The organism is Streptomyces sp. NRRL F-5126 (assembly GCF_000721265.1).
Lineage (GTDB): Bacteria > Actinomycetota > Actinomycetes > Streptomycetales > Streptomycetaceae > Streptomyces.
In genome coordinates this window covers 114,328-171,998 of sequence record NZ_JOFZ01000001.1, presented here as the reverse complement: position 1 = coordinate 171,998, position 57,671 = coordinate 114,328, and the positions used below count along the sequence as shown (strand labels likewise).

Below are 57,671 nucleotides of genomic sequence, written 5' to 3'. Positions count from 1 at the left end.
GCCGCCTTCCTCGGCGGCCGCCCGGAGGACACACACGTCGGGTACCAGCGCGTTGCGCCGGTTCAGGACCACCGTCAACCCATGCCGGACACGTACCTCGGAAGCAGCTCTGCTCGCTCGCGACGATGATGCTCGCGTCGATCAGCTCGGTGCGGGACGGGAGATCCGGGATCGTGAACAGGTCGTCCGTGCTGTAGCCGTCCACGGGTGGCCGCTGCCAGCGAGGAGTGCTGTCCTGCGGGGGCTCGGCGTTGGCGGCGTCCGTCATGGTTCCCATGGACGGGACGCCAGGGCCTCGCCTCCCAGCGTAGCCGCCGCTTCCGGAGGCGTCACCGCAACGAGTGATCGACACGGTCGGGGCCGGAATGCAGAGCATGCATACCCGCAGGCGCCGCACGCCTCACACCTTGCGATGCCCTATCATCCGCGGCTTCGCCTCCAGGTTGCCCAGGCCGTGCCAGGCCAGGTTCACCAGGTGCGCCGCGACCTCCGGCTTCTTCGGGCGGCGCGCGTCCACCCACCACTGGCCCGTCAGCGCGACCATCCCCACCAGCGCGTGCGCGTACAGCCCCGCCAGCTTCGGGTCGAAGCCTCGGGCCTTGAACTCCAGGCCCAGGATGTCCTCGACCTGCGTGGCGATGTCGCTGATCAGCGACGCGAACGAGCCCGTCGACTGCGCCACCGGCGAATCGCGGACCAGGATGCGGAAGCCGTCCTTGTACGTCTCGATGTAGTCGAGCAGCGCGAACGCCGCCTGCTCAAGCAGCTCGCGCGGGTGGCCCGCCGTCAGCGCGCCCGTCACCATGTCGAGCAGCTGGCGCATCTCCCGGTCCACGACGACCGCGTACAGGCCCTCCTTGCCGCCGAAGTGCTCGTAGACGACAGGCTTGGAGACCCCGGCCTTCGCCGCGATCTCCTCCACCGACGTGCCCTCGAAGCCCTTCTCGGCGAAGACCGTGCGGCCGATGTCGAGCAGCTGCTGGCGGCGCTCGGCGCCGGTCATGCGGACCCGGCGCGCACGCCGGGCGGGGGCGGGCCGGCCACCGCCGGCACCGTTCGCACTGTTCGAACTCGTGTCGGTCGCCACGATCGCCATCATGCCGTATCGGGCCCCGCGGGCGGCGGGCCGCGGGGCCTGGACACTCGCGCCCTGGGGCCTGCGGCCAGGGCTTGGCCGATCACCCGCGCGAAGGCCCGGGCCTCGGCGCACGGCCCAGGTCCCTGCCCCGAGGCACGCCCAGGCTCGGCGTGAGGCCCGCGCCCGGAGCCTGCGGACGAGCCCGCGCCCCGGCGCACGCGCCCGGGTCGGGGCTCCTGGGCCCGGCCGCGTGGCCTCGCCCGCACGGCCTCCGGGGCCCAGCGCGGAGGCACGGGGCGCATGCCCTGGACCCCTGGGCCCGCGGCCGGGGCCAACGGCCTGAAGCCCGGGGCCCGCGGCCCGCACTCGGGGCTTCGGCCCGGTGGTCCGGGGTCCGCGCATGACCTGCGCGAGGCCCGCCCGGGACCCAGCGCGTGGTGCGCGGGGCCCGCATCCTGGTGCCCGAGGCCCGGAGGGCTCCCACCCGGGGCTCCAGCCCGGTGGCCTGGCGCCCAGGCCCTGACTCGGCCCCCGCCCGGGCCGTGGCGCGGGTCCGTCACATGCGTGGGGCGCGGGCCTGCGGCCCGCGCCCCACGGCTCACGCCGCGCTCGACGGCGCCACCGCGCGCTTCGAACGGATACGCGACGCGCTCGGCCACCTCACGTCGTGCGCCCAGCCGAACCGCTCGAACCAGCGGATCAGCCGCGCACTGGAGTCGAGCTGCCCGCGCAGCACCCCGTGGCGCGCGCACGTCGGGTCCGCGTGGTGCAGGTTGTGCCACGACTCGCCGCACGACAGGACCGCCAGCCACCACACGTTGCCGCTGCGGTCGCGCGACTTGAACGGGCGCTTGCCCACCGCGTGGCAGATCGAGTTGATCGACCACGTGACATGGTGCAGCAGCGCCACCCGAACGAGTGACCCCCAGAAGAACGCCGTGAACGCGCCCGTCCACGACCAGGTCGCCAGGCCGCCCACCAGCGGAGGCACCAGCAGCGACACCACCGTCCACAGCGCGAACTGCCGGGAAACCGTCCGAATGGCGGAATCCTTGATCAGGTCGGGCGCGTACTTGTGCTGCGGCGTCTGCTCCTCGTCGAACAGCCAGCCGATGTGCGCCCACCACAGGCCCTTCATCAGCGCCGGCAGCGTCTCGCCGAACCGCCACGGCGAATGCGGGTCGCCCTCCGCGTCCGAGAACTTGTGGTGCTTGCGGTGGTCGGCGACCCACCGCACCACCGGGCCCTCCACCGCCAGCGAGCCCATCACCGCCAGCACGATCCGCAGCGGCCGTTTCGCCTTGAACGAGCCATGCGTGAAGTAGCGGTGGAAACCGATCGTGATGCCGTGGCAGCCGATGAAGTACATGGCCGCCATCAGCGCCAGGTCCAGCCAGCTGATCCCGCCCCACCGCCAGGCCAGCGGGATCGCCGCGACCAGCGCCACGAACGGGACGAAGATGAACAGCAGCAGCGCGAGCTGCTCGACGGAGCGTTTCTTCTCCCCGCCGAGCGTGGCGGCGGGCAGCGGGTTTCCGCCGGGGAGCGGTCCACCGCCTGACGGCGCGGGGTCGGGAGCGGAGTCTTCGATCACTTCGGGGCTTGTCGACATGGGGATCCCCTGGGGTGAGTAATACGGCAGTTGCCCGGATACGGGTGCGTAACCTACGGCATCGTAAGTATCGCAGCGCGCACCGTCGCCACAAGAGGACGAAGAACCGTCGAAGAACCACTGGAAAACCTCGGGCCCCTGGCACCTATCCTGGGTCCGTCGGACAGCGCGGTCCGCACGGACCGGCTGCCGCGCACCACGGCGGGCAGGCGGTCTGAAGCCTCCAGTACCCCTCCAGACGTGCTCAAACACTGCAAGGAGCCGCACCTGTGAGCAGTGCCGACCAGACCCCGAACCCCGCCGCCAGCGCCGAGCTGCGCTCGGACATCCGCCGACTCGGCGACCTCCTGGGCGAAACACTCGTACGACAGGAGGGCCAGGACCTCCTCGACCTCGTCGAACGCGTCCGCGCCCTCACCCGCGAGGACGGCGAGGCCGCCGCGTCCCTCCTCGGGACGACCGACCTCGACACCGCGGCCAAGCTCGTCCGCGCCTTCTCCACGTACTTCCACCTCGCCAACGTCAGCGAGCAGGTCCACCGCGGCCGCGAACTGCGCGAGCGCCGCGCCGCCGAGGGCGGCCTCCTCGCCCGCACCGCCGACCGCCTCAAGGACGCCGACCCCGAGCACCTGCGGGAAACCGTCCGCAACCTCAACGTGCGCCCCGTCTTCACCGCGCACCCCACCGAGGCCGCACGACGCTCCGTCCTCAACAAGATCCGCCGCATCGGGGAACTCCTCGAAACCCCCGTCAACCCGTCCGACCGGCGCCGCCACGACCTGCGCCTCGCCGAGGCCATCGACCTGATCTGGCAGACCGACGAACTGCGCGTCGTACGTCCTGAACCCGCCGACGAGGCACGCAACGCGATCTACTACCTCGACGAACTCCACGCCGGCGCCGTCGGCGACGTCCTGGAAGACCTCACCGCCGAACTCGAACGCGTCGGCGTCACGATGCCCTCCGGCACCCGGCCCCTCACCTTCGGCACCTGGATCGGCGGAGACCGCGACGGCAACCCGAACGTCACCCCCGACGTCACCCGCGAAGTGCTGATCCTCCAGCACGAACACGGCATCACCGACGCCCTCGAACTCATCGACACCCTGCGCGGGCAGCTGTCCAACTCCATCCGCTACACCGGCGCCACCGAGGAACTCCTCGACTCCCTGTCGACGGACCTACAGCGCCTCCCGGAGATCAGCCCACGCTACAAGCGCCTCAACGCCGAGGAGCCCTACCGGCTCAAGGCCACCTGCATCAGGCAGAAGCTCGTCAACACCCGCGAGCGCCTCGCCCGCAACACCCCCCACGAGCCGGGCCGCGACTACCTCGGCACCGCCGAACTCCTCGCCGACCTCACGCTCATCCAGACATCCCTGCGCGAATACCGCGGCGGCCTGTTCGCCGACGGCCGCATGGACCGCACCATCCGCACCCTCGCCGCGTTCGGCCTGCAACTCGCCACCATGGACGTGCGCGAGCACGCCGAGGCCCACCACCACGCGCTCGGCCAGCTCTTCGACCGGCTCGACGAGGAGAACTGGCGCTACGCCGACATGGCCAGGGAGAACCGGCAGAAGCTCCTCGCCAAGGAACTCCGCTCCCGCAGGCCCCTCGCCTCCACCCCCGCACCGCTCGACGCCGCCGGCGCCAAGACCCTCGGCGTCTTCCTCACCATCAAGCAGGCACTCGAACGCTTCGGCCCCGAAGTCATCGAGTCCTACATCATCTCCATGTGCGCGGGCGCCGACGACGTGTTCGCCGCCGCCGTCCTGGCCCGCGAAGCCGGCCTCCTCGACCTCCACGCCGGCTGGGCGAAGATCGGCATCGTGCCGCTCCTCGAAACCACCGAAGAGCTGCGCGCCGCCGACGTCATCCTCGACGAGATGCTCTCGGACCCCTCCTACCGGCGGCTCGTCTCCCTGCGCGGCGACGTCCAGGAGGTCATGCTCGGCTACTCCGACTCGTCCAAGTTCGGCGGCATCACCACCTCCCAGTGGGAGATCCACCGCGCCCAGCGCCGGCTGCGCGACGTCGCGCACCGGCACGGCGTGCGCCTGCGCCTCTTCCACGGCCGCGGCGGCACCGTCGGTCGCGGCGGCGGCCCCTCGCACGACGCGATCCTCTCCCAGCCGTGGGGCACCCTCGAAGGCGAGATCAAGGTCACCGAGCAGGGCGAGGTCATCTCCGACAAGTACCTCATCCCGTCACTCGCCCGCGAAAACCTCGAACTGACCGTCGCCGCGACCTTGCAGGCATCCGCCCTGCACACCGCGCCCCGCCAGTCCTCCGAGGCACTCGCCCGCTGGGACGCCGCCATGGACACCGTCTCCGAAGCCGCCCACCAGTCCTACCGGCGCCTCGTCGAGGACCCCGACCTGCCCCCCTACTTCTACGCCTCCACCCCCGTCGACCAGCTCGGCGAACTCCACCTCGGCTCCCGGCCCTCCCGCCGCCCCGACACCGGAGGCGGACTCGACAGCCTGCGCGCCATCCCCTGGGTCTTCGGCTGGACCCAGTCCCGGCAGATCATCCCCGGCTGGTACGGCGTCGGCTCGGGCCTCAAGGCCCTGCGCGAAGCCGGACTCGACTCCGTACTCGACGAGATGTACGAGCACTGGCACTTCTTCCGCAACTTCATCTCCAACGTCGAGATGACCCTCGCCAAGACCGACCTGCGCATCGCCCGCCACTACATCGACACCCTCGTGCCCGAGAACCTCAAGCACGTCTTCGGCGACATCGAGACCGAACACGCCCTCACCGTCCAGGAGGTCCTGCGCATCACCGGCGGCGAGAAGCTCCTCGACTCCAACAAGGTCCTCCAGCAGACCTTCGCCATCCGCGACGCCTACCTCGACCCCATCTCCTACCTCCAGGTCGCCCTGCTGGCCCGCCAGCGCAAGGCCGCCGAGACCGACGAAGCCCCCGACCCGCTGCTGTCCAGGGCACTGCTCCTGACCATCAACGGCGTGGCCGCGGGCCTGCGCAACACCGGCTGACGCCGGCGCCCGCCGCATGGCGCGGGGCCGTACGGGTCCGTCCCGTACGGCCCTGCGCCGCGTCGGCACCTGGCCTCGCGCGCGTCACGTCCCGCGCCCTCACAGCAAGAAGAACGTCGCCACCAACTGCGCCGCGCCGATCCCCGTCAGGATCAGCCCGAACCGCCCCAGCCGCATCCCGCCCGCGATCACGAGCCCCGCCAGGAGCAACGCCCCGCCCAACGGCACCCACGCGTGCACGGAGCCGGCCAGATCGCTGCGCACCACCTCATGCGTCCCCGGCTTCACCACGGCAGGGAAGCGATCCCCCTTGCGCGCCGCAACCGACTCCTCGATCGTCATGTCCGACACCGGAGCGGCGGGCCCGTCCGCGTCGAACGACCCGGCACACGTCTTGTCCCCGCACGCCGTCACCGCATACACGCCGTGCTGACGCCCCTTCGACAGCAGCACGTGCTGCGCGTCGCTCCACGACGCGTACCCGCCGCCGAGGCACAGCAACAGCGCCACCAGCGCCATCACGACGGATCTGCCTGCCGATATGCCGGAACTCGAAGACATGGCCGGATCCTTGGCCATGCCCTACCCCTACGTCAAACGCCTCGTGCCCGGCTGTCCCGGCTGCTGCGCGCGAGCGGGTCGTACAGCGGGGGAGACGGTGGCGCCTGCCTCGAAGTGGCCGACGGCGTACCCGGCTTCGTACCCGTACGCGACAGCAAGCGCGCCGACGGCAGCAATCCTGTTGGGACGGCCGGAGCAGAGCCGGAAGCCGGTCAGCCCGGCAACCACGGACGAATCGACGCCGGCGGATGGGGCGCAGCCCGGCTCTCCCGCTGGAACGCGCGGTAGAAGCCGCCCATCATCGCGGCCACCGGCGCGTGGCGGACCAGCAGCGCGGCCACCGGCGCCGGCACGCCCTCCGGGCGTACCCCCCGGGCGCAGGCGTGCACGAACGCCTTGCGTTCCTCGGGGGAGTGGCCGTAGAGAGCGACGGCCAGCCAGTTCACCAGGTGGGTGACGCTGTAGCACTCGTCGTAGGTGCGGTGCTCGTCGAAGAAGTCCCGCTCGTCCTGCGTGAGTTCGAAGCGGGAGGAGATCGCGAGGCCGTAGTCGGCGAAGAAGAGCCGCCCGCCGTCGGTGAGGATGTTCTCGAAGTGAGCGTCGAAGTGCAGCAGCCCGCGGCCGTTCATGAACGAGATACCGGCTCTCAGCTCGTCGTCCACCATGGCGCAGGCCCGCTCGGCCGCCTCGTCACCGGCCTTGATCTGGACATCCAGCCAGTCGTGCAGGTTCTGCGGGATGTACTCGAGGAACAGCAGGATGCTCGCCGTGGACTGCCGCACGCCTTCGATCCGGCGGCGTATCGCCGACCCGCCTCCCCAGTAGGTGACGGCTCGCTCCACATCGGCCAGTTCCTCGGGAAGAGGCTGACCGGAGTCCGGGAGCACCCGCCAGTGGTACATCAGCGGGAAGCCCTCGTACTCTCCCGCGACCACCCAGTTCGTCGTCATGGTGTGCACGGCCAGCTCCCGCCAGGCCCCGAACCCCGGGGTGCCGATGGCACCGACGCCGTAGTGGCAGAAGGCCGGCAGATCGAAAACGTTCGCTGTGGAGTGCATGTGCTCCGGCCGCCGTTCCCGATCGGTCAGCCGCACCTGCTTGACGAAGACCGGCGTCCCCTCGACCTCAAGCAGGACCGTCCTCCCGCCGATGCCCGAACCCAGCGGCGTGCCGGAGGCCACGAGCTCACGCAGACCCCGGTCACTGCGCAGCGCCAGCGATGTCGAGACGGCACCGTGGGCCGCCAGACGAGCACCGGCGGACATGTCAGGGTTCCCCACCACCTACGCCTCCCACCGTGCCCGCAGCTTGCTCAACGCCTTGAGTGGACACCGTCCGTGGGGCCGGAAGCCATCCTGCCCCGCGAGACGGGCACCGCGCAGCGGCCCTACGAGTTGTACGTCGACTGCGCCCGCTCAAGACCCTCAAGCAGCAGCGCCTCCACCGCGTCCGCCGCGCGGTCCACGAAGTAGTCGAGCTCCTTGCGCTCCGTGGACGAGAAGTCCTTCAGCACGAAGTCCGCCACCTGCATGCGGCCCGGCGGCCGGCCGATGCCGAAGCGCACCCGGTGATAGTCGGGGCCCATCGCCTTCGTCATCGACTTCAGGCCGTTGTGCCCGTTGTCGCCGCCGCCGAGCTTCAGCCGCAACGTGCCGTAATCGATGTCCAGCTCGTCGTGCACCGCCACGACACGCGCCGTGTCCACCTTGTAGAAGTCACGCAGCGCCGACACCGGGCCACCCGACAGGTTCATGAACGACGACGGCTTCGCCAGCACCACCCGCCGGCTTCCAGGACCCATCGGGCCGAGACGGCCCTCAAGGACCTGCGCCTGCGCCTTCTGTGCCCGCCGATACGACCCGCTCATGCGGCCCGCCAGCAGATCCGCCACCATGAAGCCCACGTTGTGGCGATTGGCCGCATAACCCGGGCCCGGATTGCCGAGGCCCACCACCAGCCACGGTGCGGATTCGTCCGTCGTCATCGCCAACAACCCTCGTAGCTCGTCATCCGTACGCGACGCACGGAACCTGCGGGAAACAACACGTCACGCGAAGTGAACCACCACCGGCACGCGTACGGGGCGGGCGGGCCCCGATGGGCCCGACCCGCCCCGTACCGAGCGCCAAGCGCCGGACTCAGGCCTCCGCGGCCTCTTCCTCGCCCTCGGCGGACTCCTCGGACGGCTCCTCCGCCTGCGCGGCCAGCACCTGAAGGACCACGGCCTCCTCGTCCGTCACCAGCGTGGTGCCCGACGGCAGCGTGACGTCCTTCGCCAGCACCGAGTCACCCGCGGCCAGACCCTCCACGGAAACCGTCACGGACTCCGGGATGTGCGTCGCCTCGGCCTCGACCGACAGCGTGCTCAGCACGTGCTCCAGCAGGTTCTGGCCCGGGGCGAGCTCGCCCTCGGTCAGGATGTTGATCTCGACCGTGACCTTCTCGCCCCGCTTCACGGCCAGCAGGTCGACGTGCTCGATGAAGCCCTTCAGCGGGTCACGCTGCACGGCCTTCGGGATCACCAGCTCGTCGCGGCCGTTGATGTCCAGGCTCAGCAGCACGTTCGCCGTCTTCAGCGCCATCATCAGGTCGTGACCGGGCAGCGTCACGTGGACCGGGTCGGCGCCGTGGCCGTAGACAACGCCGGGAACCTTGTTCTCGCGGCGGACACGGCGGGCAGCACCCTTGCCGAACTCGGTACGGATCTCAGAAGCGAGCTTCAGCTCAGCCATGACAGGCAACTCCTCGAAAGGTGACGGACATAACCACTCACACGTCACCCGGCCTCGAACAGGCCTGCTACAAGGAGCGCGCGCCGATAACGGACCACCGCACAGAAATGCGGCCTCCCTCGCCGAGCGACTCCACGAGTCTACCCGGCCAGGAAGGCCGCCCAGAAATCGATCTCCGCCGACTCTGCTTCCGCCGGCTACTCCTGCTCCTCGAAGAGGCTCGTCACCGAACCGTCCTCGAACACCTCACGCACCGCACGCGCGATCGTCGGCGCGATCGACAGCACCGTGATCTTGTCCAGATCCAGCTCACTCGCCGTCGGCAGCGTGTTCGTCAGCACGAACTCACTCACGCGCGAATTCTTCAGCCGGTCCGCAGCGGGACCCGACAGCACGCCGTGCGTCGCCGTCACGATCACATCCGCCGCACCGTGCGCGAACAGCGCGTCCGCCGCCGCACAGATCGTCCCGCCCGTGTCGATCATGTCGTCGACCAGGACGCACACCCGGCCCTCCACGTCACCGACCACCTCGTGGACCGTGACCTGGTTCGCCACATCCTTGTCACGCCGCTTGTGCACGATCGCCAGCGGCGCTCCCAGACGATCGCCCCAGCGGTCCGCCACCCGCACCCGGCCCGCGTCGGGAGACACGATCGTCAGCTTCGAACGGTCCACCTTCGCGCCCACGTAATCCGCCAGTATCGGCAGCGCGAACAGGTGGTCCACAGGACCGTCGAAGAACCCCTGGATCTGGTCCGTGTGCAGGTCCACCGTGAGGATCCGGTCCGCACCCGCCGTCCTGAACAGATCCGCGATCAGCCGCGCCGAGATCGGCTCACGCCCACGGTGCTTCTTGTCCTGCCGCGCATACCCGTAGAACGGGACGATCACCGTGATCGAACGCGCCGAAGCCCTCTTCAGCGCATCGATCATGATCAACTGCTCCATGATCCACTTGTTGATCGGAGCCGTATGGCTCTGGATCAGGAAGCAGTCCGCGCCACGTGCCGACTCCTGATAGCGCACATAGATCTCGCCATTCGCGAAATCGAACGCCTTCGTCGGAACGAGCCCGACACCCAACTGGCCGGCAACCTCCTCCGCCAACTCGGGGTGGGCGCGGCCGGAAAAGAGCATCAGCTTCTTCTCGCCGGTCGTCTTGATCCCGGTCACAGCACAGACTCCTCAGACGTGTCGGATGCCGCCGCACCCGCACATACCAGGACCGGTACCTGCGAGCCAGCCGAATCGTGCACACACACCGTACGCGAGACCCCGGCGCCAGGCGCTGGTCAGCCCCTCGTCAGACGCCGTTGGCCGACCCGCCACCCGCCGCCTCCGCGGCCCGCGCCGCAGCCGAACCAGGACGCTTCCGAGCCACCCAGCCCTCGATATTCCTTTGCTGGCCACGGGCCACAGCCAACGAACCGGGCGGCACATCCTTCGTGATCACCGACCCGGCGGCCGTGTAGACCCCGTCCCCGACCGTGACAGGCGCCACAAACATATTGTCCGACCCCGTGCGGCAGTGCGACCCCACTGTCGTGTGGTGCTTCCGCTCGCCGTCGTAATTCACAAACACGCTCGCGGCACCGATGTTCGTGAAATCACCGATCGTCGCATCCCCCACATACGACAGATGCGGCACCTTCGACCCCTCACCCACCGACGCGTTCTTCAACTCCACATACGTACCGGCCTTCGACCGCACACCCAACCGCGTACCCGGCCGCAAATAAGCGAACGGCCCCACAGAAGCCCCCTCACCCACCACCGCACCATCGGCCACCGTGTTGTCCACCCGAGCCCCCGCACCCACAACCGTGTCGTGCAACCGCGAATTCGGACCCACCTCAGCACCCGCGCCCAGGGACGTCGACCCCGACAACTGCGTGTTCGGATGCACAACCGCATCAGCCTCGAACGACACCGACACATCCACCTGCACCGACGCCGGATCCACCACCGTCACACCCGCCAGCATCGCCCCCACGAGCAACCGCTCATTCAGCAGACGCCGCGCCTCGGCCAACTGCACCCGGTTGTTGATCCCCAGGATCTCCCGATGATCACCCGCCACCGACGCACCCACCCGATGCCCCGCCTCCCGCAGGATCCCGAGCACATCCGTCAGGTACTCCTCACCCTGACTGTTGTCCGTACGCACCTTCCCCAGCGCATCCGCCAGCAGCCGGCCGTCGAACGCGAACACCCCCGAATTGATCTCACGGACCGCACGCTGCGCGTCACTCGCGTCCTTGTGCTCCACGATCGCCGTCACCGCGCCGTTCGCACCGTCCCGGACGATCCGCCCGTAACCCGTCGCATCCGGCACCTCGGCCGACAGCACCGTCACCGCATTGCGATCCGCCTCATGCGTCTCGACGAGCGCGGCGAGCGTCCCGCCGGACAGCAGGGGCGTGTCGCCGCAGACCACGACCACGACCCCGTCCGGCACGGAACCCAGCTCCGCCAGGCCGGTGCGCACCGCGTGCCCCGTACCGTTCTGCTCGGCCTGGTACGCCGTACGCACGCCCTCGAACGCGTCGGTGACATGCTTCTCGACCTGCTCGCGCGCATGCCCCACGACGACGACGAGCTCCTGCGGATCGAGCTCGCGCGCGGCGGACACGACGTGCCCGACGAGCGAGCGCCCGCAGATCTCGTGCAGAACCTTCGGGGTCTTCGACTTCATGCGCGTGCCTTCCCCCGCTGCGAGGACGACGACGGCGGCCGGGCGAGTGACGCTCACGGTGGGCCCTTCGGCTGTTCATGTGCTGGGACGGTCGCAGCTTAGCGGGGAGGGGTGGGCGTGAACACGCGAACGGGTCCCGGCTGCGTGTGCAGCCGGGACCCGAGCCTCGCAGGCTCCCCCGTCAGGATTCGAACCCGAACAGATGGCACCAAAAGCCACAGTGCTGCCAATTACACCACGGGGGAATATAGGCGACCAAACCGGACATTGCCTTCGCCGGTCGCTTGTGCACTGGACACTATGCCGTACCACCGGCCCCCGATGCGACGGCAATGGCCAGTGCTGTCCGCTACGGACGATTCGCAGACGCCCGCGGTAGCCCTCGGGTTGGCCGGAATGCCGGCCTCCGGCGTGAGTGCGGGAGTGGTTCACCAGTTCGAGCGAACGGAGAAGCGTTCCGTCGAACATGTGCGCGGCGTTTTACCGGCCGGTCACCGAAAAATGGGGTGCGTCCGCCTTTAGGCTGGAGGACATGACCACAACGGGGGCAGACCGGGACGCCGTGGGAGGGACCACCCGCGGTTACTGGTGGTGGGAGCGGCGGCGCAGTGCCGCGCTTGATGTGGGGCTGGCCGTGGTGTCCGCCTTCGAGTGCGCCGTGGAGGGGGTCAGGTTCGCGCAGACGTCGTCGCTGCCTGTGCCTTTGTGCGTGCTGCTCGGGCTGATCGCGGGTGCTGTGCTGCTGGTGCGCAGGCGCTGGCCGTATGCGGTGGTGCTGGTGGGCGTGGCGGTGACGCCGGCCGAGATGGGGTTCGTGCTGGGCCTGGTGGGCCTGTACACGCTGGCGGCGTCGGAGGCGCCGCGGCGGATCATCGCCGCGTTGACGGGGATGTCGTTCGCGGCGACGTTCATCGTGACGTTCGTGCGGACGCGGCAGGACATGGGGTATCCGGGGTTGCACTCGGATCCGTGGTACGTGCCGTTGCTGGCTGTGCTGGTGTCCGTGGGGTTGTCGGCGCCGCCGGTGTTGCTGGGGCTGTATGTGGGGGCGCGGCGGCGGCTCATGGAGAGTCTGCGGGAGCGTGCGGACAGTCTGGAGCAGGAGTTGTCGCTGCTGGCCGATCGTGCGGAGCAGCGGGCGGAGTGGGCGCGTACGGAGGAGCGGACGCGGATCGCTCGTGAGATGCATGACGTGGTGGCGCATCGGGTGAGTCTGATGGTGGTGCACGCGGCGGCGTTGCAGGCGGTGGCGTTGAAGGATCCGCCGAAGGCGGTGAAGAACGCGGCGCTTGTGGGGGATATGGGGCGGCAGGCGTTGACGGAGTTGCGGGAGATGCTGGGGGTTTTGCGGTCGGGGGAGGCGGTTGCCGCTCGTAAGGCCGCCGGTGCGGACGCGGGAGTGGCCGGGGATACGGCCGGGTCCGACGGTGCCGGCGGTGTCGGCGATGAGCGGCGTGCGGTGCCGTTGGCGGCGGTGGGGGCGGCGGCTGCCGCTGCGGCGGCCGCGGCGGCGGAGGACGGGCCCTGTCTGGCGGACATCGAGGGTCTTGTGGGGCAGTCGCGTGATGCGGGGATGGTGGTGGAGCTGCTGGTGCAGGGGGAGGCGCGGGTGTGTGCGCCGGAGGTGGAGCAGACGGCGTACCGGGTGGTGCAGGAGGCGTTGACCAATGTGCACAAGCATGCCGGGGGCGCCGAGGTGATGGTGCGGTTGGCGTATCGGGGTGCCGAGGTGGCGATGCAGGTGGAGAACGGTCCGTCGGTGGCGGGGGTGGCGGATGCGGGTCTGCCGTCGGGCGGTAACGGTCTTGTGGGCATGCGTGAGCGGGTGACCGCGCTGGGTGGTGTGTTCGTGTCGGGAGCGACGGACGCGGGCGGGTTCCGTGTGTCGGCCGTGTTGCCGGATGCGGTGGCGGGTGTGTCCGAGGTGCGGTCGTCGGCCTGAGCGGGCGTCGTGGCCGAAACGCCGGCGCGCGGCGTTGTCAGTCGCGGACGAGCGGTATGTCGCACCAGACGGCCTTGCCGTTGCCGCGCGCCGTGACGCCCCATGCGGTGGCGAGTTCCTCGACGAGTACCAGGCCGCGTCCCGACGTGGATTGTTCCGTGGCGCTTCGGCGCCGGGGTGGGGCGGATGAGGTGTCGGTGACGGTGAGGCGGAGGGTGCGCCTGTCGGTTTCGACGGGTGTGGCGGTGAGGGTGACGGTGCCGTGGGTGTGGAGCAGGGCGTTGGTGGTGAGTTCGCAGGCGAGGAGTTCGGCGGTGTCGCGGAGTGGTTCGAGTGACCATTGGCGCAGGGCGGTGCGCAGGGTGCGGCGGGCGGTGTGGAGGCTGTCCGGGTTGTTGCGGCTGATGGAAACGGTGATGCGCGGGGTGCGTGTTGCGGTGGGTTTGTGGGTGGTTCGGCGCAGGAGCAGGAGTGCGACGTCGTCTTCCTCTCCTGTGCAGGTGGCCATGGTGTTGATGAGGTGGTCGGCGAGTGGGTCCGGGTCCTGGGGGCCTGTTCGCAGGGTGTTGAGGAGTCTGGTGTCGGTGTCGATGCCGGCTGTGCGTGTTTCGAGCAGTCCGTCGGTGTACAGCAGCAGGGTGGCGTCGGGTTCGAGGGTGGTCTCCGTTTCCGGGTAGGTGTGGAAGCCGGTGGGTTCGGTGAGGCCGAGGGGGAGGCCGCCGGCGGTGTCGATCCAGGCGGCGCCGTTGCCGGGGCGGCGCAGGGCGGGCGGTGTGTGTCCCGCTCGTACGGTGACCATGCGTCCTGTGGCGGGGTCGAGGTGGACGAGGATGCAGGTGGCGAGGCGGTCGGTGTCGGATTCGGCGAGGAATGCGGAGGTGCGGGCCATGATGGTGGCCGGCGGGTGGCCTTCGTCGGCGTAGGCGTGGAGTGCGATGCGTAGTTGGCCCATGACGGCGGCGGCTGTGACGTCGTGTCCTTCGACGTCGCCGACGACGGCGACGATCTGGCCGCCGGGCAGGAGGATGGCGTCGTACCAGTCGCCGCCGACGTCTCCCGGGGGGTGCGCGGGGCGGTAGCGGACGGTGAGGTCGACGCCGGGTACGTGGGGCATGGTCTGGGGGAGCATGGCCGCTTGGAGTCCGCTGGCGAGTTCGTGTTCGCTGTCGTAGAGCAGGGCGCGTTGGAGCGATTGGGCGATGGTGGTGCTGACGGCGGTGAGCACGGTCTGTTCGTCCTGGGTGAAGTGTGCTTTGCCGTTGTAGGAGAGTCCGATGGCGCCGATGGGTGAGCCGTGGGCGATGAGGGGCAGGTAGGCGGCGGCGGTGGCGTCGGGGATCTGGGCGAGCAGGGGCCGCAGGGCCGGGTATTTCTCGATGTACTGCTCGCGGCTGGTGATGAAGACGGGTTCGCCGGTGCGGATGACGTCGCTGAGGGGGAGTGGTTCGTCGAAGCGTCCGAGGTGGACGTTCTGCACCCAGTTGTCGGGCAGGTTGTTGGATCCGGCGGGTACGACCCGGCCGTCGTCGACGAGGCCGAGTGCGATGGTGGCGGCGCCGAGTTGGTGGAGGAGTTCGGTGCTGGTGACGGCTTGTGCGACGTCGCTGACGGTGACGGCGCCGGCGAGCGCCTCGTTGAGCGAGCCGGCGATGGCGGCTTGGCGGCGCCGGTCGCTGCGTGCCTTGCGTACTTGTTCCGTCTGGTCGACGGCGAGGAGTTCCTGGCTGGCGTCCCTGATGATGCCGATGACGCGGGAGGGCCGGCCTTGCCCGTCGGAGACGACTCGGCCTTGTGTGTGGGTCCAGCGCAGTGAGTTGCCGGGGAGCCGTACGCGGAAGTAGAGGCTGAAGCTGGTTCCGTCCGCGAGTGCGCGTTCGACGCGTGCCTGGACGGCGGGGAGCTCTGTGTCGACCATGCGTTCACCGAGGGTTTCGAGCCTGCCGTCCCATTCGTGGGGGCTGATGCCCATGACGGCGAGGCCGGCGTCGTTGTACCGCATCACCCCGGTGTTCACGTCCCAGAGGAAGACGCCCATGCCGTTGGCGCTGAGCGCGGTCTGGGCGACGCGCCCCGATTCGCTGATCATGGGAGGTCCGCCGCTCGGTTCGCGGAAGGTGTGCATCGCGGCCTCCCGGGCTGGCTCGCGTCGGCGTCCGCCCCGCTCCTGGGGAGCGTTCCGGGTGGGCGGGTGTCGCCCGTTCCCATGGTGCGGCGGAACGGGTCCGCGTGCCTCTCGGGGGTGCGGTCAGTCCGTGCCGGGGGTGAGTCTGGCGGGTTCGAGGCCGGTGAGCAGGGTGCCGAGCGCGGTGTCGATGTCGGGGCCGAGGTACCAGTCGCCTGTGTGGTCGATGCTGTAGACGCGGCCGGTGCGGTCGATGGCGAGGACGGCCTGGGCGTCGCCCTCCTCGCCGAGCGGGCTGATCTCGGTGTCGAGGGAGCGTCCGAGGTCGGAGAGGGTGCGGGCGAGGTGGAGGCCGGCGAGCGGGCCGATGCGGACTGTCGCGGGGGCGATCTGGCGGCCGGGGCCCAGGGGGGCGATGGTGAGGTTGCCGAATTCGGCCCAGGCTTCGACGGCGGCGGGGAAGACGCGGTGGCGGTGCCCCGCGGGGGTGATGTGGGCGCTGACGGTGTCGGCCCACTCCTCGGCCTGCTTGATGTCCCAGCGTCCTGGCTGCCAGCCGGCGTCGCGCAGTGCGGCGTCGACGGGGACGGGGAAGCGGGTGGTGGAGAGGTCGGGCATGGGTCAGCCGTTCTGCCGTTCTTCTGTTCTGCTTCGGTGTGCCGGTGCCGGTGCCGGTGCCGGTGCCTGTGCCGGTGCCTGTGCCGGGCGCTCGTCGCGAGGGGCCGTGCGGGTCAGTCCGTGGCGGCGTGGTCGGAGGGGTCGACGTGGCGCACCCCGAAGTGGTCGAGGAGCGGTGCGCAGGAGCGGCAGGGCGGCGCGTAGCCGCCGTGCAGGGGGTCGCCGTCCTCGCGGATGCGTCGGGCGGTGAGTTTGGCGTGTTTGAGGGAGCGCCTGGCCTCGCCCTGGGTGAGGGGCTTCTTGCGGGCGCGTTTGGAACGGTCGGCTTCGGCGGCGGTGAGGTGGCGCGAGAGCAGGATCGCTTCGGGGCAGCGTCCGGTGAACCGTTCCCGCTGGGCGGTGGCGAGCGTGTCGAGGAAGTCCTGGACGAGGGGGTGCAGCCGGGGCGGCTGGTCGGCCTTGCCCGCGGTGCAGGTGAGGGTCTGGCCGCGGACGGAGAGCGCGGCGGCGACGGCGGGCAGGATGCCGTCGCGGCGGTGTCCCGGGTGGGGCGCGGGGTCGGGCTGCGTGCTGCTCCAGCCCAGTCTGGGGTCGCCCTGTGCGGCGGGCCGCGCGCCTGCCTGAGCGTCGGTCCGTGCGTCTGTCTCGGTGTCCGTTTGTGCCGTGTGCAATGTCCGTACCCTCCCGTGCCCGCTGTGCGTCGTGTGCGGGCTCACGTCCCCCGGTGCGCGGGAACAGCCTGCCAAATGTGGGGGCAGATCGGGTAGCGGGGGCGAACTTCGTGGCGTGCCGTCGGCGTACGGTCACGCGATCGTGACAGTTGGTGACAGGTGCGGGTGTTTCGTGCCGCGGTGCGTGGCCCCGCCGGGCACGGGCCGGCCGCGGGGGGTGGCCGCGCAGGTCCGCGGCGCCGTCCCACCGCATAGGCTGTGCCGCAACAGCCAGCATCAGCAGGGGGCAAGCGCCATGACGACAGGTCGGCTCGGGCAGCACGCCGCGCCACCGAACGCGGCCTACGCGGGGCAGCTCGTGCGTTTTCCGGATCCGGTGCGGGCGGCCAGGTATCCGGCGGGTGTGCGGGTCGACGGCGGCGGTTACCCGCGGTTCGCGCCGTATGCGCGTGCGGTGGCGGAGATCGCGGAGCCCCCGGCGGGGTTCGGGGTGGACGAACTGCGGCTGACGGACTATGTGTCGGCGAACGCGGCGTCGAGCGCGGCGGGGCACGAGTTGTGGGACACGATCCCGGCGGTGGCGACGCCGCACGGCTGGACGTGGCACCACGAGGCGGGTTCGCGCAGGCTGCTGCTCGTGCCGGTGGAGGTGAAGGCGCTGCTGCGGCACCACGGTGGTCTCGCGACGGCGCCGGTCGACCTGGCGAAGCGGGGCACGCGCCCCTTGCAGGAGACGCGGCCGGCGCATTTCGGGCTGCCGAAGGGCGGGCTGCCGGTCGGCGAGGAGCTGGTGGCGGGCGCGGAGGAGGAGCTCGGGTACCGGCTGCCGGGCGCCTACCGGTCGTTCTTGAAGGCGGCGGGCGGATGCGCTCCGGTGGGCGTGGCGCTGGACGCCGAGTTGGGGCTGCTGGTGGACCAGCCGTTCTTCTCGGTGCGCGACGAGGCGGCCGTCAACGATCTCGTGTACGTGAACAAGTGCCTGCGCGACCATTTGACGAAGGACTTCCTGGGGGTCGCGTTCGTGCAGGGCGGGATCCTGGCGGTGAAGGTCAGGGGGGACCGGCTCGGGTCGGTCTGGTTCTGCCCGTACGACGACGCCCGCGACCGGGATGGCATGGACGTCCAGGAGCGCATGGAGCGGCTGCTGCTGCCGTGCGGTGACGATTTCGACGCGTTCCTCGAGCGGCTCGCGGGCAGCCCGCCCGAGCTGGAGACCGTGGCGAACCTGATGGTGGACGGCGGCTTCGCGCGCGCCGTCCCGGTGGAGGGGTGAGCGCGGGATGGTGACGTTCGCGCAGGCGCAGGAGCGCGGCGAGGAGTGGGTGAACGGCGGCCTGCCCGCCTACCAGCACCGTGAGGTGCTGGTGCGGGAGTTCGATCTGGGTTTCGTGGTGTGGTCGCAGGACCGCGAGGGCGGGCCCGTCGGCGGTGGCGGACGGCAGCGGCTGGTGATCGCGCGTGACAGCGGCGACGTGTCGCTGTGGCCCGGGGTCTCGGTGGGCGAGGTGATCCGCAGGTACGAGGAGGAGTACGGGGCGGTGGGTGGATCCGCCCCCGCGCCGAAGGCTCCGGAGCGGATCGACCTGAACCAGACGTCGTTCCTGCTCACGCCCCCGGAGTGGCTGCAGGAGGCGGCGGACAAGCTGGGCATCCCGGACCACCGCGCGGACGCGGCGGCGCCGCGGGGCGCGGCTCCCGCCCCGGGTTCCGGGTCGGCGTCCGGGCCGGGCTCCGGCGGTGGCGTTCCTGCGGCGGCTTCGGCTGCGGTGCCGGAGCCGGTCGGCCCTTCGGCCCCGGGCGCGGGTGGGGGCGCGGCTCCCGCCCCGGGTTCCGGGCCGGTGTCCGGCTCGGGCTCCGGTGGTGGCGTTCCTGCGGCGTCGGCTTCGGCTGCGGCGCCGGTCGGCCCTTCGGCCCCGGGCGCGGGTGCGGGCGCGGCTCCCGCCCCGGGTTCCGGGTCGGCGTCCGGGCCGGGTTCCGGTGGTGGCGTTTCTGCGGCGTCGGCTTCGGCTGCGGCGCCGGTCGGCCCTTCGGCCCCGGCTCCGGGTGCGGGCGCGGCTCCTGTCGCGGGTTCCGGCCCCGCCTCCGGGCCGGGGATCGGTGGAGCGGCGCCTGCGGCGGCTTCGGACGGCGCTCCGGGCCAGGGCGGCCCCTCGGCGGCTGCGGGATCGCCCGGCGCCCCGGCTCCGGACGGGCGTTCGGGCCCGGGCTCCGGCCCGGGTGCGACCCAGGCCACGGCTGCGGGTCCGGGCTCGTTGCCGGGTGCGGCGCCCTCCGGTCCTGTGCCTGCCGGGAGCACCGCCGCGGGGGCGCCTGCGGCGTCGGACGGGCGCCCGGGCTCCGGCGGCTCGGTCTCGGGTCCCGGCACGAGCGCCGGTTCGCTGCCTGGCGCGGCCCAGGCCTCCGGTCAGTCGTCTGCCGAGGGGCCCGGCGCGGGTGCTCCCGCGGCGGCTGCTCCGCAGGCCGCACCGGCGGCCGGGGCCGCGCCCGGCGGTGCGACTCCGTGGGAGGGGACCGACACCAACGGCCCGTCCGACAGCGGGTCGGTGCCGCTGCCCGCCACGGTCTTCTCGCCGCCCGTCCCTGGCGCCGGCGGCGACGGCGCGGCGCCGCCCGCCGTGGGCCCCGATGTGCCCACCGCGCTGATGGACGGCGGCAGCCAGTTGCCGCCGACCTCGGTCGAGCCGGCCGTGCCCCCCACCCCCGGTGGCACGCCCGCGCCCAGCGCCGCGCAGCCGCACCCGTCGGCCCCGCTGCCGCCCGCGGCCGGGAATGCCCCGGCGGGCGGCATGGCGGCCACGCCGCCGCCCCCCGGGCCCCCGGGCGCGCCGGGTGTCGCGGGCGGTTACGTGCCGACGCAGCTCGCGCCCTCGCTGGAGGGCGCCCCCGAGGGGCCGCGGCCTCCCGGGCCGCCGAACCCGCCCGGCGTGCACCACGCGGCGACCGTGTTCGCCGACCCGCACCAGCCGGGCGGCAGCGGGCCGGTGCCGCCTCCGCCGCCGCCCGGAGCGCCGCAGGGCGCGGGGTCGCCGCCGCCCGTGCAGCCCGGCGTGCCGCAGCCCGCCGCGTACGGGTATCCGCAGACGCCGCCCGGCGTGCCGACCGTCGGCCCCGGCTACCAGGCCGTGCTGCGCTACCGCGCGCCCGACGGCTCCGAGGCGCGCCTGATCCGCCGCTCCGCGCCCGGGACTCCGCACCCGGAGTGGCAGTTGCTGCACGAGCTGCGCGCCATGAACGTGCCGCCGCAGCAAGTGCTTGAACTGCACACGGAGCTGGAGTCGTGCGAGCTGCCCGGCGGCTACTGCGCGCGGATGATCCGCGAGATGTGGCCGCAGGTGCGGATCACGAGCGTGGCACCGTACGGGCAGGACCACGCGAGCCGGCAGCAGGGCATGCGGCATCTGCTGACGCACCAGGGCGAGTTGCACCAGGTCGCGGATGGGCCCGCGCGGCCCGCGCCGGTGCGTGCCCCGCTGCCGCCTGTGCCGCCCGCGCCGCCGGTGCCGCCCGAGGCGATCCAGCAGGAGATGCTGGGCGCGTTCGGCCCGCAGGGCATCTGCCGTTACGACCAGAACGCGGTGTCCCGGCAGGGCGTGCCGGAGATCGTGGCGCAGACGCTCGTGTGGGCGGGGCTGCCCGCAGACTTCGGGCCGTTCTTCTGGGCGCAGCCGGCGCAACCGGTGATCCCCACGCTCGCGGAGATCGCGGCGCAGCGGCAGGTGCAGGCGGCGTCCGACGCGTCGTCGTACCTGGTGGTGGGCACGGACTTCGGCCGGTCGCTGTGCGTGCAGTACGGCACGGCGCACATCATGGCCGTGCCGGTGGAGGCGGGGCCCGGTGGGGCGCCCGCGTCGCCGCAGTTCGTGAACTCGGGGCTGCCGCAGTTCGTACGGTGCATGGCGATGCTCGGCCGGATGTGGCGGCTGCGGTTCGGCCTCACGCCCGAGCAGGCGGGGCGCTGGACGGTCGATTTCCAGGCGCAGTTGGCGGCGCTCGATCCGGCGGCGCTGTCGTCGCCGGAGAGCTGGTGGTCGGTACTGCTCGAACAGATGTGGGACGGCCTGCTCTAGGCCGGTTCCCGTCCGGTCCGCCCCGGTCTCCCCGTCGCGTTCGGCGCTGGGGGCCGGGGCGGCGGTGCGTTCTGCGGCCATCGGCCGCCCGCCTGCACGTCTCCCGCCGTCCTCCACCCCCGGGCTCAACCCGGGGGTGGACTGCCCTTAGGGGTATCTCCTCACTCCTGCCCAGGGTCCGTTCGTCCCGCCGGAGGACGTGGCGGTGGGGCGGCGATCCTTAACGTGGTCTTTACCGCTCGGGTCCAGGGGGCCCGCAGGCCGCAGCAGTGGGGTGGGGGAAACCCGAGGGAAAACACTGCGCTGCGCACCAGCGCGCCGCACCCCCTGGACGCAGAAGACTTGGACCGGCGGAAGACCACTGACATAGGAGACATACCGTGACTACGGCTGTGAGCACACCCAGGCGCGGGGGGACGGGAGGGCCCACGGCTGTCGCGGCGCGGGCGCGGGGCGTCGTCAAGGCGTACGGGGCGCATCACACTGCCGATGGACATCGCGGGCCGCAAGCCCGACGAGGCGTGGCTGCGGCGGGTCGTGGAGACGGTGGGTCTCGCGGACCGGCTGAAGCACCGGCCGACGCAGCTGTCCGGCGGGCAGCAGCAGCGCGTGGCCGTGGCGCGTGCGCTGGCCGCCCGCCCGGAGATCATCTTCGGTGACGAGCCGACGGGCAACCTGGACTCGCGCGCGGGCGCCGAGGTGCTGGGTTTCCTGCGCACGTCCGTCGACGAGCTGGGCCAGACCATCGTGATGGTCACGCACGACCCGGTCGCCGCGTCGTACGCGGACCGTGTGCTGTACCTCGCGGACGGCAGGATCGTCGACGAGATGTTCCGGCCGACCGCGGAGTCGGTGCTCGACCGCATGAAGCACTTCGAGGCGCGGGGGCGTACGTCGTGACGATCCTGAAGACGTCGCTGCGCAACTTCCTGGCGCACAAGGGGCGGATGGCGCTCTCGGCGGTCGCCGTGCTGCTCTCCGTGGCGTTCGTGTCGGGCACGCTCGTGTTCACGGACACGATGAACACCACGTTCGACAAGATCTTCGCGGTGACGGCGTCCGATGTGACGGTCGGCCCGAAGGACGCGCCGGCGGGCGACTCCGGGCCGGAGACCGGCAAGCCGGACTCGCTGCCCGCGTCGGTACTCGCGCGGGTCAGGGCGGTGCAGGGTGTGGCATCCGCCGAGGGCGGTGTCTCCAGCCAGAGCGTCACCGTCGTCGACGACCACGACAAGAACGTCGGCGCGGCGAGCGGTGCGCCGACGATCGCCGGCAACTGGACGTCCACCGACGCGCGTTCGATGGAGGTGACGTCGGGCCACCGGCCCACCCGCGGCGGCCAGGTGATGGTCGACGCGGACACCGCGAAGAAACACCATCTGGCCATCGGCGACACACTGCGCACGATCACGGCCGGCGGCGACTTCTCCGCACGGATCTCCGGCATCGCGACGTTCAAGGTGACGAACCCGGGCGCGGCCATCGTCACCTTCGACACCCGCAGCGCGCAGCGCGAACTCCTCGGCACCACCGACCGGTTCACCAGCATCAACGTCACGGCGGCCAAGGGCGTCAGCGACGCGGCCCTCAAACGCGACGTCGCGAAGACGCTCGCAGGCTCGGGCACGTACAAGATCCAGACGCAGAAGGAGGCGGCCGACGCGAACAAGAAGGACATCGGCTCCTTCCTCGACGTGATCAAGTACGCGATGCTCGGCTTCGCCGGGATCGCGTTTCTCGTCGGCATCTTCCTGATCGTCAACACGTTCTCGATGCTGGTCGCCCAGCGCACCCGCGAGATCGGGTTGATGCGCGCGCTCGGTTCGAGCCGCAAGCAGATCAACAGGTCGGTGCTGACGGAGGCCGTGCTGCTCGGCGTCGTGGGCTCCGTGGCGGGGGTCGCGGCGGGCGTCGGCCTCGCGGTGCTGCTGATGAAGGTGATGGGCGCCGCGGGCATGGACCTGTCGACGCAGGACCTCACCGTGACGTGGCGCACGCCGGTGGTGGGCCTGCTGCTCGGCATCGTGGTGACGGTCGTGGCGGCGTGGATCCCCGCGCGGCGCGGCGGGCGCATCTCGCCGATGGCGGCGCTGCGCGACGCGGGCACCCCGGCGGACGGGCGCGCCGGCCGGGTGCGCGGAGCCCTCGGCCTGGTCCTCACGCTGGCGGGCGGCCTGGCGCTGTACGTGTCGACGCAGCAGGACGGGGCGGGCGCGGCGTCCCCGTTCCTCGGCCTGGGCATCGTGGCGACGCTCATCGGGTTCGTGGTGGTCGGCCCGCTGCTCGCGGGCGTGGTGGTGCGGCTGCTGAGCGCTGTCGTGCTGCGGGTGTTCGGTCCCGTCGGGCGGATGGCGGAGCGCAACGCGCTGCGCAACCCGCGGCGCACGGGGGCGACCGGAGCGGCGCTGATGATCGGGCTCGCGCTGGTGGCGTGCCTGTCCGTGGTGGGCTCCTCGATGGTCGCCTCGGCGACGGACCAGCTCGACAGGTCGGTCGGCGCGGACTTCATCGTCCAGTCCGACACGGGGCAGCCGATCGTGCCGCAGGCGCAGGCGGCGCTGGAGAAGGCGCCGTACCTCGACCACGTCACGCGGTACAAGTCGATGGACGCGACCGTCACCGCGCCCGGTGGCACGGTGAAGAAGCACGCGCCGCTGGTCGCCGCCGACCCGTCGTACGCGTCCGACCTGCGGCGCGACACGAAGCAGGGGTCGCTTCAGGCCGCGTACGGAAAGAACGCGATGTCGGTGGGGGAGAAGTACGCGACGGCCGCGCACGTGAAGGCCGGCGACACGCTGACCGTCGCGTTCGCGGGCGGCCGCACGGCACACCTGAGGGTCGCGGCCGTCACCTCCGACGACGGCGTCATCGACTCGGGCGTGATGTACACGAACATCACGACGGCGCGCCGGTACGTGCCGGCGGATCGCATGCCCGGAAACATGATGATGTTCGCGGCGGCCAAGGACGGCAAGGAGAAGCAGGCGTACACGGCGCTCAAGCACTCCCTCAAGCCGTATCCGCAGTACACGGTGCGCGATCAGACCGACTACAAGAAGACGCTGCGCGACCAGATCGGGCAGCTGCTGAACCTGGTGTACGGCCTGCTGGCGCTGGCGATCGTCGTCGCGGTGCTCGGAGTGGTGAACACGCTGGCCCTGTCGGTGGTGGAGCGGACGCGCGAGATCGGGCTGATGCGCGCCATCGGCCTCTCCCGCCGCCAGCTGCGCCGCATGATCCGTCTCGAGTCGGTGGTGATCGCCCTGTTCGGCGCGGCGGTCGGCCTCGGCCTCGGGATGGGCTGGGGCACGGCGGCCCAGAAGCTCCTCGCGCTTGAGGGGCTCGACGTGCTGTCCATCCCGTGGCCCACGATCGCCGGGGTCTTCGTGGCGTCGGCGTTCGTCGGTCTGCTCGCGGCCCTGTTCCCGGCGTTCCGCGCGGGGCGCATGAACGTCCTGAACGCGATCGCCACCGAGTAGCACGTCACCGAGCAACTGGTCACCGAGCAGTCCGTCACCGAACAGCCCACCCCGGGGGAGCGCCGCCGCCCGACCGACGGCGGCGCTGTGGGAACCACGGAGGGGCACCCGCCCCCGGCCGGACGCCACCAGGCGCACCGGCCGGGGGCGGGCGCGTGCGTGCTGCGCTCCCGGGCCCGGCCGGGGGCCGCGCGACCCGGCCCGAGCGGCCGGGTGCGGCGTAGTCGTACCCTGGAACCCCCGGCCCGTGACACGTGTCGGGTCCTTCGTGTTGCCTGCCGGACGGAATTCTTCATGAGCCTGCACGGTCTGCTGGACGCCGTTGGTCGCGACGCGGCGCTCGTGGAAGCGGTCAAGGCCGCCGCCGACGGGAACCGCCACCACGTCGACCTCGTCGGGCCGCCCGCCGCGCGCCCCTTCGCCGTGGCCGCGCTCGCGCGCGACGCCAAGCGGCCGGTGCTGGCCGTGACGGCCACCGGGCGCGAGGCGGAGGACCTGGCCGCCGCGCTCAGGTCGCTCGTCGACGAGCACGCCGTCGTGGAGTACCCGTCGTGGGAGACACTGCCGCACGAGCGGCTCTCACCGCGCTCCGACACCGTGGGCCGCCGCCTCGCCGTGCTGCGCAGGCTCGCCCACCCCGCGCAGGACGACCCGGCCACCGGGCCCGTGTCCGTCGTGGTCGCGCCCGTACGCTCCGTGCTGCAGCCGCAGGTCAAGGGGCTCGGCGACCTGGAGCCCGTGGCGCTGCGCACCGGGCAGAGCGCCGACCTGCAGGACGTGACGGAGGCGCTCGCGGCCGCCGCCTACTCGCGCGTCGAACTGGTCGAGAAGCGTGGCGAGTTCGCCGTGCGCGGCGGGATCCTCGATGTCTTCCCGCCCACCGAGGAGCACCCGCTGCGGGTGGAGTTCTGGGGCGACGACGTCGAGGAGATCCGCTACTTCAAGATCGCCGACCAGCGGTCGCTCGAGGTCGCCGAGTACGGCCTGTGGGCGCCACCGTGCCGTGAGCTGCTGCTCACCGCGCAGGTACGGGCGCGTGCCGCCGCCCTCGCGGAGGACCACCCCGAGCTCGGCGAGCTGCTCGGCAAGATCGCCGAGGGCATCGCCGTCGAGGGCATGGAGTCGCTCGCCCCCGTCCTCGTCGACGACATGGAGCTGCTGCTCGACGTGATGCCCGCGGGCGCCATGACCGTGGTGTGCGACCCGGAGCGCGTGCGCACCAGGGCCGCCGACCTCGTCGCCACCAGCCAGGAGTTCCTCCAGGCCTCCTGGGCCGCCACCGCGATGGCGGGCGGCCAGGACGACGAGGGGCCCGCGGGGACGGCCGCGCCCATCGATGTCGGCGCGGCCTCCCTCTGGCCGGTCGCCGACGTGCGCGAGCACGCCCGCGAGATCGGCATGATGTGGTGGTCGGTCTCCCCGTTCGCCCTGGACGCGGGCGACGGCGCCGACGACGGTGACGACACCCTCACCCTCGGCATGCACGCGCCCGAGACGTACCGCGGCGACACGGCGCGCGCACTCGCCGACACCAAGGGGTGGCTCTCCGACGGCTGGCGCACCGTCTACGTCACCGAGGGCCACGGCACCGCGTCCCGCACGGTCGAGGTGCTGCGCGGCGAGGGCATCGCCGCCCGCCTCGACACCCCCGAGCAGGGCGGGCTCACCGAGATCGCCCCGTCCGTCGTACACGTGGCCTGCGGCTCCATCGACAACGGGCTCGTCGACCCGGCGCTGCGGCTCGCCGTCCTCACCGAGACGGACCTGTCGGGGCAGAAGGCCGCGGGCAAGGACGGCGCGCGGATGCCGACGCGCCGCCGCAAGGCCATCGACCCGCTGACGCTGGAGGCCGGCGACTACATCGTCCACGAGCAGCACGGCGTGGGCCGCTACGTGGAGATGGTGCAGCGCACCGTGCAGGGCGCCACCCGCGAGTACCTGCTCGTGGAGTACGCGCCCGCCAAGCGCGGACAGCCGGGCGACCGGCTCTACATCCCCACCGACCAGCTCGAACAGGTCACCAAGTACGTCGGAGGCGAGGCCCCGACGCTGCACAGGCTCGGCGGCGCCGACTGGACGAAGACCAAGGCACGCGCCAAGAAGGCCGTCAAGGAGATCGCCGCCGACCTGATCAAGCTGTACTCGGCGCGCATGGCGGCGCCGGGACACGCGTTCGGCACCGACACGCCGTGGCAGCGCGAGCTTGAGGACGCCTTCCCCTACGTCGAGACGCCCGACCAGCTCTCCACCATCGCCGAGGTCAAGGACGACATGGAGAAGACGGTCCCGATGGACCGGCTGATCTGCGGCGACGTCGGCTACGGCAAGACGGAGATCGCGGTGCGTGCCGCGTTCAAGGCCGTCCAGGACGGCAAGCAGGTCGCCGTCCTCGTGCCCACGACGCTGCTGGTGCAGCAGCACTTCGCGACGTTCAGCGAGCGCTACGGGCAGTTCCCCGTGTCCGTGAAGGCGCTGTCGCGCTTCCAGTCCGACACGGAGGCGAAGGCCACCCTCCAGGGGCTGCACGAGGGCGCCGTCGACATCGTCATCGGCACGCACCGGCTGTTCTCGTCGGAGACGAAGTTCAAGGACCTCGGGCTCGTCATCGTCGACGAGGAGCAGCGCTTCGGCGTCGAGCACAAGGAGCAGCTGAAGAAGCTGCGCGCCAACGTGGACGTGCTCACGATGTCCGCGACACCGATCCCGCGCACCCTGGAGATGGCCGTCACCGGCATCCGCGAGATGTCGACGATCACCACACCGCCCGAGGAGCGCCACCCCGTCCTCACGTTCGTCGGCCCGTACGAGAACAAGCAGATCGGCGCGGCGATCCGGCGCGAACTCCTGCGCGAGGGCCAGGTGTTCTACATCCACAACCGCGTCGAGTCCATCGACCGCGCGGCGGCCAAGCTCCGCGAGATCGTGCCCGAGGCGCGGATCGCGACGGCGCACGGCCAGATGTCGGAACAGGCCCTGGAGAAGGTCGTGGTGGACTTCTGGGAGAAGAAGTTCGACGTGCTGGTCTCCACGACGATCGTGGAGTCCGGCATCGACATCGCCAACGCGAACACCCTTATCGTGGAGCGCGGCGACAACTTCGGCCTCTCCCAACTGCACCAGCTGCGCGGCCGCGTGGGCCGCAGCCGCGAGCGCGGGTACGCGTACTTCCTCTACCCGCCGGAGAAGCCGCTCACGGAGACCGCGCACGAGCGGCTCGCGACGATCGCGCAGCACACCGAGATGGGCGCGGGCATGTACGTCGCGATGAAGGACCTGGAGATCCGCGGCGCGGGCAACCTGCTCGGCGGCGAGCAGTCGGGACACATCGCGGGCGTCGGCTTCGACCTCTACGTGCGGATGGTCGGCGAGGCCGTCGCCGACTACCGGGCCGCTGTGGACGGCGGGGTGCAGGAGGAGCCGCCGATCGAGGTCAAGATCGAGCTGCCCGTCGACGCGCACGTCCCGCACGACTACGCGCCCGGTGAGCGGCTGCGCCTGCAGGCGTACCGGGCGATCGCCTCGGCGTCCTCGGAGGACGACATCAAGGCGGTGCGCGAGGAACTGACCGACCGCTACGGCAAGTTGCCCGAGCCGGTCGAGAACCTGCTGCTCGTCGCCGGACTGCGGATGCTGGCGCGTGCCTGCGGCGTGGCCGAGATCGTGCTGCAGGGCAGCAACATCCGCTTCGCTCCTGTGGAGTTGCGCGAGTCGCAGGAGCTGCGCCTCAAGCGGCTGCACCCGCGCACCGTCATCAAGGCGCCGGCGAAGCAGATCCTGGTGCCGCGCCCGACGACCGGCAAGATCGGCGGCAAGCCCGTGGTGGGCCGAGAACTGCTCTCCTGGACGGGAGAGTTCCTGGCGACGATCCTGGGCTCGTAAGGACGAACGATCGTGCGAATGTTCGTGTGCGGTTGCTCCTCCCCGGCGGGTAGCAGATATCCGTAGGGCCGGGCGGAGCGGGTGACGTGGGAGGGGCGGGGCGATGGCGCCACGACGGAACGTGCGCGGGCGGCGAGCGGTACCGGCCGTCGCGGTGGCGGCGGCGACGCTGCTGATCGGCGGATGCAGGGCCGACCTGGCGGGCGGCGGCGCCTCGGACACGCCGTCGCCCCCGCCGCCCGGTGCCGCGGCGCCGACCGGCGGGGGTGATGAACCGGCTGATGCCGGCGGCGGCTTCGGCGTCAGCCCGCTCGCCAACCCGGACGGCACGAAGCCGGGCCTCGCACCCCTCACATCGGCCGCCGACCTCGCGAGGGGGCGCCGCGTGATATCCCAGGTCGCCACCAAGGGCCGCGGCCCGAAGACGGGATACGACCGGGACGCGTTCGGCTACGCGTGGATGGACTCGGCGAACGGCGTACCGGACGCGCACAACGGCTGTGACACCCGCGACGACGTGCTCAAACGCGACGGCCATGACGTGCGGTACCGGTCAGGATCCGACTGCGTGGTGACGTCGATGACGCTGCACGACCCGTACACGGCCGAGACGATCCACTGGCGCAAGACCAAGGCGACGGCCGTGCAGATCGACCACGTCATGCCGCTGTCGTACGACTGGCAGATGGGCGCCGCGCACTGGACGAAGGACAGGCGGGAGCAGATCGCCAACGACCCGCTCAACCTCATCCCCGTCGACGGGCCCACCAATGGCTCGAAGGGCGACTCGGGCCCCGCGTCGTGGCTTCCGCCGAACAAGGCGATCCGCTGCTCGTACGCGGTGCGCTTCGCGCAGGTGTCGCTCAAGTACGAGCTCCCGGTGACGGCGGCGGACAAGTCCATGATGCTGCGGCAGTGCGGCACGTGAACCCCAGTGGTCCGGCGGCCGCCGCTTCGCTGCGGCAGCGCGCTCGCGGCTCAGTACCGGCCCCACATCTCGTACCGGTAGCCGTGCCCGGTGAGGGCTGATGGGGCGGACGGATCGCGGATGCGGTTGATCGCGTCAGCCACCGCCTCCTGGCACAGTACGTGCCACGTCTCTCCCGGCGACTCGGTGTCGTACTCCGCCGCCTCGGACAACGCCGGGAGCGCTTCCCGGGCAGCGGTGCCCATGTCGCCGAGTGCCACTGCGGCTGCCCCTCGGGGCACCCAGAACTTGTCAGGATCGCGCAGCAGGCCGACCAATGGCTCTATTGCGGCCGGTACGGCGATCCGGCCAAGGGCGAGAGCGGCGCAGCCGCACAGGTAGTTGCTGTCCGCGAGCGCCTTCACGAGAGCGGGGACCGCAGCGGGATCGCCCAACGTGCCAAGGGCGTTGGCCGCCGTCGCGGCTTCGAACGCGTCTTCTGACGCCAGCATGTGGAGCAGCCCGGGCAGCGCGGACCGTGCGGGATCTTGCCTCGGGGCTCCCGCTCTCCCGAGCACCTCCGCGGCACCGACGCGGACAGCTTCGTTGTCGCTGGTCAGCGCGGCGGTGACCGCGGGCACCGCGACCTCGCCCATCTCGGCCAGCGTCTTTATGGCGGCCTCACGATTGCGGCCGGTGCGCTCTCCCAGTGCGGCAATGACGTAGGGCACAGCGGCCGCACCGATCTTGATGAGGGCTCGACTGGCGTGGGCGCGCGGATAGGAGGGGTGGCCGTCGTCGCCCGTGATGCTGAGGAGCCGGACGACCACTTCCTGGCCGACCTCGCCGATGCTGCCCAACGCATCGGCCGCGGCTGCGCGGACCGTCTCGTTCGGGTCCGACAGCAGGGCCCGCAAGTCCGGGACGGCGTGCTCGGCCGCGCTGCCCATCCGTCCGAGACTGTCCGCTGCCCGGATCCGCGCCCGGGCGGAGTCCGCGGAGAGCTGCCGCACGAGCTGGTGGATCAGACCGGCAGGCGGGCTGATCACGGACACGATGCGCTGGATCCCCTCGTCCCAGTCGTGGTGCAGGGACACAGCGTGGATCGAACGCAGCGTCTCCCCGCCGCCGATGCTCCGGCCCGGCAGGGCGCAGTCGTCGAGCAGCACCGGGATGAACCAGGACCGGTCGACCGGGCGTTGCCTCAACTCTTCCACAGCGAGGGTGAGTTCCTCGTTCATATAGGTCTTCTCACGCTGGAAGTACTCCTCGGAGAAGCAGGCGATGAAGAATGCCCCGTCGGCGATCGCCCCGCGGATGGCGTCGCTCCAGCGGCTACCCGGCCGCAGGCGGTCCCGGTCCAGCCAGACTTCGATGCCGAAGGCCCTCAGCGCGTCCGCCAGGCGATCCACCACGTCGCTGTTCTCGCGCACGTAGGAAAGGAAGACATGGGCCACCGGGTGCTCCTCTCGACCCCTGTGTCCAGGGTTCCCTTCCCCTGAAGTGGGCGAGGAAACGAACATCGCCGGCGTGCTTGCGTGTGGTGACAGCCCTCGTCCCCTACCCGGCACAGTCCGCGCGCCCTAAGGTTGCCACCGGTCGGCCGCGCGGCGGCACACGGCCGCGGCGGGGGGCGCGGCGATCATGCGCGTGCCGTCCGCTCTCTGCCTGCCGCCCTCTGCGCCCCGCCTCCGCTCCGTGGCGCCGCCATGCCGCCGACCGTCAACCCTCAACACGAACGAGAGGATCCATCCGTGGCAGACGAGCAAGTCCTCAGAGCCCAGAAGTGGGTGAACGCCAACTACGGCAGCGTGGCGGGCTACGTGCCCTGCGCGGAGGACGGCAAAACAGGGTGGGGGACCATGGACTCCCTCATCATGGCCCTCCAGCACGAGCTGGGCATCAGCCCTGTCGTCGCCTCGTTCGGACCGACCACCTACGCCAAGTTCGACGCCCTCGGCGACATCGGCTTCGACTGGGACACGAACCGCAACATCGTCGCCGTGCTCGAGTTCGCCCTGTGGTGCAAGGGGTATTGGGCAGTGGAGCCCGGAAGCGAGGGATGGTTCACGGGCGTCACGCGTGAAGCCGTCGAGAAGCTGCGCGGTGACATGGGCATCGGCGGTGACGGCGTCGTCAACGCCAAGATCGCCAAGGCCATCCTCAACATGGACGCCTATGTCGTCGTCGCCGGCGGGACCGACGGCATCCGCACGATCCAGCAGTGGCTCAACGGCGGCTACTGGACCCGCGACGCGTTCAGTATCGGCCCCTGCGACGGCATCTACTCCCGCGACGTGCAGAAGTCGCTGATGATCGCTCTCCAGTACGAGATGGGGATCGCCGCGCCGAACGGCAACTTCGGGCCGGGCACCAAGGCGGGCCTCCAGTCCCACACCGTCGGCCAGGGCGACTCCGGGGTCTTCGTCCAGCTCTTCTCCGCCGCGTGCGTCTTCAACTCGCCGACCTACGACGACAGCGGGCAGAAGGTGGTGACGACCTGGCGCTCCGGCTTCGACTCGAAGCTCGCCGATTGGGTGTCGGCGTTCCAGCGATTCAACAAGCTGACGGAGAACGGTCAGGGCGACTTCCGCACGTGGTCCCAGCTCCTGGTCTCCATGGGCGACCCGGACCGGCCCGCGACCGGGTCGGACACGCGGTTCGAGATCACCGCTTCCCGGGCCGAGTGGCTGCACGCCCACGGCTACCGCTACGTCGGGCGCTACATCTACGACCCCCCGGGCTCGACCCTCGACAAGGAGATCAAGCCGGGAGAGCTGGACATCATCTTCGGCAACGGTCTGAGGGTCTTCCCCATCTACCAGGACAACGCGCGCGAGCTCGCGGACTTCTCGTACGACACCGGTTACGAGCACGGCCTGAACGCCCACAAGTGCGCTTCCGGGTACGGGTTCAACCGGGGGACCACCATCTACTTCGCCGTCGACTACGACGCGACCGGCGAGGAGATCGACAGCGCCATCGTCCCGTACTTCTACGGCGTCGAGGCCGCGCTCGCGAGCCAGGGCAAGCGGTACACCCACGGTGTGTACGGTTCCCGCAACGTCTGCAGCACGGTCAGTGCGAAGACCACCGCCCGCTTCTCGTTCGTCTCCGGCATGTCCTGGGGCTTCTCGGGCAACCTCGGCTTCCCCATCCCGCGCAACTGGTCCTTCAACCAGATCAAGGAGTTCACCGTCACCAACGGGTCCGACACCTTCGACCTGGACAACGACGTGGCCTCCGGGCTCGACCCCGCGGTCTCGTCGGTGAACGACCCGACGGGGCCCGCCGACGAGTTCATCACCTACGTGGGGCGCCTGTACGACCTGGCCGGCACGTACGGGGCCACCGGCAACAAGCGCAGCCAACTCGTCATGGAGTACATCCGCCACCAGTCGTACGGGGACACCGGCTGGAACTTCCTCATCGGGGGCTACGACACCGGGTTCGTCGACCACTGCGACTCCGCCGGCATGAGCGTCAGGACGTCGTTCACGGACCCGTTCACCGGTTACGACCTCGGCCCCGAGCATCTGATGGCCACGGCCAACGCCCACCTCGTAACGCCCCAGCCGGACAACGAGAAGAGCGCCAACGGCGGGGACATCGGCGGCTGGGCCGGCGACCTCATGACGTTCTGGACCGACTGGCGCAACTCGGAACAGCAGTACGCCGATCCCCTGCAGTTCGCGCACGACAAGCTCGCGGTGCCCGGCGTCGTCTCCTCGTTCGGCTTCACCGACCTCCTGGGCGACGCCGACGGCTACCTGCTGGCACGGGCCGTGCTCGGCGGCACGACCGTCGTCGACGCCGTGACGGCGCTCTACAACGGCGGCGGCGGCCTGACGCGCTTCAACGACTACTTCACCCAGCGGTGGGGCAACGCCGCGGACTGCAAGCTTTCGGCACACAACGCCCTCACGGCGGTGGGCGTCAAGCTCGCGGCCGCCCAGACCTACCTGATCGCCAAGAAGGGTGCGGTACTCCCGGCGGCCTACCAGAACGTGCCGGGAGGCGGCGACAAGCTGAGCGACTTCGAGCAGGGCTTCGTCGACGCCCTGCTGGCCCGCATGGGAACGGAGAAGCGCAAGGCCGCCGTGTACCGGGCGAACCACGACAAGTACCTCGCGGCGGCGCGCTCGCGTGCCGCGCGGAGGTGACTGGTAGAACGTCGGGATGACAGCAGTCGGGATCCTTTTCGCCGCGGCCGTGCTCTGCGTGTGGCTCGTGTGGAACCTGGTGTGCCTCTACCGCATCGCGCGCGGTGTGCGCAGCGGGGCGTGGCGGCGCCCGATGTGGTGGACGCGCCTGTGCTCCGTCGCGCTCTTCGCGGGACTCGCGTCATGGGTCTGGGGCGTGCTCAGCGAGGGCCTCGACGAGAGGGAAGAGTGCGGCCTGCGCCACCACCAGGTGTACGACGGCGCGTACCGGGCCGCGCACGAGCAGCAGGGGCGCAGCCTCTTCCCGCTGCACGACAAGTGCAACGCGCACTACGACCTGGTCCCCGCCTGGGTCAATCCGGCCATCGTGGGCTGCGCCGTCGTCGCGGCGGCCGCCCTCGCCGTCCTCCTGTGGTTCGGCGCGGCACACCTCACCAGCATGCTCGGAAGGGAGAAGAGGTCATGGATCTGACGGGACCGAACGGTACGGACGGTCTGTCACGGCGCCGGTTCATCGGGGCCGGCACCACGGCGGTGGCCGCCGCCACGCTGCTCGACATCGGCACGGCCGGCGGCGCCCGCGCCGCCACGGTCGCTGACGCCGGCACGTGGAAGGGGGCCACGTCGGCGAACAACTGGCCCGTCCTGGACGGGGCGACGAGCTTCGTCGTGGAAGGCAGCGGCGAGAAGGTCTCGCTCGCCGAGGGCGACGCGGCCACGGTGCTGCTGCACGTGGCGCGAAGATACAACTACGAGATCGACACGCTGCGCACCGGCGATGTGCACGGCTGGAGGGCCGATCGCAAGGTGGCCGAGGCGTACGAGTCGAACTACCTGTCGGGCAGCGCGCTCGCGATCCGCCCCGCCATGTACCCGGTCGGTTCGAAGGGCAACCTGTATCCCAACGAGCTGATCGTCGTGCGGGACATCCTCGCCGAACTCGACGGTGCCGTCGCCTGGGGCGGCGACTTCGCGACGCCGAAGGAGTCGCACTTCGAGATCACGCTCAAGCCCGGCCACCCGCGCCTCAAGGGTGTCGCCCGCAAGATCCTCGGGTGGAAGAGGGGTCCTGGCAACGCCGGGGCGGGCGCGGTCGACGCGTTCGACCCGCGTCGCCGCAGCGCGGCGCGGGCCTTCGAACGCCGCATGTCGTGAGCGGCGGCGGCCGCGTGCCGGGGCGCCGTGCGCAGGACCTCACGGTGAGGTGATGTCCAGGACGGCGGCGCCGTCGGTGACGTGGTGCACCGTCACGTCGACCGTCTCGCCGTCCGTCCTGATCACGCTGTGACCGCCGGTGCCGCCCATCGACATGTTCGTCCGCGAGCCGCCGTGCGCCTCGCTCAGCCGTACGGTCGTGCCGGTGACGGACACGTGCAGCGTGCGGTGGCGCACCGGGACGGCCGTGGGCGCGTCCACCAGGATCTGGCACTCGCCGTCCGCGCAGGCGCCGTAGTCGCGGCCGTCCCGCGCGCCGGCGGTGGACGACGTGCCCGGCGCGGACGTGATCGGCGCGGCGGTCGGTGTCCGCCGGGCCGGGGGTTTCGGGTCGTCGCGGGTGTGGGACGCGGGGACCGCGGAACAGCCCGCCAGCGCGGCCGCCGCGAGGAGCGCGACCGCGGCCGCGGGCACGCGCACGGACAACGGCACTGACAACCGTGCTGACATCTGTGGACTCCTCGGTGGGGCGGCCCCGGCTCCTTGCCGGGCTCCGGACTCTAATGGCGCCGTGGCCGGGAAAGCCGCGACGCGGGCCGGCTTCGCCCGAAAGGGCGGCGCGGGCGGCGGTACGTGCACGTGGGCGCGCACGCCGGTGGGGCCGCCCCCTCCGCGGCCCCACCGGCGTCCCGCCCCTGCGCGCCCCCGGCGTGCGGCCGGGGCGTGTCAGAGCGGCAGGTCCCACTGCGTCTCGTTGTAGGAGAAGCCGGGCGTGACCTGGACCGTCAGCGCCTTCGCGTCCGCCGGGGCGTCGAAGGCGAAGACCTGCGTGGCCTTCTTGCCGGGCAGCACCTGGCCGGTGAAGCCCTCGCCCGAGGCGTCGTCGTAGATCTCCGCCGCCTCGCGGCCGTCGGCGCCCGCCCGTGCGGCCACGGTGGCGAGCGTGGCGTCGAACTTCCTGCTGCCCTTGTTGGTGATCGTGACCGTCACCTTGTAGGCGTGGTTGCCCACCTTGTGTCCGGCCGCGTACGGGCCGGGGGAGTAGGCCTGCGGCTCGCCGACCGTGACGTTCAGATCGTCGTCGTACACGGCGGTGTCGCCGGGCGCCAGCGCCTTGTCCTTCGGCTTGTCCTTGTCCTTGTCCTTGTCCTTCGACGTCGAACCCGCCTGGCCCGCGCTGCCCTTCGGCGTGCCCGAGCGGCCGGGGGTCGGGCTCGCGGACGCCGAACTCCCCGACGCGGCCTTGTCGATGCTGTCGACCGCGTCGCCGACGGCCCGGAACGTGATGACCGCGCCGATGACCGCGACGATCATCGCCACGAGGCCGAGCACGGAGCCCACCGTGGCCACGCCCTTGTTCGTCGCGCCGCCACGCTTGGCCCGGCCGCGCCCCGCGAGGCCGAGGACGAGCGCGATCAGGCCGAGGACCCCGGCGAGCCAGAACAGCAGTGGGACGATGCCGCTGATCGCCCCCACGAGGCCGAGGATCAGCGCCGCGATGCCGAGACCGTTCCGCGCCTGCGCCGGTGGCCGCGGCTGCACCTGTGGCGCCGGATGCGGGCCCGCCGCGTACTGCCCGTACGGGTCCTGCGGGCCCTGCGTGTACTGGGACATGGGTCCCCCCTCCTCCTGGGACGAAGACGCCCCGTGTAGCGGTGGGTCAATGACAGCAGAGCCTGTGAACCGAGTCAACACGTAAATTCATGCACAGTCTGTTTTCGTCTGTGAATGCCATGCTTACGACGTGCGCCTGTATGCTCTGCCCGACATCGGACTCGTCAGGGGAGGCAGCCCGTGCCGGAGAACGCGACAGAGGTCACGGCCGCCGGGATCGCCAGACTCGCCGGCGTGGGGCGCGCCGCCGTCAGCAACTGGCGGCGCAGGCACGCCGACTTCCCGCAGCCCGTCGGCGGCACCGAGACCAGCCCCTCGTTCGCGCTCCGCGACGTCGAGGACTGGCTGCGGGCCCAGGGCAAGCTCGCGGAGGTGCCGCTGCGCGAGCGCGTGTGGCAGGAGCTGGCCGGCGATCCGGCGGGCGCGGCCGCCGCCCTCGTCAGGGTCGGCTGCGTGCTCGCTCTGGTACGCGAGCGGCCCGCCGAGTGGCGCCGGCTCGCCGGGCGCGGCGACGCGGAGCTCGCGCGGCGCCTGCCCGCCGCGCTGGAGGAGGTGCTGGCCCCCCGGCTGTCCGCCGACCACGAACGCCCCGCGGTACCCGCGGCGTCCGCCGGTCAACTCCTGCCGCCCGTAGGTCTGTTGCGGGGCGCGGCCGACCTGGCGGGCGAGCTCGGCGCCCCGCGCGCCTTCGAGTTCCTGCTCGGCCGCTACCTCGATGCCAACCCCCGCCAGTACACACTCACCCCACCCGAGACCGCGGGACTCATGAGCGCGCTCGCCGGCGCCTGCGACGGCAGCGCCACCGTCCTCGACCCGGCGTCCGGCACCGGTTCGCTGCTCTGCGCCGTGGGGCGCTCCGGCGCGCTCTACGCGCAGGAGGCGGCGCCGGAACTCGCCGCGCTGACCGCGTTGCGCCTCGTGCTGTGCACCGACCCCGGCACCGCGCACATCGCCGTCGCCGCGGGCGACACGCTGCGCGCCGACGCCTTCCCGCGCCTCGCCGCCGACGCCGTGCTCTGCCACCCGCCGTTCAACGAGCGCAACTGGGGCCACGACGAGCTGGCCTACGACCCGCGCTGGGAGTACGGCTTCCCCGCGCGCACCGAGTCGGAGTTGGCCTGGGTCCAGCACGCGCTCGCCAGACTCCGGCCCGGCGGCACCGCCGTGCTGCTCATGCCGCCCGCCGCCGCGTCCCGACGCTCGGGCCGCCGCGTGCGGGCCGACCTGCTGCGTAGGGGCGCACTGCGCGCGGTCGTCGCGCTGCCCGCGGGCGCCGCGCCGCCCTACGGCGTGCCCCTGCACCTGTGGGTGCTGCGCAGGCCCGGCGGCGCGGGCGCGGCCGCGCAAGCCTCGCCCGAACTCCTCCTCGTGGACACCGCGAACCTCGCCGACGCGGGCGGCGCGCGCGACGACCACGGTGGCCGCGGCGGCCGCGAGGAGCCCGACTGGACGACCGTCCGCTCCACCGCGCTCGACGCGTGGCGCACCTTCGACCGCGACGGCACGCTCACGCAGCGGCCCGGCGTCAGCCGCTCGGTGCCCGCCATCGAACTCCTCGACGACGACGTGGACCTGGCCCCCGCCCGCCACCTCCCGACACCCGCCACGCCGGGAGGCAGCGCCGAACTCGCAGCCCTGCACGACCGGCTCACCGAGACCCTGAGCGCCGCCGTCGAGCTCACCCCGGCGCCCGCGCCCGGTGCCGACGAGGCGGACCCCCCCTCCCGCACGTCCACCACCGTCGGCGAACTCGCCCGCACCGGCGCGCTCGAACTGCGCGCGGGCGGCGCCGGGACGGGGCCCGCGGGCCCCATGCGGGTCCTCACGGAAGCGGACGTACTCACCGGCCAGGGGCCCTCGGGCATCTTGCCTGAAGGCCCGGGGGAGGAGCCCGTACTCGTCAGGCCGGGCGACGTCGTCGTACCCGTACTCGGCGGCGGCTCCGTCGCGCGCGTGGTGGACGAGGCCGCGGCGGGCGCCGCGCTCGGCCGCAACCTCCAGCTGCTGCGCCCCGATCCGGCCGCGCTCGACCCCTGGTTCCTCGCCGGGTTCCTGCGCGGCACGGCCAACAACCGCCGGGCCAGCAGCTACGCGTCCACCGCGACCCGGCTCGACGTGCGCAGGCTCCAGCTGCCGAGGCTGCCGCTCGCCGACCAGCGGCACTACGGCGAACGCTTCCGTGCCATCGCCGCGTTCGAGGAGGCGCTGCGGCGTGCGGGCCAGTTGGGGGACCAGCTCGTACGCGCTCTGTACGACGGCCTGACCGACGGCTCGCTGACGCTGTGACCCGCAGTCCGGCGATATGATCCGCGCTGCCGGTCTGCTGGTGTGACCGGCGCGGCACCTGGTCAAGGCCGGTCCCGTACAACCACGGGGCCGTTGTCGGTGTCGGTGTATACGCTCGTCTTCTCGCGTGGTGCGGACCCCCGTTCGCGGTCGGCCGCCGCTGCCGCGCGCCCAGCCGTCCGACGTCCGAGGAGCGCCCGATGTACGGTGCCGTGCAGCCGCCACCGGTACGCGCACGCATGTCAGGCGTCGCCGCCGTCGCCCTGCGCGTGCTGCTGATGGTGTGCTCGCTGGGCTCGATCGGGCTGCTGGCGTTCGTCCCGCTGCTGCGGATAGCCGTGCTGCGCCGCCGCTGGTACGACTGGGCGCTCATGGGCGTGTCACTGCCCGGTGCCATCGCCCTGTTCGCGCTGGTCGGCACCCAGCCTAAGGACGCGGCGGTCACGAACATCTCGCTGGCCGCGCTGATGGTCATCGCGGTGGCCGCCGCCGTGTACCTCCTCGTGTTCGACATACGCCGCTGCCGGCGCGCCAGGACGGGGCCGGTGGCGCCCCTGTCGCCCGCGCCCGTCATACCGCCCGCCATACCGGGCGGCTACGGATACGGCTGCCCGCCGCCCTACGCGCCACCCGCGCCGCCGCGCACGTACGCGTACGGGCAGCCGCCGCCGATGCCGTCGGCGCCTCCCGCGCCGCCCTCCCCGGCGCACCCGCGGATCGAGCAGGTGCGCGCGGAGCTCGACGAGCTCAGCGCCCTCCTGCGCAAGGAGCAGGACGGCCGGTGAACAGCCGCGTCATCGCCGAGCGCTACGAGCTGTCCACCGTCATCGGGCAGGGCGGCATGGGCCAGGTCTGGACGGCCTACGACCGAAGACTCGACCGGCGCGTCGCCGTGAAACTGCTGCGCCCCGACCGCATGGCCGCCGCCTCCACCGCCGACTCCCTGCGCCGCCGCTTCGTGCGTGAGTGCCGCGTCACCGCGCAGGTCGGCCACCCGGGACTGGTCACCGTGCACGACGCCGGCAGCGACGGCGACGACCTGTACCTCGTCATGCAGTACGTGGAGGGCTCCGACCTCGCCGACCACCTCGCCGAGCACGAGCCGTACCCGTGGAGGTGGGCCGTCGCGGTCGCCGCGCAGCTGTGCGCCGTGCTGGCCGCCGTGCACGCGGTGCCGATCGTGCACCGCGACCTCAAGCCGCGCAACGTGATGGTGCGCCCCGACGGCACGGTGACGGTGCTCGACCTCGGCGTCGCGTCGGTCGTCGACGCCGACACCACGCGGCTCACCCACACCGGAACACCCGTCGGCACCCCCGCCTACATGGCACCCGAGCAGGCCATGGGTGGCGCGGTCGGTCCCGCCACCGACCTGTACGCGCTCGGCGTGCTGCTGCACGAACTCCTCGGCGGCGAGACCCCGTTCGCCGGCACCACCGTGCTGGGTGTGCTCCACCGCCATCTGCACGAGGCGCCACGGCCGCTGCGCACGCTGCGCCCCGAGGTGCCGGGGGCCCTGGAGTCGCTCGTCCTGCACCTGCTGGAGAAGGACCCGCAGCACCGGCCCTCCGGCGCGCAGGCCGTCTACGAGCAGCTCGCCCCGCTGCTGCCGGAGCGCGGCGGCGCGTTGAGCGGGCCGCTCGACCCGACGCGCCCGTTCCTGCGGCCGTACGCGCCCTGGCCCGACCGTGCCGCGGCCCCGCCGCCACCCGCCGCGCCGCCGGCGGTCCCGGCCGCGGCCGCAGCGCGCACCGACGTGGCGGCCGCGGTCGAGGAGGTCAAGCGGCTGCTCGGCGAGGGCGGCATCACGCAGGCCGTGGACATCCTGGGCTCGATCCTGCCCGCGGCCGCCGCCGAGCACGGAGAGGCGTCGCCGATCGTGCGGATCCTGCGCAAGCAGTACGCGGCGACGCTGATGGATGACGGCCAGTACCGCAGGGCGCTGCCCGAGCTGCGGCGGCTCGTGTCCGGCCGCACGGCGCAGGCCGGGCCCGCCGACCCGCAGGTGCTCGGGTTCCGCCAGGACGTGGCCCGCTGCCTGGAGGAGGTCGGCGACAGCGCGGGCGCCCTGGCGGAGTACCAGGCCGTGCTGCCGTACTACGAGGACGGCACGGCGGGCGGCACCGGGAACCGCGACACCGCGTTCGAGGTGCGCAGGCGCATGGCGCAGCTCCTGCTGGCGCTCGGCGACCGCCCCGGGGCGCAGGCACGGCTGGCCGCGCTGCGGTACGACGTGATCCGCGTGTACGGCGCGTACCACCCGCTGGCGGTCGAAGTGGGCCGCTCACTCGACCACCTCGGGCGGATCACCACGTCCTGAGCAGGCGGCGTTTGCTGTCGGTGGCTGTCGGCGCCGTGTCGGTGGCATGTCGGCGCGGTTTGGCACCTTTCAGGAGGACATCGGGTCCGCCTCGAAAGGGTGATCTTCGTGTATGACGTGGTGATAGTGGGCGCGGGCCCGGTCGGCCTGTTCCTCGCGTGCGAGCTCGGACTCGCCGGCTCCTCCGTCCTGGTCCTCGAACAGGAGGCGCGACCCGGCTCGGTGTGGCGGGCGATGCCGCTCGGCTTTCGGGGCCTGTCCGTCGCGTCGGCGGACGCGTTCCACCGCCGGGGGATGCTGCGGGACCTGCTGGTGGCCTCGGGCGCGGGCGACTACCCCGTAGCGGACCCCGACGCCGACGAGGCGGCACCTCCGGCCCGGGTGGGGCACTTCGCCGGCGTGCCGCTCGATCCGGGGAGGATCGACATCGCCGCCCTGCCGTTCCGGCTGCCGGGCCCGGCGATGGAACCCGTGGGGACCAGCCTCGAAGCGGTCGAGGGCGTGCTGTCGGAGCGTGCGGCCAAGCTGGGCGTGGAGATCAGGCGCGGCGTCACGGTCTCGGCCGTCACGCAAGCCGACGGGCACGTGGTAGCGCACGCCGGCGACGAGACGTACGCGGCGCGCTGGCTCGTCGGCTGCGACGGCGGGCGCAGCACGGTGCGCAAGCAGGCGGGCTTCGACTTCGTCGGCACCGAGCCGCGGCTCACCGGCTACTCCATGCTCGCCACCGTCGCCGACCCCGAGAAGCTTCGTCCCGGGTTCAACCCGATGCCGACGGGCATGTACCTGCGGGCGCTCGCGCCGGGGCACCTCGCCGTGATGGAGCTCGACGGTGGCGCGTTCGACCGCTCGCGGCCGCCGGGCCGCGAACACCTCCAGGCGGTTCTGCGGCGCGTGTCCGGCACGGACGTGACGCTGAGCGAGGTCCACTTCGCCTCCACCTACACCGACCGTGCGAAGCAGCCCACGACCTACCGGCGGGGCCGCGTCCTGCTCGCGGGCGACGCCGCGCACATCCACTCCCCGATCGGAGGGCAGGGACTGAACGTCGGCATCGGCGACGCCCTGAACCTCGGCTGGAAGCTCGCCGCCACGCTGCGCGGCGACGCCCCCGAGGGACTGCTCGACTCCTACACCCGCGAGCGCCACCCGGTCGGCGCGTGGGTGCTGGACTGGACGCGTGTCCAGGTGGCGACCATGAGCCCGGACGCGCACGGCCGTGCGGTCAAGGCACTGGTCCACGACCTCCTCGGGACCCGTGACGGGACGACCTACGCGTACGAGAAGCTGTCGGGCTCCGGGCTCCGCTACGACCTCGGCGACGACCATCCGCTGGCCGGCCGCCTCGCCCCCGAGCTGCGCCTGGTGGACGGCACGCGCCTCGGCGACCTGCTGCGGGAAGGACGCGGCGTCGTCCTCGACTTCACGCCGGAGCGCCGCCTGCGCGAGGCGGCGAACGGACTGGACGAGCGGGTCCTGTACGCCGCCGGCCCGGCTCGCGACGACCTCGGGCTCGACGCCGTACTCGTCAGGCCCGACGGCATCGTGGCCTGGGCGGGTGAACGCGGCTTCGAGCAGGCCGCGTTCGAGCGGGCCGCAGGCCGCTGGTTCGGCTGCGCGGCGGTCTGAGGAGCGCGCCCGACAGCGCCCCGCGCCCCTCGCGCCGGTGGTCCCGCGTGCCGTCGGTCCCGCGTGCCGTCGGTCCCGCGTGCCGTCGGTCCCGCGCGGCGTCAGTCCCGCGCGCGCAGGAACGCCGACGTGGACGCCGCGCCCAGCAGCGTGAAACGCGAGCCCGGACGCGCCAGGTGCGCGTCCGCGGCACTCTTCACGCCGCTCCAGCGGTCGTCGCCGTAGTCGTCGACGACCACGATCCCGCCGGGCGCCGCTATCTTCTCGGCCCATTCCAGGTCGGCGCGCACGCCCTCGGCCGAGTGGTCGCCGTCCACCACGATCACGCCGTACTCGCGGTCGGAGACCCGGGCGCGCACGTCGTCGTCGCCGGAGAAGCCCCGCACGACCCGGGCCTCGGCACCCGGCGCCCCGCCGAAGGCGAGGTTGGCGCGCACGACGTCCTCACGCACCGGCGTGCCCGTCGGGTCGGCGGCCTCCCGCGTGCCGGGCTGCAGCTGGCTGCCGGCCAGCGGGTCCACGATCGTCATACGCGGCTCCACGCCGGCACGGTGCAGCATCCGCATCAGGGACGCGGAGAACAGCCCGTAGAGCGTGCCGATCTCCAGGACGTCCCGGTACGCGCGCGGCGCGAGGAGCGGGACGGTGGCGAGCTTGCCGCAGATGTTCTGCGTCGAGCCCGCGAGGCGGCCGACGGCCAGCATCTCCAGCGCGATCACGTTCCGGTAGGCGATCACGACGTTGCGGCGCGCGGCGTCCCGCGGCGCGCCCGTCACCCGCGAGACCTGGCCGACCAGCGTGTCGAGCTGCGCGGTCGTCGGCGTGCGGGGGCCGCTGCGCGCCGTCCCGTCGAACAGCAGCCCGAACGCGTTCTGGCCCTCGCGCAGCGCGGCCACCTCACGCCTGAGCGTGTCGATCTCGGGGCGCAGCGGCCCCGTCCTGCGTTCGATGCGCCGGTCGACGAGGGCGGCGGCGGGCCGAAGCACCCGCCGGGCCAGCGGATTTCTGGTGAGAGCGAACATGCGCGGAACCTATGCCAGTTGCTCCTCCCGGCGGGCCAAGGGCAGATGGTGGCCGGATGAAGGCTTCGTGACGCGCGTCCTACGGGAGAACACCGCGACGGCGGCGAGTACGAGAACGGCGAGGAAACCCGCCGTGCCGCCCGCCTTCACACCCGGCGGCCGCAGCGAGCAGTCCACCGTGGTGCGGCCGTGCAACTTCACGGCGACCAGGCCGAGGTAGGACGCGGCGGGCCTTCCGTCGCACGTCCAGCCGGCGATGCGCGGCGCGGACAGCACGGCGTACCCGGTCGAGCCGCGCGGCAGCACGGCGTGCACACCGCTGTCCGACACGTGCAGCGATACGGCGCCCGTCTCCTTCAGGTGGGCGACGGCTCCGGCGAGCCGTGCGCGGTCGAGGCACCCGACGCTCCACGACGCGGGCGTGGCCGGCCTGCCCGCCTCGGTGCGGAACGTGACCCGCTCGCCCTTCGTGCGCACGGTGCCGAGCGGGGCGAGCGCGGCGCGGAACTTCGGCATGGCGCCGCGCAGTTCGGCCGGTGCACCGGTGCCGAGGCGCGCCGTGCCCCAGAAGTCCGGTGCGGACACGTACGCCTCACTGCCCACCGGGCAGACGCGCGAGGCGGGCACGGTGTAGACGCGCGCGCCGAGCAGCTCCTCCTGGTTGCGAAACGGCGAGTCGCCGTAGCGCGCCGGCGCCGCGGGCCGCAGCGTCACCAGCGGCGGCGCGTCCTCGCGTACCGTGACGGGCGCGCTGCCCGGCGTGGTGCGCAGCCGGGCGCCGACCGAGAAGATCGCGTCCGTCACCGGGTTGTCGAGGCTCTGGATGACGCGCCCGCCCGAGGTCCAGCCCGCGCCCAGCGCCCGCATCGTCCGCGTGTACGTGTCGGACGTCATGCTGCTGTAGTAGCCCGCGCCCTCGCCGCCGATGAGCAGCGGATCGTCGGAACTCACCTGCGTGCGGCCCGGATCGGTGCGGTACTTCGGCCAGCCGTCGGCCTTGGCCACGGCGGCGGCGCGTGCGCTCAGGTCGCGGTCCCAGGTCGGGTAGGCGTGGAACTTCTTCAGCTTGGCGTGGTCGCCGTACGCCATGGCGGTGGCGCCCTGCCCGAGCAGCGAGCCGAGCAGCAGCACGGCGGTCGCGACGGCGGCCGCGCGGCCGCCGCGCCGGGCGAGCAGCAGCCCCGCGCCCGCGCCGGCCACCGCGAGGACGAACAGCGCCGGCGCGGGCGCGTTCGCCATGCGGCTGGAGAGGGCGCCAAGACAGATCACGGCCGGCACCGACAGGCCGTACAGGACGGGGCGCATGCCGGGCCGGCCGCGCGCAAGTGCGGCCCACGCCGCCATGACGACCACCCCGGCGAGCACGAACGTCTCGCGGTACGGGCTGCCGTTGGGTATCGCGAAGGCGTGCCAGGCCAGGCTGGTGGGCCGCCACTGCAGGGACAGCGCGACGCCGGCGACCAGGCCCACCCAGCCCGCGCGTTCGCGCACGGGCGCCGCGCGGTCGAAGGCCAGCGCGCACACCAGCAGGAGGGCGCCGGCGCCCACGAAGACGGCGGGGGACAGGAAGCTGTACGTGCCGGGCATCACCCTGGCGGCCACGTCCGTCCACGGCGACGGCGAGAAGACGGCAGCCGAGCCGGGATAGGCATGCTTCGTGCCCAGGTAGACCGGCAGCAGCACGGGCGCGGCGAGGGCCACGCCCAGCACCACCCGCCACGCGGCGCGCCCCACCGCGTGCACGCGCCCGCGCCCCGTCGTCTCCCGGTCGAGCAGCAGCCGCAGGACCAGCACGAGCGCCGCGCCGATGGTCGCCATGTAGGCGGTGTAGAAGTTGGCGACCCAGGCGAGGGCGACGATCAGCGGGCCGGCGACGGGGCGCCGCCCGGTCCTCGCCCACTCGCCCACCAGGCACAGAAGCGGGAAGGCGATCAGCCCGTCGAGCCACATGGGGTTGTAGGAGGCCTCGATGACGGACCAGCCGCACAGCGCGTACGTCGCGCCGAGGAGCGGGGCGGCCCACCAGGGCGCGGCGCCGCCCCTCGCGCGACCGGCCGAGCCCTGCGCCGACGTGTCCGTGCGGGCGAGCCGGGGCAGGACGGCGGCCATGGCTGCGGCCGCGGCGGCCATCTTGACCACCGTGACGACGTACACGGCGAGATCGATGCGCTCCCGCGGGAAGACGCCGACGAGCAGGGCGAAGGGGCTGGTCAGGTACGTGCCGAGGTCGGGCAGCGAGGCCGCGCCGAACCCCGACTGCCAGTTGAGCAGCAGCCCGCCGTGCGCCGTGCCGTGCAGCAGGTCCCACAGGTGGGCGTGGAAGGGCACGAACTGCGCCCCGAGGTCGTTGACGCCGCGGTCGTGCCGTCCGAAGGGGTACTGGTGCGCGACGGCGTCGCCGGCGCACACCGCGACGGCGGTGATCAGGGCGGCGAGAGCCGGCGCGCGGCCGGGCAGGCGGGCGCGCAGGAATGGCGGGATGGTGGGCACGTAGCCCGAATATGCCAGCTCCGCCCCTGGTCAGGGGCGTTGGCGGCATTCGTTCACGCGCGAGCCGCGCGATATTCATGTGCGGCCCCCGCCGACGACACGCGCGTCGGGTGTCGTTCCTCTGTGCTGATCTCGATAGTGGTCCCGTGTTTCAACGAAGCGGAGATCATCGAACGCTTCCACTCCCATGTGACGAGGGAACTCGCCGCGCTGACCCAGGACCTGGGCCACGCCTTCGAGATCGTCTACGTGGACGACGGCAGCGCGGACGCCACCCGCGCCCTGCTGGAGAAGGGCGCGCGCGCCGACCCGTGCGCCCGGTTCGTCTCGTTCAGCCGCAACTTCGGCAAGGAGGCGGCGATGCTGGCGGGCCTCCAGCACGCCGGGGGCGACGCCGTCGTCATCATGGATGCGGACCTCCAGCACCCGCCCGAGCTGGTGCGCCGCATGCTCGAACTGCACGCGCAGGGCTACGACCAGGTCATCGCGCGGCGCACCCGCAAGGGAGACCGGGTCACGAGGACCCTCATGGCCCGCGCCTACTACCGGCTGATCAACCGGCTCGTCGACGTCGAACTCGTCGACGGTGTCGGCGACTTCAGGCTGCTCTCGCGGCGCACCGTGGACGCCGTCCTGCGGCTGACCGAGAACAACCGCTTCTCCAAGGGCATCTTCGCGTGGGTCGGCTTCCGCACCACGACGTTCGCCTACGAGAACGCGGCACGCGAGCAGGGCCGTTCGAAGTGGAGCTTCGGCAAGCTGCTCAACTACGGCCTCGACGGACTCATATCCTTCAACAACAAGCCCCTGCGTGCCGCGCTGTACCTCGGCTTCCTTCTTCTGTCGCTCGCGATGCTGTACGCCGCGTGGATCGTCGTCTCGACGCTCGTCAACGGCGTCGGCACCCCCGGCTACGCCACCCTGCTCGTCGCGATCACGGCGCTGTCCGGCGTGCAGATGGTGATGATCGGCGTCGTCGGCGAGTACGTCGGCCGCATCTACTACGAGGTCAAGCGGCGCCCGCACTACCTGGTGGCGGCCACGGACGAGGATGCGCGGCGCGCGGAGGCGGCGGCCGAGGCCGGAACTCCCGCGGAGGAGGCTCCCGCGGCCGGTGCGCGCGACCGCGGCGAACTGGTACGCGGATGACGGCGACCGGCGCCGGGGCATCCGCCCCCGCCCGGGCGCGCCGCGCGCGCGCCTGGGGCCAGCTCGTCAGATTCGCCCTGGTGGGAGCCGTCAACACCGGTACGTACTACGCCTGTTACCTGGCGCTCCTGCACGGGGCAGGGCTGCCCTACGTCGTCGCCCACGTCATCGCGTTCGCCTCGTCCATGGTCGGCTCGTTCTTCCTGAACAGCCGCTTCACGTACAGGACCCGGCCGACGCTGCGGAAGTTCCTGCTCTTCCCGCTCACCAACGCCGCGAACTTCGCCATCACCACCGGCGGTGTGTACCTGCTGGTCGACGTGGCCGGCATGGACGACACCTACGCGCCGCTGATCGCGGCCGCCTCCGCTATCCCCATCACGTTCCTGGTCTCCCGCACGATCATGCTGCGCCCCGACGAACGGCCGCGCGGGGCCAAGACGGCCGGGCCCGACACGGCGGCGCACCCGGTTCGCTGGTGAATCGTTGGTCCAGACAGTGGCCCACGCCACGCAGACTGCATACCATCGATCACCGCAAGGCTTGTGCATCGAAGCACAATCTCTCGGGAGGCCCCCTTGAACCGCCTGAAGCGCCGCAGCAGCCGCCGCCGCACCGTGCTCATCCTGTCCTCCGCCGCGCTGGTCGCGGGGGTCCCGCTGCTCGCCGCGTGCGGCACCTCGGCCCATCCGGGAGCGGCCGCCGTCGTCGGCGGCAAGCGCATCTCGGTCTCGTCGCTGCAGGCGCAGGTGAACGCCGTGCGCACGGCGCAGAAGGCGTCCCCGCAGGCCGCGACGCTGATCAGCAACAGCGCGCAGCTCAACCAGGCCAAGCTCAACGGCATGATCTTCGACCGGGTCCTCGACCGCGCCGCGAAGGACGCGGGCGTCTCCGCCACCCGCCACGAGGTCCAGGTGGCGCGGCAGCGCGCGGCGGCGGGACAACCGGGCGGCGAGAAGCAGCTGGAGGCGACGCTCCTGCAGCAGGCGGCGATCACCCCGGGCCAGATCGACGGCGCGGTCCGCCGCGACGTGCTGATGTCGAAGGTGGCGAAGGCCGTCGGCGGCGACACCACCACGCCGGCGGGCCAGCAGAAGCTCCTCACGGCGCTCACGAAGGCGTCGAAGGAACTGAATGTCGACGTGAACCCGCGCTACGGGACCTGGAGCGACACCAAGGTCGCGCTCGGCAACACCAAGACCGACTGGATCAAGCAGGTCACGCAGCAGGCGAAGCAGCAGGAGCCCACGGGCGCGTGAAGGCGCGCGTGAGGCCGGGCGGGCGCGACGGGGTAGGTTCGGCAAGGTGACGGACAACCCCACCTCCCAGCCGCCCACCTCCCCGCAGCCCACCGGCCGGATCGTCCTGCTCACGGTGAGCCACCGGGTCGCCCCCGGCCTGCTGTCCTTCCAGGCCTGGGACGCGCTGCGTGCCGCCGACCACGTCCTGTGCGCCGACGCCGGGCACCCGCTGCTGCCGTACGTGTGGGACGCGGGCGTCACGGTCGAGATCGCGGCGCCCACGGCGACCGAACTGGTCGACGCCTGCGGCCCCGGCGTCACGCTCGTCGTCATCCCGCCGGCCGCCGAGAGCGCGGACACCGCGCTGACCGACGGCCTCGCCCGCCTCGCGGGCTCCGGCCGCGCCGCCATGCCCGATCTTGAGCTGCTGCCCGGCTCCTACGACGTGCCGGGCGCGCGCCTGCTCGACCTGGTGCAGGTCATGGACCGGATCAGGCGCGCCTGCCCGTGGACGTCGACGCAGACGCACGAGGGCCTGGCCAAGTACGCCATCGAGGAGGCGTACGAGCTGGTCGAGGCGATCGAGGACGGCGACGCGACGGAGTTGCGCGAGGAGCTGGGCGACGTCCTGCTCCAGGTCGCGCTCCACGCGCGCATCGCCGAGGACGCGGCGGACGCCTCCGACGCGTTCTCCATCGACGACGTCGCCGCCACGCTCGTCGAGAAGCTGATCCACCGCCACCCGCACGTCTTCGGCGACGAGACGGCACAAACCCCGGAGGACGTGCACGCGCTGTGGCTGCGCACGAAGGCCGTGGAGAAGCACCACCGCACGTCGGTGACGGACGGCATCCCCCTCGGCCAGCCCGCCCTGGCCCTCGCGGCGAAGCTCGCGGGCCGCGCCAGGTCGGCGGGGCTCGACGTCAAGCTCCCGGACGTCCCCGCCGGGGCCGACGAGGTGGGCCGCGCCCTGCTGGCCATGGCGGTGCACGCGGAGACGACGGGCGCGGACCCGGAAACGTCCCTGCGCACGGCGGCCCGCGCGTACCGCGACGCGATCAGAGCGGCGGAGTCCGCCCCGCCGAGCGCCTGAGGCTCAGCCGCGCCGCACGGAGAGCAGCCATGCCACGGCGGCAAGCCCCACCGCCAGGGCGACGAGGTACAGGCCGAGACGATCCGGAGTCACCGAGCGGCTCCACACCGGCCACGCGGACGTGGTGTACCTGTCGGCCGCCAGGTGGTCGGCGTACACGCGGGGCGGTGAACCGAACCGCCCACGCACCCACAGCAGGGCGCCGATGACGGCGCAGGTCGCGGATACCGAGTACAGGACGGTGACGCGGCGCGCGGGCGGTCTGCTCAAAGGGGCACTCCCTCATAGGCGTTGCAGCGTGTAGTGATTGTCGCCACCCGCACCGACCGCACCCGCACCGACCGCACCCGCGCCGGGTCCGCCCAGCCGCCTTGGGGCCCGGGCGTCCCGCCCTCGTGATTCGCAAACTGGAGCGCGGCGCCGCCCGTAGGTTGCCGGGAGCAGGGAGTCACATCAAGCACGGGAGGCACGCCGGCGTGACAGCGACACTGAGCCTGTGGAAGCGCCAACTCAGGGTGCTGCCAGATACGTTATGGCAGCGAAGCGAACTCGACGTGCTGATCCTCGCGGACAACGCACTGACGGAGATCCCGCCCGAGATCGCGCGGCTGAGGCGGCTGCACACCCTGGATCTGGGCCACAACGCACTCACCTCGATCCCCCGCGAGCTGACCGAACTGCCTCTCACCCAGTACCTTTACTTGCACGACAACCTGCTCACGGAGCTTCCCCGATCCTTGGGCCGGCTCACGGAACTCCGGTACCTCAACGTCGGCGACAACCGGCTCACCGGCTTGCCTGCGACGATCGGCGCCATGGCGGGGCTGGTGGAACTCCGCGCCGAACACAACCAATTGGCCGAGCTCCCCGCATCGGTCGGCCGCCTCGGCAGGCTCCGCGAGCTGTGGCTGCGCGGCAATCGGCTCACCGGCCTTCCGGCGTCTGTCGCGGACCTGGCCGATCTGCGCCATCTCGACCTGCGGGACAACGAGCTCACGGACGTACCGGAGGCCCTGGCGGGACTCCCGCGCCTGCGCCATCTCGACCTTCGCAGCAATCGACTCCGCACACTGCCCGACTGGCTGGCCGGGCTCCCCGCACTCGAGAGGCTGGACCTGCGCTGGAACACCGTCGAGCCGGCACGGCGCCTGCTCGATCGTCTCGCGCAGCGGGGATGCGCCGTCTGGGCATGAAGGAGGTGCGCCTCCCACACCGGCGGCGGGACGGACGGGACTACCGCTCCGCCTCCGCGAAGCGGCCGTGGCCGAGCACCGCGAGCAGTTGCAGCTTCTCGTGGCCCTCGGTGCGCGGCGGCGCGGTGAGTACCAGGAGGGTCTGCGACTGGTCCTCGGTGAACAGCGCCTGGCAGTCCAGTTCGATCTCGCCGAGCTCCGGGTGGACGAGCGTCTTGTGGTCCTCGAACCGTTGCGCCACCTCGTGCCGCGCCCACAGTTCGGCGAACTCCCCGCTCGCCTTCTGCAGCGCACGGACGAGTTCGCCGGCGTCCGAGCGCGGGCCGCGCAGGCCGTGGGCGGCGCGCAGGTTCGCCACCTGGGCGCGGCTGTGCCGGTCCCGGTCGGCCTCCGGGTAGACCGACCGCTCCGCGGGGTCGGTGAACCAGCGGTAGATCGCGCTGCGGGCGAGGCCCGTGTGGTGCGAGACGTCGCCGAACAGGGCCGTGGCCATCCTGTTCTGCACGAGCGTCTCGCCGACGTCGGTCAGGACGAGCGCCGGCGTGTCGACCAGCCGGTCGAGCACCCGCAGCAGCGCGGGGGCCACGTGCTGTGCGGCCGACAGCGACGCGGGCGCGTTGTGTCCGGCCACCCGGAACAGGTAGCCGCGTTCGTCGTTCGTCAGACGCAGCGCGCGGGCGAGCGAGGCCAGCATCTGCTCGCTCGGCTGTGGGCCACGCTGCTGCTCCAGCCGCGTGTAGTAGTCGGTCGACATCACGGCGAGTGACGCGACCTCCTCGCGCCGCAGGCCCCGGGTGCGCCTGCGCGCGCCCGGGGGCAGGCCCACGTCCTCCGGCTGGATCGCCTCGCGGCGGCGGCGGAGGAAGTCGGCCAGGGCTGCACGGTCCATGGGTGCGATTATCGTCCGGGCCCGGTGGGCGAGCCAGGGATCGCCGATCCCCCGATAACCGGTCTCTGCACCTGGGGCGGGGGACTGGCGACGATGGGACGCATGAACATCTCAGGGAACACCGTCTTCATCCCCGGATCGACCAGCGGCATCGGCCTCGCCCTCGCCCTTGAGCTGCGGGCCAGGGGGAACACCGTGATCGTCGGAGGCCGCCGCGCCGACCTGCTGGAACGGATCGCGGCCGAGCACCCGGGCATCGACACCGTAAGGATCGACACCACGGACCCCGCGAGCATCGACTCCGCCGCGAAGCGGGTGCTGGCCGACCACCCGGGACTGAACGTCCTCGTCACCATGGCCGGTGTGATGCGTGCCGAGGACTGGCGCGACCCCGCGTCGTTCCTCGCGTCGGCCGAGTCCACGGTGGTGACGAACGTGCTCGGCCCGATCCGGCTCATCGCCGCGTTCACGGAGCACCTGCAGGCACAGCCGGACGCCACGATCGTCACCGTCTCCTCGGGCCTGGCGTTCACACCGCTCAAGGTCACGCCGAGCTACAACGCCTCGAAGGCCGCGATCCACATGCTCAGCGAGTCCGTCAGGCTGCAGTACGCCGGCACGTCGGTGAGGATCGTGGAGCTGGAGCCGCCGTCGGTCCAGACCGCGCTGATGCCGGGGCAGGAGGACAACGAGCACGCCATGCCGCTCGACGAGTTCGTCGCGGAGGCGGTCGGTCTGCTGGACTCTCAGCCGGACGCGAAGGAGATCCAGGTCGAGCGCGTGAAGTTCCTGCGCTACGGCGAGGCCCGCGGCGACTACGACCAGGTCGTCGAGGCACTCAACAACACCGACCCGCACGGGAAGTAGGCCGGGAGGCACGGCGCGCCCCGCGCTCAGGGCTCGATGTTCTCCAGGTCGTCCAGCAGGCTCGGGTGGGTGGGCTGCCAGCCGAGCGCCTGCCGGGTGTGGGCGCTGGTGGCGGGCTGGTCGGCGGCGAAGACCTGCCCGAGCGGGCCGTACGTCTCCTCGGGGACGGACTTGACGGGCAGGTCGAGGCGCCGGCCGATGACGGCGGCGATGTCGCGCACCGCGTCGCCCTCGTCGGCCACGGCGTGCCAGGCGGTGCCCGGCTCGGCCTTCTCCAGGGCGAGGCGGAAGAGGACCGCCGCGTCGAGCGCGTGGACGGCGGGCCAGCGCTGCGTGCCGTCGCCCGCATAGCCCGAGACGCCGGACTGGCGCGCCATCTGGGTGAGCAGGCCGGCGAAGCCGCCCGCGCCGTTGTTGTGGACGGTGCGCGGCATGCGCACGGCCGAGGTGCGTACCCCGCGCGAGGCCAGGCCGAGGACCCCGTTCACCGTGCGGCCGCGGCCACCGACCGCGCCGTCCAACGGCAGCGGGTCCGCCTCGGTGGAGGCGCGGCCGGGCGCGGCGGGCGTGCCCGAGACGGTGACGAAGGGTCGGTCGCTGCCCGCGAGCACCTCGCCGATGGCGGTGACGGCGGCGTTCTCCTCCGCGACCGCGTCGTCCCAGGCCTGTGCGCTGCTGAAGTCGTTGGCGAACGCCAGGTGAATCACCCCGTCGGCCCGCGCGGCGCCCGCGCGCAGGACATCCAGGTCGGCCAGGCTTCCCCGGAGGGGTTCGCCGCCCGCCTCCTCGACGGCCCGGGCGGAGGCGTCGGAGCGCGCGAGTGCGAGAACGGTGTGGCCGTGGCCGAGCAACTCGGCGACGACGGCGGAGCCGATCAGGCCGGTGCCGCCGGTGATGAAGACGCGCATGGAACTCTCCCGCAAGTGATGGGACTCTTGTTTCATCACTCTACATGGTGATGGGACAAGAGTCTCGTCGAGAGAGGATGACGAGCAGTTGCGCGCCCCGTCTCGGAGTTCTTCGACTGGCTGCAGCAGCGTGTGGCCGACGTGCCGGCCGAGGGGGTGCGGGGAGGCGAACTGCGCCCGGAGATCGATGTCGCGGCGATGGCCTCGCTCCTCATCGCTTCCGTCCAGGGCGGCTACGTACTCGCCCGTGCCCAGCGCAGCCAGGAAGCGTTCCGCCGCGCCACCGACGCGGCCAAGGTGGCCCTGTCCGGCTTCGCGGCGTGAACCACCCGCCGCAGCGGGCGGGTTCGGGCGATGCGGGACACCGGGGTGCGGCCGCCCCACCATGGATGGCAGCATCCGTCGGGGGCCGGTGGCCTTCCTGAGGGCCGATCGAAGGAGGCCGAACATGGCAGGTGTCGTCGAGCTGGTCTGCTATCCCGTCAAAGGATGTGCGGGCATGTCCCTGGCCGACGCGCATCTCACCACGGCGGGCCTCGCACACGACCGCAGCTTCATGGTCGTCAGCGAGGCCGGGGTCTACCGGACTCAGCGCCACCATCCGCGTCTTGCCCTGGTACGGCCCTCCGTCGCCCCCGACGGGGGCATCCTCACCCTGGATTCGGCCGGTGCGGCGGGCTGCTGCGGCAAGCTGAGCGTCGACGTCACCACGGACGCACCACGACGCGACGTGGACCTGTTCGGCACCCGGTACCGGGGCATCGACCAGGGCGGTGAGGCCGCGGCCTGGCTCTCGGAGTTCCTCGGCGTCTCCAGCCGGCTGGTCCGCGTTCCGCCGGAGCACGACCGTGTCACCGACGGCCTGACCCCTGGCCGCACCGGCTATGCCGACAGCAGCGCCGTGCACCTGGTGGCCTCCTCGTCCCTCGATCTCCTCAACCGGCGCATGGCCGAGCGCGGCGCCCCTGGCCTGGCCATGGACCGGTTCCGCCCGAACATCGTCGTCGGCGCCGGCCCGGCCGAGAGCCTCGGCGACGGGAGCCGGGACTGGGCCGCCGTTCCGCACGCCGAGGACAGCGCGCGCCGCATCGCCGTCGGAGCGGCGGAACTGGGGTACACCAAGGCCGCGGTGAGATGCGCGGTCACCCTCGTGGACCAGGAGGCCGGGGAGCGGCAGGGGCCCGAGCCGCTGCGCACGCTCGCGGGCTACCGGCGAACGGCGGGCGGCGGAGTGGTGTTCGGCGTGAAGTTCTCCGTGGTGCGGCCGGGGAAGCTGTCCGTCGGCGATGAGGTGCGCGTCCAGGAGTGGGACGAGAGCGAACGGCGCCACGGGCCGGGCCCCAGGTTCCGCGAGGGGATCGGCGTGACGCCGCCGGGCACCTCTCCGTCCCCTATATAGGACTCCTATAGGACTCCCCTATATAGGACGACGAATCGAGGACGCGTTTCCGGGCTCCCCGCGAAGCTGCGTACCGTCCTCCTATGCAGCCCGAGAACCCGCCCGTCCCCGACCTCTTCTCGTGGGAGTTCGCCGCCGACCCCTACCCCACGTACGCCTGGCTGCGCGAGCACGCGCCGGTGCGGTGGACGCGGTTGCCGAGCGGGGTCGAGGCGTGGCTCGTCACCCGGTACGCGGACGCGCGTGCCGCGCTCGCCGAGACGCGGCTGTCCAAGAACCCCGTGCACCATGCCGAGCCGGCGCACGCCCGCGGCAAGACCGGCATCCCGGGGGAGCGCGGCGCGGACCTGATGACGCATCTGCTGAACATCGACCCGCCCGACCACACCCGGCTGCGCCGACTCGTGTCGAAGGCGTTCACCCCGCGCCGGGTCGCGGAGTTCGCGCCCCGCGTGCGGGAGCTGGCGGACGGGCTCATCGACGGCTTCGCGGCGGACGGGTCCGCGGATCTCATCCATGCGTTCGCCTTCCCGCTGCCCATCTATGCCATCTGCGATCTCCTCGGGGTGCCGCGCGAGGACCAGGACGACTTCCGTGACTGGGCCGGCATGATGATCCGCCACGGGGGCGGCCCGCGCGGCGGCGTGGCGCGCGCCGTCAAGAAGATCCGCGCCTACCTCGCCGACCTGATCCACCGCAAGCGGCAGGACCTCGGCGACGACCTGATCTCCGGCCTGATCCGGGCCAGCGACCACGCCGAGCAGCTGACCGAGAACGAGGTGGCCGCGATGTGCTTCGTGCTCCTGTTCGCCGGGTTCGAGACGACGGTGAACCTGATCGGCAACGGCACGTACGCCCTGCTGCGCAACCCGGAGCAGCGCGCGCTGCTGCAGGACGCGCTGCGCACGGGTGACGACGCGCTGCTCGCCACCGGCATCGAGGAACTCCTCCGCTACGACGGGCCCGTGGAGCTCGCGACCTGGCGCTACGCCACCGAGCCGCTGACCGTCGGCGGCCAGTCCGTCGCCACGGGCGACCCCGTGCTCGTCGTGCTCGCCGCCGCCGACCGCGACCCCGAGCGGTTCCACGGGCCCGACACGCTCGACCTCGCCCGGCGTGACAATCAACACCTCGGCTACGGCCACGGCATCCACTACTGTCTCGGCGCGCCGCTGGCCCGCCTCGAAGGGCGGGCGGCGCTCACCGCGCTCCTGACTCGCCTGCCCGATCTGCGGCTTGCGGCCGATCCGGCCGAATTGCGGTGGCGTGGGGGGCTCATCATGCGCGGTTTGCGCACGCTTCCGGTCCGCTTCGCACCCCTGCGTGACTGAGCTCGTGTCAAGTTTGTGATATTCGCGTTATCTCCACTGCACTCGCTTGTGGCAGGTGTTCGACTGACGCTACGTTGCCGACCGGCCCACCGGTCACAGGTGACGTGTGCCGCCCCACAACGGCGGCGGACGCACGGATCCGCGGTGGAGTTCCATCGGGGGTGGGCCGCTTCGCGCGTCGCGCGTTCCACGCGTGACCACGTAAACGGAAGGTAATCGCATGTCCGGGAACGGCCGACACCGTCGCCCCCGTCAGGCCCCCGCCATCGTGGTGGCCGCAGGGGTGACCGGATCCGCCATAGCCATCCCGCTGCTCGCCGCCGCGAGCGCGAGCGCGGCGGACACCTCCACCTGGGACAAGGTGGCCGCGTGCGAGAGCGGCGGGGTCTGGAACGCAAACCTCGGCAACAGCTACTTCGGCGGCCTCCAGCTCAGCCAGAACACCTGGGACGAGTTCGGCGGCAGCCAGTACGCGTCCCGCCCCGACCTCGCGACCAAGGCGCAGCAGATCGCCGTCGCCGAGAAGATCCTCGCGAGCCAGGGCTCAGGGACCTGGGCGAGCTGCGCCGAGAGCTCGGGGCTGCCCGCCTCCACCCCGTCGCCGGACGCCTCGACCGGCTCGGACGGCGGCCTGCTCGGCGGCGCCCTCGGCGGTCTGCTGGGCGGCTCCGGCGACTCCAGCGGCTCCGACGGCAGCGCGACGTCGAGCACGCCGGACGACACGGCGACCACGAGCCCGTCGGACACCGCGTCCGGCAGCGCGAGTTCGAACCCGGCGGGCGACGCCGCGTCCTCCGGCGCCTCGGGCCTCGCCGGCGTCCTGGGCACCCCGTCCCCCGGCGCGACGGCCGGCCCCGGCGGCGACGGGACGACCGGCGGCGCCCACGCCTCGCAGAGCACGGGCAAGCACCGCGCGGCGTCGTCCGCGCCGTCCGGTGACTCGTCCGCCACGGACGACGACGGCTTCCCGCTCGGCGTCAGCCGGGACAACGGCGGCGGCATCACCCCCAGCACGGCGACCGGCGGCGCGGGCTCCATCGGCAACGCCGACCAGCCCGGCGTCGTGCGGGACGCGGGCGGGTCGCAGACGCCCACCATCCGCATCCCGTTCGCCCCGCATTACGGGCAGGGCGGCTCAGGACACGCGCGGAGCGGGTCCTTGTTCGCCACGGGCCACTTCGGGCCGTCCTCCGTGTGGGCCGATCCGAACGCCGTGCGGCACTCCGCGCCGGGTGCGGGCGCGGCCGCCTCGGGGCACGCGACGGCCTCGTCCGCCCCGTCCGCCTCTCCGACGGCCGCGGGCGGCCCCGGCGGCGTGGCGGGCCGCCCAGGACCCTCGGGCTCCGCCACGGCCGGCGGCAAGCACCGCGGGGGCTCGGCGCCCGAGGCGACGGCGTCCACCGCGACGGCGTCCGGGCCGTCCACCGGGGCCTCCGGGTCGTCCACGGCGTCCAAGACGGCCGAATCGGACGGAAGCGGCCAATCCGGTCGGCACGCCGGCTCCGGTGACGCGTCGTCAACCGCCTCGGGCACGTCGACCGCTCCGGACGAC

The 57,671-nt window shown here is 72.2% G+C and carries 44 protein-coding genes, 1 tRNA gene and 2 pseudogenes (2 of these 47 only partly in view); 26 read left to right on the top strand and 21 right to left on the bottom strand.

The window, feature by feature from the left end:
• The 3 genes from IH48_RS32870 to IH48_RS0100750 all read right to left on the bottom strand — a co-directional run.
• Positions 1-72 carry the start of a Uma2 family endonuclease gene (locus IH48_RS32870; RefSeq protein WP_324604271.1) on the bottom strand. The gene continues 300 nt to the left of window position 1, outside the view, so 72 of the gene's 372 nt are visible here — the first part of the coding sequence; the start codon lies at positions 70-72; its stop codon lies off the left edge, out of view.
• A 328-nt stretch (positions 73-400) separates the two neighbouring features.
• The gene (locus tag IH48_RS0100755) at positions 401-1,096 is read right to left on the bottom strand and encodes a TetR family transcriptional regulator (RefSeq protein ID WP_420705439.1); all 696 of its coding nucleotides are present in this window, start codon (positions 1,094-1,096) and stop codon (positions 401-403) included.
• A gap of 580 nt (positions 1,097-1,676) precedes the next feature.
• Entirely contained in the window at positions 1,677-2,690 is a 1,014-nt protein-coding gene (locus tag IH48_RS0100750; RefSeq protein ID WP_030897623.1) for an acyl-CoA desaturase, read from the bottom strand.
• Positions 2,691-2,959: 269 nt separating this feature from the next.
• Here IH48_RS0100750 and ppc point away from each other — a divergent pair, with 269 nt between their 5' ends.
• Entirely contained in the window at positions 2,960-5,695 is a 2,736-nt protein-coding gene (gene ppc / locus IH48_RS0100745; protein ID WP_030897622.1) for a phosphoenolpyruvate carboxylase, read from the top strand.
• Positions 5,696-5,794: 99 nt separating this feature from the next.
• Here the strand turns inward: ppc and IH48_RS0100740 are convergent, their stop codons facing one another.
• Positions 5,795-6,256, bottom strand: coding sequence for a hypothetical protein (locus IH48_RS0100740; protein ID WP_030897621.1), 462 nt, complete (start codon positions 6,254-6,256; stop codon positions 5,795-5,797).
• On the opposite strand from IH48_RS0100740, the gene IH48_RS37575 reads away from it, so the two are divergent.
• Entirely contained in the window at positions 6,149-6,544 is a 396-nt protein-coding gene (locus tag IH48_RS37575; RefSeq protein WP_420705428.1) for a DUF397 domain-containing protein, read from the top strand. The genes IH48_RS0100740 and IH48_RS37575 overlap by 108 nt on opposite strands.
• On the opposite strand, the gene IH48_RS0100735 is transcribed toward IH48_RS37575, so the two are convergent.
• The 6 genes from IH48_RS0100735 to IH48_RS0100710 all read right to left on the bottom strand — a co-directional run bounded on the left by IH48_RS0100735 (position 6,469) and on the right by IH48_RS0100710 (position 11,930).
• A complete protein-coding gene (locus IH48_RS0100735) occupies positions 6,469-7,521 on the bottom strand; it encodes a hypothetical protein (RefSeq protein ID WP_030897620.1) in 1,053 nt (350 codons plus the stop codon). The genes IH48_RS37575 and IH48_RS0100735 overlap by 76 nt on opposite strands.
• Positions 7,522-7,643: 122 nt before the next feature.
• A complete protein-coding gene (gene pth, locus IH48_RS0100730) occupies positions 7,644-8,240 on the bottom strand; it encodes an aminoacyl-tRNA hydrolase (RefSeq protein WP_030897619.1) in 597 nt (198 codons plus the stop codon).
• Positions 8,241-8,394: 154 nt separating this feature from the next.
• Positions 8,395-8,988 carry a 50S ribosomal protein L25/general stress protein Ctc gene (locus IH48_RS0100725; RefSeq protein WP_030897618.1) on the bottom strand — a complete coding sequence of 198 codons (594 nt, stop codon included), beginning with the start codon at positions 8,986-8,988 and terminating at the stop codon, positions 8,395-8,397.
• Positions 8,989-9,185: 197 nt separating this feature from the next.
• Positions 9,186-10,163 (bottom strand): ribose-phosphate diphosphokinase, encoded by a 978-nt coding sequence (locus IH48_RS0100720; protein WP_030897616.1) that lies wholly within the window; start codon positions 10,161-10,163, stop codon positions 9,186-9,188.
• 130 nt (positions 10,164-10,293) lie between these two features.
• Positions 10,294-11,742 carry a bifunctional UDP-N-acetylglucosamine diphosphorylase/glucosamine-1-phosphate N-acetyltransferase GlmU gene (gene glmU, locus IH48_RS0100715; protein ID WP_030897614.1) on the bottom strand — a complete coding sequence of 483 codons (1,449 nt, stop codon included), beginning with the start codon at positions 11,740-11,742 and terminating at the stop codon, positions 10,294-10,296.
• Positions 11,743-11,858: 116 nt separating this feature from the next.
• Positions 11,859-11,930: transfer RNA gene (locus IH48_RS0100710), tRNA-Gln, on the bottom strand.
• 287 nt (positions 11,931-12,217) lie between these two features.
• Here IH48_RS0100710 and IH48_RS0100705 point away from each other — a divergent pair.
• Positions 12,218-13,627, top strand: a complete 1,410-nt coding sequence (locus tag IH48_RS0100705; protein ID WP_030897612.1) for a sensor histidine kinase — start codon at positions 12,218-12,220, stop codon at positions 13,625-13,627.
• A gap of 37 nt (positions 13,628-13,664) precedes the next feature.
• On the opposite strand, the gene IH48_RS0100700 is transcribed toward IH48_RS0100705, so the two are convergent.
• From IH48_RS0100700 to IH48_RS0100690, 3 genes are all read right to left on the bottom strand, one after another.
• A complete protein-coding gene (locus tag IH48_RS0100700) occupies positions 13,665-15,713 on the bottom strand; it encodes a SpoIIE family protein phosphatase (protein ID WP_030897610.1) in 2,049 nt (682 codons plus the stop codon).
• Positions 15,714-15,872: 159 nt separating this feature from the next.
• Complete coding sequence (locus tag IH48_RS0100695) at positions 15,873-16,367, bottom strand: SUKH-3 domain-containing protein (protein ID WP_030897604.1); 495 nt, start codon at positions 16,365-16,367, stop codon at positions 15,873-15,875.
• A gap of 113 nt (positions 16,368-16,480) precedes the next feature.
• Positions 16,481-16,951: a YwqJ-related putative deaminase gene (locus IH48_RS0100690; RefSeq protein WP_051839073.1), complete on the bottom strand. Its 471-nt coding sequence runs from the start codon at positions 16,949-16,951 to the stop codon at positions 16,481-16,483.
• A gap of 382 nt (positions 16,952-17,333) precedes the next feature.
• On the opposite strand from IH48_RS0100690, the gene IH48_RS0100685 reads away from it, so the two are divergent.
• From IH48_RS0100685 to IH48_RS0100660, 6 genes and pseudogenes are all read left to right on the top strand, one after another.
• Complete coding sequence (locus IH48_RS0100685; RefSeq protein ID WP_078849375.1) at positions 17,334-18,311, top strand: SMI1/KNR4 family protein; 978 nt, start codon at positions 17,334-17,336, stop codon at positions 18,309-18,311.
• Positions 18,312-18,318: 7 nt separating this feature from the next.
• Complete coding sequence (locus tag IH48_RS0100680; protein ID WP_030897599.1) at positions 18,319-21,105, top strand: SUKH-4 family immunity protein; 2,787 nt, start codon at positions 18,319-18,321, stop codon at positions 21,103-21,105.
• Positions 21,106-21,582: 477 nt separating this feature from the next.
• Positions 21,583-22,005: pseudogene (locus IH48_RS32865) on the top strand (ATP-binding cassette domain-containing protein); the annotation flags it as partial.
• Positions 22,002-24,584, top strand: coding sequence for an ABC transporter permease (locus tag IH48_RS0100670; protein ID WP_030897597.1), 2,583 nt, complete (start codon positions 22,002-22,004; stop codon positions 24,582-24,584). The pseudogene IH48_RS32865 and the gene IH48_RS0100670, both read left to right, overlap by 4 nt.
• A 294-nt stretch (positions 24,585-24,878) precedes the next feature.
• Entirely contained in the window at positions 24,879-28,463 is a 3,585-nt protein-coding gene (gene mfd, locus IH48_RS0100665; protein ID WP_030897596.1) for a transcription-repair coupling factor, read from the top strand.
• A 103-nt stretch (positions 28,464-28,566) separates the two neighbouring features.
• Positions 28,567-29,391 (top strand): HNH endonuclease family protein, encoded by an 825-nt coding sequence (locus tag IH48_RS0100660; protein ID WP_051838903.1) that lies wholly within the window; start codon positions 28,567-28,569, stop codon positions 29,389-29,391.
• A 50-nt stretch (positions 29,392-29,441) separates the two neighbouring features.
• On the opposite strand, the gene IH48_RS0100655 is transcribed toward IH48_RS0100660, so the two are convergent.
• Positions 29,442-30,827, bottom strand: coding sequence for a HEAT repeat domain-containing protein (locus IH48_RS0100655; RefSeq protein WP_030897591.1), 1,386 nt, complete (start codon positions 30,825-30,827; stop codon positions 29,442-29,444).
• 297 nt (positions 30,828-31,124) lie between these two features.
• On the opposite strand from IH48_RS0100655, the gene IH48_RS0100650 reads away from it, so the two are divergent.
• Genes IH48_RS0100650 through IH48_RS0100640 form a run of 3 tightly spaced genes read left to right on the top strand, consistent with a single transcriptional unit; the run spans position 31,125 to position 34,688 of the window.
• Complete coding sequence (locus tag IH48_RS0100650; RefSeq protein WP_030897588.1) at positions 31,125-33,533, top strand: glycoside hydrolase domain-containing protein; 2,409 nt, start codon at positions 31,125-31,127, stop codon at positions 33,531-33,533.
• Between the two features lie 16 nt (positions 33,534-33,549).
• Positions 33,550-34,005, top strand: coding sequence for a hypothetical protein (locus tag IH48_RS0100645; RefSeq protein WP_037840738.1), 456 nt, complete (start codon positions 33,550-33,552; stop codon positions 34,003-34,005).
• A complete protein-coding gene (locus IH48_RS0100640) occupies positions 33,996-34,688 on the top strand; it encodes a hypothetical protein (protein ID WP_030897583.1) in 693 nt (230 codons plus the stop codon). The genes IH48_RS0100645 and IH48_RS0100640 overlap by 10 nt, the downstream gene beginning before the upstream one ends.
• Positions 34,689-34,727: 39 nt before the next feature.
• Here the strand turns inward: IH48_RS0100640 and IH48_RS0100635 are convergent, their stop codons facing one another.
• Entirely contained in the window at positions 34,728-35,198 is a 471-nt protein-coding gene (locus tag IH48_RS0100635; protein ID WP_158710217.1) for a hypothetical protein, read from the bottom strand.
• A gap of 216 nt (positions 35,199-35,414) precedes the next feature.
• Complete coding sequence (locus IH48_RS0100630; protein WP_030897577.1) at positions 35,415-36,302, bottom strand: DUF4190 domain-containing protein; 888 nt, start codon at positions 36,300-36,302, stop codon at positions 35,415-35,417.
• 180 nt (positions 36,303-36,482) lie between these two features.
• On the opposite strand from IH48_RS0100630, the gene IH48_RS0100625 reads away from it, so the two are divergent.
• The 4 genes from IH48_RS0100625 to IH48_RS0100610 all read left to right on the top strand — a co-directional run bounded on the left by IH48_RS0100625 (position 36,483) and on the right by IH48_RS0100610 (position 42,537).
• Entirely contained in the window at positions 36,483-38,588 is a 2,106-nt protein-coding gene (locus IH48_RS0100625) for an N-6 DNA methylase (RefSeq protein WP_030897574.1), read from the top strand.
• A gap of 200 nt (positions 38,589-38,788) precedes the next feature.
• Positions 38,789-39,373, top strand: a complete 585-nt coding sequence (locus IH48_RS0100620) for a hypothetical protein (protein WP_030897571.1) — start codon at positions 38,789-38,791, stop codon at positions 39,371-39,373.
• Complete coding sequence (locus IH48_RS0100615) at positions 39,370-40,908, top strand: serine/threonine-protein kinase (protein WP_030897569.1); 1,539 nt, start codon at positions 39,370-39,372, stop codon at positions 40,906-40,908. Before IH48_RS0100620 ends, IH48_RS0100615 begins: the two co-directional genes overlap by 4 nt.
• A 108-nt stretch (positions 40,909-41,016) precedes the next feature.
• Positions 41,017-42,537: an FAD-dependent monooxygenase gene (locus tag IH48_RS0100610; protein WP_030897566.1), complete on the top strand. Its 1,521-nt coding sequence runs from the start codon at positions 41,017-41,019 to the stop codon at positions 42,535-42,537.
• Between the two features lie 101 nt (positions 42,538-42,638).
• Here the strand turns inward: IH48_RS0100610 and IH48_RS0100605 are convergent, their stop codons facing one another.
• Together IH48_RS0100605 and IH48_RS0100600 are read right to left on the bottom strand one after the other, a co-directional pair.
• Complete coding sequence (locus IH48_RS0100605) at positions 42,639-43,559, bottom strand: class I SAM-dependent methyltransferase (protein WP_030897565.1); 921 nt, start codon at positions 43,557-43,559, stop codon at positions 42,639-42,641.
• Positions 43,560-43,568: 9 nt separating this feature from the next.
• Positions 43,569-46,049 (bottom strand): YfhO family protein, encoded by a 2,481-nt coding sequence (locus tag IH48_RS0100600; protein WP_234434070.1) that lies wholly within the window; start codon positions 46,047-46,049, stop codon positions 43,569-43,571.
• Positions 46,050-46,172: 123 nt separating this feature from the next.
• On the opposite strand from IH48_RS0100600, the gene IH48_RS0100595 reads away from it, so the two are divergent.
• The 4 genes from IH48_RS0100595 (at position 46,173) to IH48_RS0100580 (ending at position 49,532) form a co-directional block, all read left to right on the top strand.
• A complete protein-coding gene (locus IH48_RS0100595) occupies positions 46,173-47,198 on the top strand; it encodes a glycosyltransferase family 2 protein (protein ID WP_078849372.1) in 1,026 nt (341 codons plus the stop codon).
• Positions 47,195-47,680: a GtrA family protein gene (locus tag IH48_RS0100590; RefSeq protein WP_051838899.1), complete on the top strand. Its 486-nt coding sequence runs from the start codon at positions 47,195-47,197 to the stop codon at positions 47,678-47,680. The genes IH48_RS0100595 and IH48_RS0100590 overlap by 4 nt, the downstream gene beginning before the upstream one ends.
• A gap of 96 nt (positions 47,681-47,776) precedes the next feature.
• Positions 47,777-48,457, top strand: a complete 681-nt coding sequence (locus tag IH48_RS0100585) for a SurA N-terminal domain-containing protein (protein WP_234434069.1) — start codon at positions 47,777-47,779, stop codon at positions 48,455-48,457.
• Between the two features lie 46 nt (positions 48,458-48,503).
• Positions 48,504-49,532, top strand: a complete 1,029-nt coding sequence (locus IH48_RS0100580; protein WP_030897551.1) for a nucleoside triphosphate pyrophosphohydrolase — start codon at positions 48,504-48,506, stop codon at positions 49,530-49,532.
• Positions 49,533-49,535: 3 nt separating this feature from the next.
• Here IH48_RS0100580 and IH48_RS0100575 read toward each other — a convergent pair whose 3' ends face one another.
• The gene (locus IH48_RS0100575; protein ID WP_030897549.1) at positions 49,536-49,802 is read right to left on the bottom strand and encodes a hypothetical protein; all 267 of its coding nucleotides are present in this window, start codon (positions 49,800-49,802) and stop codon (positions 49,536-49,538) included.
• Positions 49,803-50,008: 206 nt separating this feature from the next.
• Here IH48_RS0100575 and IH48_RS0100570 point away from each other — a divergent pair, with 206 nt between their 5' ends.
• A complete protein-coding gene (locus tag IH48_RS0100570) occupies positions 50,009-50,725 on the top strand; it encodes a leucine-rich repeat domain-containing protein (protein ID WP_030897547.1) in 717 nt (238 codons plus the stop codon).
• A gap of 40 nt (positions 50,726-50,765) precedes the next feature.
• Here the strand turns inward: IH48_RS0100570 and IH48_RS0100565 are convergent, their stop codons facing one another.
• A complete protein-coding gene (locus tag IH48_RS0100565) occupies positions 50,766-51,614 on the bottom strand; it encodes a helix-turn-helix transcriptional regulator (RefSeq protein ID WP_030897544.1) in 849 nt (282 codons plus the stop codon).
• Positions 51,615-51,716: 102 nt separating this feature from the next.
• Here IH48_RS0100565 and IH48_RS0100560 point away from each other — a divergent pair, with 102 nt between their 5' ends.
• Entirely contained in the window at positions 51,717-52,481 is a 765-nt protein-coding gene (locus tag IH48_RS0100560; protein ID WP_030897542.1) for an SDR family oxidoreductase, read from the top strand.
• A 26-nt stretch (positions 52,482-52,507) separates the two neighbouring features.
• Here IH48_RS0100560 and IH48_RS0100555 read toward each other — a convergent pair whose 3' ends face one another.
• Positions 52,508-53,389, bottom strand: coding sequence for an SDR family oxidoreductase (locus IH48_RS0100555; RefSeq protein ID WP_030897540.1), 882 nt, complete (start codon positions 53,387-53,389; stop codon positions 52,508-52,510).
• A 111-nt stretch (positions 53,390-53,500) separates the two neighbouring features.
• Between IH48_RS0100555 and IH48_RS32860 the strand changes: the two are divergent.
• From IH48_RS32860 to IH48_RS37430, 4 genes and pseudogenes are all read left to right on the top strand, one after another.
• Positions 53,501-53,713 (top strand): annotated as a pseudogene (locus IH48_RS32860) (TetR family transcriptional regulator C-terminal domain-containing protein); the annotation flags it as partial.
• 124 nt (positions 53,714-53,837) lie between these two features.
• Positions 53,838-54,788, top strand: a complete 951-nt coding sequence (locus IH48_RS0100545) for an MOSC domain-containing protein (RefSeq protein ID WP_078849371.1) — start codon at positions 53,838-53,840, stop codon at positions 54,786-54,788.
• 83 nt (positions 54,789-54,871) lie between these two features.
• The gene (locus IH48_RS0100540; protein WP_030897530.1) at positions 54,872-56,119 is read left to right on the top strand and encodes a cytochrome P450 family protein; all 1,248 of its coding nucleotides are present in this window, start codon (positions 54,872-54,874) and stop codon (positions 56,117-56,119) included.
• Between the two features lie 283 nt (positions 56,120-56,402).
• Positions 56,403-57,671, top strand: the 5' portion of a protein-coding gene (locus IH48_RS37430) for a transglycosylase family protein (RefSeq protein WP_051838897.1). 159 nt of this gene lie beyond the right edge of the window; only the first 1,269 of its 1,428 coding nucleotides appear in the window; it begins with the start codon at positions 56,403-56,405; its stop codon lies off the right edge, out of view.

Excerpts from the sequence above, each read along its gene's own strand:
- IH48_RS0100555 (WP_030897540.1), bottom strand. The coding sequence starts at position 53,389 with ATGCGCGTCTTCATCACCGGCGGCACCGGCCTGATCGGCTCCGCCGTC.
- IH48_RS0100560 (WP_030897542.1), top strand. The coding sequence starts at position 51,717 with ATGAACATCTCAGGGAACACCGTCTTCATCCCCGGATCGACCAGCGGC.
- IH48_RS0100620 (WP_030897571.1), top strand. The coding sequence starts at position 38,789 with ATGTACGGTGCCGTGCAGCCGCCACCGGTACGCGCACGCATGTCAGGC.
- IH48_RS0100565 (WP_030897544.1), bottom strand. The coding sequence starts at position 51,614 with ATGGACCGTGCAGCCCTGGCCGACTTCCTCCGCCGCCGCCGCGAGGCG.
- IH48_RS0100545 (WP_078849371.1), top strand. The coding sequence starts at position 53,838 with ATGGCAGGTGTCGTCGAGCTGGTCTGCTATCCCGTCAAAGGATGTGCG.
- IH48_RS0100695 (WP_030897604.1), bottom strand. The coding sequence starts at position 16,367 with ATGCCCGACCTCTCCACCACCCGCTTCCCCGTCCCCGTCGACGCCGCA.
- IH48_RS0100605 (WP_030897565.1), bottom strand. The coding sequence starts at position 43,559 with ATGTTCGCTCTCACCAGAAATCCGCTGGCCCGGCGGGTGCTTCGGCCC.
- IH48_RS0100750 (WP_030897623.1), bottom strand. The coding sequence starts at position 2,690 with ATGTCGACAAGCCCCGAAGTGATCGAAGACTCCGCTCCCGACCCCGCG.
- IH48_RS0100660 (WP_051838903.1), top strand. The coding sequence starts at position 28,567 with ATGGCGCCACGACGGAACGTGCGCGGGCGGCGAGCGGTACCGGCCGTC.
- pth (WP_030897619.1), bottom strand. The coding sequence starts at position 8,240 with ATGACGACGGACGAATCCGCACCGTGGCTGGTGGTGGGCCTCGGCAAT.
- IH48_RS0100685 (WP_078849375.1), top strand. The coding sequence starts at position 17,334 with ATGACGACAGGTCGGCTCGGGCAGCACGCCGCGCCACCGAACGCGGCC.
- IH48_RS0100540 (WP_030897530.1), top strand. The coding sequence starts at position 54,872 with ATGCAGCCCGAGAACCCGCCCGTCCCCGACCTCTTCTCGTGGGAGTTC.
- IH48_RS0100740 (WP_030897621.1), bottom strand. The coding sequence starts at position 6,256 with ATGTCTTCGAGTTCCGGCATATCGGCAGGCAGATCCGTCGTGATGGCG.
- IH48_RS0100735 (WP_030897620.1), bottom strand. The coding sequence starts at position 7,521 with ATGTCCGCCGGTGCTCGTCTGGCGGCCCACGGTGCCGTCTCGACATCG.
- IH48_RS0100705 (WP_030897612.1), top strand. The coding sequence starts at position 12,218 with ATGACCACAACGGGGGCAGACCGGGACGCCGTGGGAGGGACCACCCGC.
- mfd (WP_030897596.1), top strand. The coding sequence starts at position 24,879 with ATGAGCCTGCACGGTCTGCTGGACGCCGTTGGTCGCGACGCGGCGCTC.
- IH48_RS0100645 (WP_037840738.1), top strand. The coding sequence starts at position 33,550 with ATGACAGCAGTCGGGATCCTTTTCGCCGCGGCCGTGCTCTGCGTGTGG.
- IH48_RS0100630 (WP_030897577.1), bottom strand. The coding sequence starts at position 36,302 with ATGTCCCAGTACACGCAGGGCCCGCAGGACCCGTACGGGCAGTACGCG.
- IH48_RS0100640 (WP_030897583.1), top strand. The coding sequence starts at position 33,996 with ATGGATCTGACGGGACCGAACGGTACGGACGGTCTGTCACGGCGCCGG.
- IH48_RS0100725 (WP_030897618.1), bottom strand. The coding sequence starts at position 8,988 with ATGGCTGAGCTGAAGCTCGCTTCTGAGATCCGTACCGAGTTCGGCAAG.
- IH48_RS0100680 (WP_030897599.1), top strand. The coding sequence starts at position 18,319 with ATGGTGACGTTCGCGCAGGCGCAGGAGCGCGGCGAGGAGTGGGTGAAC.
- IH48_RS0100590 (WP_051838899.1), top strand. The coding sequence starts at position 47,195 with ATGACGGCGACCGGCGCCGGGGCATCCGCCCCCGCCCGGGCGCGCCGC.
- IH48_RS0100755 (WP_420705439.1), bottom strand. The coding sequence starts at position 1,096 with ATGGCGATCGTGGCGACCGACACGAGTTCGAACAGTGCGAACGGTGCC.
- IH48_RS0100700 (WP_030897610.1), bottom strand. The coding sequence starts at position 15,713 with ATGATCAGCGAATCGGGGCGCGTCGCCCAGACCGCGCTCAGCGCCAAC.
- IH48_RS0100635 (WP_158710217.1), bottom strand. The coding sequence starts at position 35,198 with ATGTCAGCACGGTTGTCAGTGCCGTTGTCCGTGCGCGTGCCCGCGGCC.